The organism is Thalassotalea nanhaiensis (genome assembly GCF_031583575.1).
Classification (GTDB): domain Bacteria; phylum Pseudomonadota; class Gammaproteobacteria; order Enterobacterales; family Alteromonadaceae; genus Thalassotalea_A; species Thalassotalea_A nanhaiensis.
The window spans coordinates 2,249,187-2,306,857 of the sequence record NZ_CP134146.1; the positions used below are offsets into that span (position 1 = coordinate 2,249,187).

Below are 57,671 nucleotides of genomic sequence, written 5' to 3' on the forward strand. Positions count from 1 at the left end.
AACCTTCTTAGCTCAGGGTATTTGTTTAAGATATAGCTTGATTCGCAAAATATGAATCGGTACTTGTCCATTAATTGAAAGCCTAATGTTAACTTCAACCACATAGATTGATTAGTTGAAATAGCTTCCGACTCAGATTTAAAAAATGTAACAAAATCCGTGGTAAAACATCTTAATAATTCTGCAATTATTTCTGATTTACTCTTAAAGTGATAATAAAGGTTGCCTGGACTGATATCCATAATATCCGCAATATGGTTTGTAGATATTTGGCCAACACCTTCATCTGCAAAAGCATCCAAACTAGCAATTAAAATTTTATCTTTAGTTTTCAATTTATTATTCCTTGGCAGTAAGGTTACAAATACACGTATTTGCAACCTTACTTGCGAGCTCGATAACGAGATTAACTGGCTTTTTCAAACTCAATTACACTGGTTACTTCTTCGATATATTTACTATTTGTATGATCATGCTCGCGATTTTTTACTACCTTTTTATTAATCAGGCAGGTTAACGCAGGGATCATTACCAAGGCACCAAACATGTTCCAAATAAACATAAAGGTAAGCAATATGCCCATGTCAGCTTGAAACTTAATTGGTGAAAAGAACCAAGTACCAACACCAATACCTAACGTAATACCTGTAAATGCAACAGCTTTACCAGTAGTTTTAAGCGTATTGAAATAAGCATCTCTTAACGTCTTTCCTTCATCTAAATAAGTTAAAAGTTTGGTATAGATATAAATACCATAATCAACCCCTATTCCTACACCTAATGCGATTACAGGTAACGTTGCTACTTTAACCCCAATGCCAATTTGTGCCATCAATGCCTGACACAACAACGAGGTAATTGCTAAAGGTATAATGATACATAGAACTGTTCGAATTGAGCGGAACGTAACTAAACATAGAAAGCCAACTACACCATAAACCCAGAACAGCATTTTATATTGTGACTCTTCTATTACGATATTTGTTGCTGCTTCAATACCGGAATTACCGGCAGCAAGTTTAAATATCAATTCATCACGATTAAATTCAGCTGCAAATTCTTCTACGGCTTCAACCACAGTAGTTAACGTTTGAGCTTTATGATCATTTAGATAAACAAACAGCGGCACCAAAGAACAATCAGAATTAAAGCTTTCAGGTGTACGAATTGATGCTTGGTCCAATAACACCTGATTTCGATTTAGCGCATACCATTTGATATTGCCTTCGTTGTTACCAGACATAATTCGTTTAGTTTTATCAACCAAAGATGTGGTTGACTGAACCCCTGGTAATTTATTTAAACGCGATTGCAATTGATCAATTGCATCAAGGGCAAGGTAATTTGCACATTGATCTTGTGGGGTTTTAACCATTACAACGAAGATATCTGTACTTGTTCTGTAGTTTTCAGTAATAAAAGCATTATCTAAGTTATACCTTGAATCAGGGCGCAGCTCAGGTGCTCCCGAGTCTAGATCGCCCGTTTGTAAATCTTGGCTTAAAAATACACCAAAGCATGAAACTACTACGGTTAAATATATAATGACCTTGGCTCGTTTAGGTGCGGTAAAACTGGCAAGGAAATTCCAAACTCGATGTTTGCCATGTTCTTCTGCATGTATTTGTTTTTGCACAGACTTAGCACTTACGCCAGCGTAAGACATTAATATTGGCAGTAACACCAAATTTGATAATATGATCACTGCTACACCTAAACTTGCGGCAATAGCTAGATCTTGAATCACTTCAATTTCAATCACCATTAGAGTAGCAAAACCAACGCCATCACTTATCAAGGCGATAAGCCCTGGTAAGTACAAGGCCTTGAATGCAAGACGTGCAGCTTTATTCTTATCTGCACCATTTGAACTTTCATGGGCAATGGCATTAATAATTTGAACGCCATGACTAACAGCAATAGCAAATACTAAAAAAGGCACTAACATTGAGTAAGGGTCTAAATCAAAACCAAGAGTTTTAAGTAAACCTAATTGCCAAATAACCGCGATTACCGAACAAACTAAAGGTATTAATGCACTGCGTAAACAAGATGAATACAAGTACAACAGTACGAAAGTGATCAACAAAGCTGCAGCAAAGAACACTGCAATTTGAGCTAAACCATCAATTAAATCGCCAACAACTTTGGCAAACCCCGTGATATGAATTTTTATTGTGTCGGTTTGATATTTATCGCGAATTAAAGTTTCCAAGCGTTGTGAAAATACCTGATAATCAATCGCTAATCCTGTTTCAGGATCTTTTTCCAATAGTGGCGCATAAATTACCGCCGATTTTAGATTGTTCGCTACCAATGCACCTATTTGGCCCGATTTTTCTACATTTTTACGAAGTTGTAACAGCGACTGTTCCGAGCCATTATAATCAGAGCCGACTACCGGACCACCAGAAAACCCGTCTTCAGTTACTTCCATCCAACGAACACCTGATGCCCAAATAGATTTAAGCGCTGATCGATCAACCCCAGGAATATAGAATACTTCATCATGTATTTTGCTTAATACTTGCTGATATTCCTTGTTAAAGATATCACCTTGCGTGTTTTCTACAGAAATTCTAATGGCATTTCCAAGGCCGTTTAAGTCAGCCTTATGCTCTAGAAAATTTCCTATATACTCATGATCTTTAGGGATCATTTTTTCAAAACTTGCACTTGGCTTAATTTCACTCGCCTGAATAATAAAAAATACAGTCAGGGCGGCAAATATAATTAAATGTAACGGCCTAAAATTAAAAAAGAATGCTTCAAGAGTATTCTCTAAGCGGTTTTGTTTATTGGTTAATTTATCTTTATTCATGAAATTATCCCCTTAGCCTTTACTTACTTGATTTATAGTTTGAATACCGCCAATACCGCTGATAATTAGACGAGAAGGCTTCCCGTTGATTGCAGTTTCAGTAATCACTGAGCTAATTGGTAATTTATACTGACTTGTGTGGCTTTTAATCACCTGGCCTTTGTTATCGATATGCAAGATGGCACCACCAGCACCGACTAAAACAAACTGGTTCTCATTTATGGTATGTCCGCCATAAAGACTTGATTCAACGGAAGTGTTTATTTTTTCCCAGTCAATGCCTTTATCATAAGAAATATAAGCATTACCGCGTAAGCCAAAGGCAATTAAGGTTTTATCAGAATGACCGACAATGCCAAAGAATGAACCTTCGTACGGGCTTTCTAGTGACTGCCATGTTTGGCCTTTATCAATAGAACGAAATAAGGTTCCGGCTTCAGCAGCAATATATAAGTCATCACCAATTTGCTCTATTGCATTTAAATGAAAACCGTCAAAGTTATTTAGCTTCTCAGTCCATGGAGTCCAACTTTTACCAGCATCAACGGTACGTAAAATTAAGCCGAATGCCCCTACAACAAAGCCTTCGTTTTTATTTTGAAACCAAACATCTAGAAATGGACGACTCGCGCCTTCATCGCTAAACGCATAAGCATCATCAACAAAAAACTGCCAATTTTCTAACGCTTCATTTAGCTCATCTAATTCGTCATCCCCTGCAACTTCAATGGCTTTGAGAGTACTTTCAAGTAACTTTTCGCCGTGATTAATCATCATTTTATTAACCGCTATACCGTCAAGTAACTTTTGCCATTGTTCTCCGCCATCAGTAGTTGATAAGACAACGCCGTCATGTCCGACAGCCCAGCCATGTAAATCATCAATAAAAAACGTTGAAGTCAAGGTAACTCGTACAGGAACTTGTGCCTGTAACCATTCGTTACTACCTGCATTCTGGTAAACAATATGACCTCTTTCACCCACCGCTATTAACTTTGATTCAGTTTTACTGATGTCCATCAATAAGCTATGTTCGGCGTTGTCAGACATTTGTGAGCTATCTTCCAATGCATCACTTTGTGCATACACAATAGTGGTAAAAAAAATCCCTGCACAAGCAAATATAAAGTGTACGAATGGGTCTCGTACACGTTTACTAAGCATAATATTTTGTAGATACTTCATAAGTTTTTTCTCAATTTCTTTATACTGATTTGTTAATAAATAATTTAGCCACTTATTAAAGCGGCTAAATTTCAGACTGAATTGATAACTATCAGTTATACGGCCTTCATACGGTGTTTCTGGTTATGTTTAACCGTCAACGAATACAACAAGCGGTTTTGTCTTGACCGCTTACTTTGTATTTTGTTTATTTTTCTATTAATGCGTTTCATTAAGTAACGCTTGACCGAATTGTTCGTCAATTAAGTTGGCATAACGAGCATCGGCAGCTTCTAATAATTTTTCGTAACTATTTTTGATGCATTCAATGTAAAATTTGATGTCAGGTATCATTGAAGGGCACGAAACAACATTTACCACCATGCTGCCGTTGTAACTCATTACACCATGCAGTAAACCTACGCCATCACTAACAGGACCAATTCCAGCCATATTAATCAAACGTGCACCTAGCATATTTAATTCTTCTTTAGGACCCGGTACATTGGTAACTACCGTATTGCCTAATTTTGAAACCATTTTATTAGCCGAAGAGCTACTTACAATTTTGTTCATATAGCTTAAGTACGCTGCAGGCAGGTTTTTGGCAAGTTCTGACACATTACGAGAACCTAATTTAAGCTGTTGATCTTTTGCATTACAGGTAAATTTAATTACTTCAACTAGACGCTCCATCGGATCGGCAATTTCTACTGGCAGTGACAACGACATCATTGATATTTCATTACCAGCAGCACCAACTTCGCCTTCAGAGCGAACATTTATTGGAGCCATAGCTCTCATTGCAAATTCTGGTAATTCATTTTTGCTTTCTAGGTATTCCCTTAAACCACCGGCGATAACAGTTAACAGCGCATCATTCAGCGAACACGAAGGCAATAGCTTACGTACACGATTAAGTGGCTCAATAGCCAATGGTGTATAACCCCACACACGTTTTGGCGTAACATTACCGGCAAAACGAGTTTGTGCTACGGGCTCACTGGATTGATTCAAATTGTCGAAAAAGTAGTTAATGGCATTAACGCTTAATCTTGGAGCAACCTTTAGTAAAGGATTTACCAGTTGAATTGATTGTTTAAGGTTATTAGCAAATACTCGAGATGCCATACCTAGTAATCCACCTGATAGTAAACTGCTGTTTGAAGCGAGTTTTACTGGTGCTCCGATTTTAATTTGGCCATGAAGTTTTGCGGTTAAATTCATTAAGGTCATGCCATCAGCAACAGCATGGTGAATTTTAAGTGCGATTAAAAAACAGTCTTTAGGTAGGGTTTTAATATTTATACCACTGATCACCATCGCATCCCAAAGTGGTTTGGAAGTATCTAATGTTCTTTCTTGATATTGCGTAATGGCATTAGATAAATCTTTAATGCTTGAGCTGTCTTTTAATACATAATGGGTAACGTGATTATTTACGTCATAGTTTTTATCTTCAACCAAATAAGGGTTGTCTAGATCTAAGGGGGTACGATGTAATTTACCGCAAAGAACGGGGATGCTTCGTACACATTGATCAATATGTTCTAATAATGCTTCTATGTTAAACGTGCCATTAGCTAACCCACTCGGGTCATAAAAATATAAAGGAGTGATCCCCATTGAGTTGTCCGGTGTTTCCATATCTAAAAAAATACGGTCGATACTGTGTAATTGGCGAGGCATGTTCATTTTCTCTTGTTCTTAAAGGAGGATTAATGCAAGCCGTAAAGTAGAATCCGGCTTGCATGTTTAACGGGGAGTTAGATTAACGCTTGCTAAGTTTACGAACCTGACCTGGTGTGAAAAACTTATCTTTTTCACCTTGGTAAAATTTTACAGGAACATAATCAAGTTCATTAAACGCGTAATTGCCATTTTGAAAGTCTGTGTGCCAAGTTGCACGAACGGCAGTTAATGGAACGTCATAAGCATTCAAGAAGTTTGCAAAACCTGCGCGCCATAAGTTTCCACGACCATCATATATATCAGTAGACGCAATCATCCAAGTATCTTCATCAATGTAGAAGGTACGTTTTGCATATACATGGCGTTTGTCTTCTTTCAATGTTGCTTCAACTACCCATACTCGGTGTAATTCCCAACGAGCAAACTCAGGGTTTGGATGATATGGAGTAGCAATTTGTTTTACTGCATCATCGCCTTTCTCAGCTTCAACAAAAAGAGCATTATTGTTGTACGAGATGTACATTTCCTGTTTGCCTTTTAATTCCCAGTTGTAACGTTCTGTTGAACCATTAAACATGAATGAATCATCAAACGTAGCTTGTCCGGCAAACTGTGTATTAGGCGTATCAAAGGCAATAGTTGGTGCGCGACGAACTCGACGTTGACCAGGAATATACTGCCATGCTTGACGAGGGTCTTCTGCAGCATTTACAGGATCTCGAACCAAAATAACTTCACCTTTACGGCGTACAGGTAAGCTGTATTGAACTAAAATTTGTTGGATGTTGCCGTTATAATCTTCAACACTGCTTTCTGGATTGTAATATGGAAAGCTTTCCCAAATTTCACCTTGACCAAGCGTGCTGCTACCGTTGCCATATACAGTTAAGTTTTTGTATTTCTTATTACTGCCCTGTCCGGTCCAACGTAAAGAATGGTTCCAAATTGCTTCGTGACCATTTTTAGGTACAGGAAAAGGATAACCACCAAAGGCATTTGCTACGCCATCACCACCGGCGGTAGTTTCAGCGTTTAGAGCATTAGACTTTGTTTTATCATAAACCCACTGTGGTGCGGCTGCCGTACGATGTGTAGCATAAATTGGCATTTTAAACGTGTCTGGGTGCTTAGCAAATAACTGCTTTTGTCCAGCACTTAGTTTCGCTTCATATTGCTTGTAATTACTGGCATCAATAGTAAATAATGGTTTTTCATCAGCAAATGGGTCGATACGAGTTGTACCTTCCCCTTTGTAAGCTTCAGGTGCAGTTGTCATGCCCCCAGTCCACTCTGGAATGCTGCCATCAGCATTGGCTGCACGCTCGGCGCCAACAGGCGTTAGCTCACTACCTAATTTAGCCGCATCTGCTGCGCTTATTTTAGACACTGCACTCGTTGTATATAGTGCGCAAGTTGTCGCAATTAACGCGACTACTGTTTTATTAAATTTCATAATCTTTCCTTTTTAAATTGATACTGTTGACTTGTATTGCGAGTCAACAGAATCAATTAAGTTAATTTTTAGAATTAAATCAGGCTTAAAAACTGTACTTTACGTACATTGAAATGTTGTCACGGTCAGCAAATTGATGAGCTAACTCTAATGATTTACCGTCATCTACAATTTCTTCAGGGTCGGTTAGAAACGCTGCGTATTTAATACCAAACTGGTAAACACCTTGGTAGGTAAAATCAGCGCCAACACCTACGTTCATCACGCCTTCAGTGAATGTAAACGGAACAGAAGACGTTCCATCAAAATCATGCTTAATCGACACACTTAACTTGGCATCAACAGCAGGTAGTACTGAAAAGTAATCAGCCGTAACTTTCATGAAGTAACCAGCGCCACTTACATCGTTATCTAATGCTGATTTTTTATCATTAACATCAACGCCTAAAGCCATAGCTGGGATTTTTCCTAGCGTTTCTGTTTCAAATGTTGAGTCAATATCTACAACTTCGTTGTAACCAACTTCACCTAGGAAAGTGATGCTGTCAGCAAAAGCGTTCGAAGCAAAAATATGAGCCCATGAAATTTGTGCTTGAACCGTTTGCGCTGGAGCAAACACATAAGCACCAGGTACATTCAACTGTACAGGTTGTCCATCACGATAAGTGATTTCACCACTCACGTTGGTGTCACCAATTACGGTACCAAAGCTTGCCCCGTACAAATCAATATCTTCAAAAGATTTAAGCAGTAACGGACCTGTTGGAGCTAATAGTTCGAAGGTTGGTAATGTGTCGTCATAATTCAATACATAGACACCATATTCTGTACCTTCATCCGTTAAATAACGTAAAGCTACACCGTAAGAACCACCGTCCGGCTCTTCTGATCTATCTACATCAATAGCAGGAACTAATCCAACGCCAGGAACTGGAACAACCAACTTACCGTCGTCTGCACCTTCACCTACAATATCAACACCAAAGAATGTACCGGGAGCATCTATACGGGTACGTTCCCAGTCATATTGGTAGTAAGCACCAAAAGCAATGTTCTCAGTCAAACCAGTCTCAAGATACACTTGACCAACAGGCATAAATATTTCTTTTAGTTCTACACCGGGAATATTTGTTTTAGATGCATCAATTGGTCCTTGAGCTAATGAAACGCCACCGTTTAGCGCTAAACTTTCGCCCCAACTAACAACTTGATGGCCGATGCGTAAACTGGCATCTTGTTCACCAATGCTGAAGTTGCTGTATACAAATGCATCAAGAATTTCAACTCGACTTTTGTGATAATCTTCAATGCCATCATTGTTATCGAACGTTGAACAATCATCTCGGTTACAGCTTGGATTAACTGTTGAAGCGGTATCACCAGAATAAGCATCGTCATACCAACCACGGGCACGAACAAAAACACCGCCAGAAAATGAATCATTATCAAAGGCAATATCTAAATCGCTAGAAAATGAAAGACGATTTTGCGTCATATCATTTTTATCGAAAGCCAAGTTACCATCTTCACCATTGAATGCTAATAAACCATTAGCAGCTGGATCTAATAAGGTTTTATCCTGTTTTTCCATGCGCCATTGTGCGGCATAGCTTATTTGTGTATCAAGATCGATACTTACGCCATTATCAAGATCAAAATTAGCCGCTTGAACTTGGCCAGAACTAGCAACTAAAGCGCCAATTAGCACAGTTTTTATTGCCGTAGTTAACGACTTAGGTTTAAAAACTTTTTGATTGTGCAAATGTACTTCATTAATCATTTACGTCTCCCTAGGTTTGAATAAACTCTGTTTATTTTTTCTTTTATTGTTGTTGATTTAGATCCTACCTAGGCTGTTAATGGTTTGTTATGACCATTTAGAACCTTAAAATAATCAAATGGGGTACTTAAATACGGCATAGAACAAAACCGCACCAATTAATGATCAAATAATGCCTGCAGGCACTGTGTTTGTTACATTTATGTAAATAATAATAATGAGTTTGTTAACAACAAAATTGCAGAAAAACAGGACGTTAGATGTAAAAAATGGAACTAGAATTTTATAGAGGGAGAAGCTCTTAATTTATAATTTAAACGTTATTAATAAATTTAAGTGACAGGAAAGTTCAGACAGGAAAATTCAAACAGTTAAGTTCAGACAGTAAACCCGATGCTGTCAAAAAAACGTTCCATATCATCCAAGTATAATTGTTGGCCAAGATGCAACACATGATTACCATGAAACCAATGTATATCTGGTCTTTGCCAATGATCCCATAATATTCTAGCCTGATTAGGAGGCGCACAACGATCTCCGGCTCCGGCTATTATCATTAAACGATTTTTAGGGATTACCGGCTTATAGGTTAGCGGACTATGAACCGCAATGGTATGGCGCATTTGCTGTAGCGTTGTACCGCTTAACCTCAATGACTTTTTTAACATTTTATTTGCAGGATTCCATAGCATAAACAAGTCAGCGATACATGAAACGGGCACATTAGGAATAGCAAATGCAAGCCTGTCTTCAACACAAGCTAAAAGCGCAGTAGTATAACCACCAAGGCTTATGCCCGTTACTCCATATTGATCAGCGCCCTGCTGCTCTAGGTAGTTAATAAATGTTCTAAAGTCGAAAATTGCATGTAACACCGTTTCATTCAACCAAGCTAAACCACCAGAAAAGTATGCACTACCACTATGCGGTGATTTATCGGATTGACGTGGGCCATGATGAGGTAATGTATAGAATAAAATATCGTAGCCTTTATTAAAAAAGTCTTTCATTTTTAGCATACTGCTGTTGATATTATATGAGTCAACCATAAAGCCATGGATGAAACAAATCGTTGGCCGTGCCTCGTTCTTATCATGACGCCAGTATTGGGCTTGAGCGATAAAGTTTTCTTGATTATCTAGATAGCGCTGACAAATTTCAGGATTTATGGGTTCGTAAACGCTTTTAAACGACAATTTAGTGCAAATTGCTGTTAAGGGAGCGTTATGACCTGCACTCACTTGCTTTTCACTCACATTAACAACAGGAGGTGTTACAAAGACTTGTTTTGCATCATGTAAGTCTGCCAGTTCTCGGTATATATCGCCTTCACTAATATCTTTATACATTTGTGTTTTATTAAACGTTGTTGGCAATGTTCGAGTTGCCAGCAATGTGGCCGCCAATGATCTGGCACCAATATCTAAAAATGCTGTGGCGTCGACGATATTTTTGGTTTTCTTATCCAGTATTAAATGATCTGAAAAGTAATTGAAATTAACACTAAGGTTATTCCACCAAGGCTGTTCGGGCATAATTGAAGGTTGCGTTGCATGAACACTTCGAGAGATACGTGGGTTTTTTAATATTTTTGTGCTCATACAATTAACGTCCGTTTATCAACTAATTAAATAAAGGCTATAACTCAATTTAGAGAAAATTTTCTACGGGCATTAAGGCGTTATTCATCATTTTTGCTATGCCACGATATTCAAACGGTTGCCACTGCCCTTCGGCTTGAGATAATCGGTCGGCTAAAATATTAAAAATCATCGGGTTATGAGTCATACCTGCATGGCTACCGAATACTTGAATATTCTCAGTTTGCTCATGTTCAAGTGGATCAATTGCAATTTTCCAATGCACCGCACCATCTGCTTTTGAATATATCGCTGTAGTAGGCACTGGAGGTGTACGATTCCAGTAATCTAAACTTTCATCATCGACTATATCGATGAAATTAGACGACACAACAGCTTTACCGAGTAGTTCAATAATAGGAGAAGTCCCCTGAAATACTCGATTTACGCCAATTGGGCTACCTAAACTAACAACAGTTCGAATATGATCACTTACTTGATGCGCGACATAACGTGCAAACAATCCACCTAAACTCCAGCCAACTAAAGACACTTTTTCACCATAGGTTTCAGATAAGCTTTTAACTCTTTGCGCGAGTCTTTTTTCTATCCCTGCCATAGGACCAACATTACGGCCCATATTTAAACCGTGGACTTTATAGTTTCTTGACGTTAAAAATTGTCTTAACAAGTAGGTTTCTGAATCACTTACCGTAAATCCGGGAATTACGATCACCGGATGTCCATCGCCTTTTGGTAAATTAAGCAAGTAAGGGCTTGATAAGCCAAGGTTAATCGTTTCAGTCAATGCTCTAGGGACTTCTGTCAGGGTTTGGAAATAACTAGGGGTCGAATCTGCGGCAAAGACATTAAATAGTTTTTTATACATAATTATAAACCTGAGTTAAAAATATCAAAAAGTTCGTTAAAGCTTGCGTCAATGCATTCGCTGTAAAATGATGGGTCGGGTAACATCTCACGACATGAAGTAAACGCTAAGTTAACTTTATCATCGGTATAACTCATCATATGGATTAAGCCTAGACCATTGGTAATTTGTGGAAGTCCCGAAAAATACACCATAGGTGCTTTAAAAAAACTCATAGACTCGTGATTAGAACCCATGTCGATTAAAGCGGTATTAGCTAATGGATTACTTGCGGCTTTTGTTGTTTGTATATTGTGTAAGACATCATTAGCCTTTGACATTTTCTGAAAACCTGACAAATGCTCAGACAATGGTGTTGATTCAATATTTTCTTCAGCAGTAGTATCAAACATTGCCACGCTTTCTAATCGAGCTTTGGTATTTTCTGTAGAAGTAAATAAGTCATGAACGTAATAGCTTAGATGTAAGTCAGTTGATTGCTGCTCTTTTTCAATACGAGGCATCAATATTTTCAAACTGTGATTAGTCAGTTCTTTTTTGTCTTGTAAATAAAGTTTTAACGCACCACCGATGATAGTAACGAGCAAATCTTTAGTTGAAAATTGCGGATATTTATCTTTTAAACGTTGAAATTTATCCTGACTAAATGAGCAACTATCCCAGACCCTGAAACTTGAAATGTCTGTATTAAAACGTGTATACGGGACGTTGTTTTTGCAAAACACTGCATTGGAGAAAAATTTAACATTAGGTAGGATCGCTGAAACTAGACCTCTGGTTAACTCGACCGATGTATTTATAGGCTCAGCTAATGGACGGATCATTCGATCAATATTCATTTTTAGCAGAGAATTTAACGGCGCCAGTACACTCACCGGTTCGACCGTTCTGTTGATTTCTGCTCTTACGTCATCTTCGTTTAACGCATCATGTATTGCCCATATCAGACCTTGCTTTTCACTTGCACTCATAAGCTCATGATGAATTTTACATACTAAGGCGAAGTGACCAGAGCCAGGAAAAGGAACATCATTTAATCCCTCTATAACATTTATTTCCCACAAAGGTCGTGTTTCATCAATAGGACGAGCATGCATTCTGGCTACTAAAATACAAAACTGTCTCCAATCACCTGGCTGAGGTAACGCAACATGTCGTATATGAAATTCAGGATCAAATGTGTCATCGACTAGCCAATCTTTTGAGCCAAATGGGATCAGCGAATTACTTTGAACTTGATGGTACTTTGGATAAAGTCTTAATCTAGCGCTAATGCGGTTTAAGATTTGCTTAAATCGAACAGGACCAGCTTTTAAGTCCTGTTGATCATAAATAGTTACGAAGGTATCTACTCGATTGTTTTCGGAATCTAAATTAAGTAGAGGTAAATCAGATAAATTAACAAGTGCCATATTTATTCCTTAAAGATGAAAATTGCAAGAGCGACACCATCGTTAAAGTCATAAATGAATTACGGATAATTAGTTGAAAATTTTCCAAACTATGAAAATTACTACGACGAAGCATTTTTATTATTTTAATAACGATATTTTAAAAATACCGTTATTAAAATAATAAAGCTGCCGTAAATAACGGCAGCTTAACTATTCAATAAATTACTTAGAACTTGCAGCAGTTTTAATTAATTTATTAGGTACTTCAATTAGTTGCTCTGAAGTGCTCTTTAAAAGTTCAACAGTTGGGTTAGCAATAGATTCAACTGAATTTAAAACTGAATCTTCAACAGCGCCACCTAGAACTTCTGCAGGGTTACCTACACGGTCAAATGCTTCGCTAACGCGTGCAGATGTTTTTTCAGATGAAGTATCAAGTACTTCTAGAGCACGCTCTTCAACTTTACCTGTTTGCTCGATAACTTGTTCAACGAAACGGTTAGCTTCTTCACGTGAACTTGTTAATGCACCAGCACCGGTTTGAATTACAGAGCGGTTGTAATCAATACCTTTTTTAACGATATCTTGGCTAGTTGAAAGTACAGTGTTAACAATCTCTTTGTTAGCGTTTAATACTTGACGGCCAATTGCAGTTAATTCGTTTGTTTTAAAAAAATCTAAAATCATAATTTATTTCCTATTTATTTTGTTTGTATTTGAATTCATAACAATGTTAGTTGGGGAACAACAGTTGATATGCTTTTCTTAAGCGTTGAGTGAATAGTAGAGGTAATAATTAGAGTAAAGTAACTAAACAGATTATTAATTTTAAAACATTTAAAAAATGAGATTGTTTCAGTTAAATCATGTTTATTTGCCGGAGGTATAATGTAAACACAGAGGTAAAATTATGCTTTATGACTTAACTGAGTATGCTCATGCCAAGTTTATTAGATAGCTGGCAAAGAATTAGTAGATAACCTGGTTTCGGAGTGTGACTTTTGTCGTCCAACATGAGTTGGTTACTTAGGAAATGAGAACAATCCCGACAAGGACATTAGAACTGTTTTCAGAAAAGAAAACTGATTACTTTAAAACAAAGAAACTGCCGCATTGTGCGGCAGTTTGAATTTTCAATAAATTACTTAGAACTTGCAGCAGTTTTCATTAATTTATTTGGTACTTCAATAAGTTGCTCTGAAGTGTTCTTTAAAAGGTCAACCGTTGGTTTAGTGATTGACTCAACTGAATTCAATACTGAATCTTCAACAGCGCCACCTAAAACTTCAGCAGGGTTACCTACACGGTCAAATGCTTCGCTAACGCGTGCAGATGTTTTCTCAGATGAAGTGTCTAGTACTTCTAGAGCGCGCTCTTCAACTTTATCTGTTTGCTCGATAACTTGTTCAACGAAACGGTTAGCTTCTTCACGTGAACTTGTTATTGCACCAGCACCTGCTTGAATTACAGAGCGGTTGTAATCCATACCTTTTTTAACGATATCTTGGCTAGTTGAAAGTACAGTGTTAACAATCTCTTTGTTAGCGTTTAATACTTGACGGCCAATTGCAGTTAATTCGTTTGTTTTGAAAAAGTCTAAAATCATAATGATTTCCTTAATATTCTATTTTAATTTAATTTACGTTAATAACAATGTTGGTTGGGGAACAACATTTGTAATGCGTTCTAAAGCATTGAGTGAATATTAAAGTTAATAGTTAGAGTAAAGTAACTAAACGAATAATTAATTAAAAATAATTAAACTCGGACAAAATCACAATAGATGAATGCATATGGGCAGGAACGAATAACTAGGCCGCAAAGGCTCTGGTTTGTGCCATTAGCAGAAGTAAAGAAATTACGCCGTCATCCTCGAGGACTAGTGCATGGATGCACGTAGTTAGAACAATGCAGGAGCAATTGTCGAGCCAAAGCGACATCGGGGACCTCATTAAGCGTATCGTGGCTATAAAAGTTTCGACTTCCTGAACTTGTTTCAGGATCTTTAATTGGCCTGCTTTGTGCCAGAAACAGAAGTAGAGAAAATACGCCGTCATCCTCGAGGAGCTCAAGCGACATCGGGGACCTCATTAAGCGAATTGTGGGTATAAAAAGTTCAACTTTCGGAACTTGTTTCAAGATCTATTGAACGTCTCAAAAGTGCCATTCAGAGACGGTCAACTATTGTGTTTTGTTGTTCCGCCGTTTAAACCCGTAACAAAGTGATGCAAACAATATAGTGCCACTTGGAAACAGCGGGTTTATTGAAGAGTCGATTATCAGAACGACAGGTGCAGTAACAAAAAACAATATCATTCCCCATCGTCCCCAAAAACCTGTAGCCCACACGGTAATTAGGGAGCTAGCAACCAATACAAGACTAGATACTATGGTTGACGTTAAATCAATCGGAGTTGATGCTGCGGAAGTAAATGCAAAAATTAAAGCGAATAGTGTAATAACTGCGAAAATTCCACCAACGAAGAAAGCCAATAAAAATCGCTTAACATCCTTTTCCATTCACTTAGGTTCCTAATATATTCTTTATTTTTAACGGCTGTTTATCGCTCATAGCCGTCATAGGCTTTTGATTAATTTACGTTATAAATCTTGATGTTGCAAACTTACCCAGAGTAAAATCAGAGCTACTTGGTTGATGACACTTTCTTACCAAATTCATCGGCAGCACCAAAAGCATCGTTCATGATATTGCGGTCAGCTTGAGCCATTTTCTTACCCAAGGGGCTGTTTAGAAAAGTTATTAGTTCTAGTAGCTCTTTTTCAGTGTAATATTTTTGATATATCGGCAATAACTCTTTAGCAATAATATCTTTTGATACCATATCTGTCTTCATTGCTTCGCCCGTTGTCATCTCAACTGCGTGTTCTTTTACCATAGCTTGAAAAACCCCGACGTAATAATCATCGGCGTTTGTTATCTCAAGCAAGGTACTTACAGTTTTTAATGTTGGAGCGTCTGATGTCGCATGAACACTGAAGCTAAAGGCAAATAAGAAAGGTAGAAACAGTTTTATCAATCCATCCATGATGTTGAAACTCTTTAATTAAAAATTTGGTGTTGCTGTACGACTCTTGTTCGCTCTTAGCAGTCGGTCACGACCACTAAAAACGTCTGTAATAACAATAACATCATGTCTTGTAAGTTTACAAATTATTCAAGTTGCTCACAGGTAGCTTTGAGCCAATAAAAGTCACTGTCTGCTTACAGTTATTAACTAATAAATAGAATATCGAGATATAAGAAAGCCCCTCTAAATATCTACGAGGGGCTTTGAATGGTTATCTCAGTACTCAACAGTACCTCATATAATGTTTTTAGATTTACTTAACTAGCTTTACTAGAGGTACTAAACGGTATCCGTCCATTACTTTTTGAGACGGGCTATAGTGACGAAAAGTTAAAGAGAAAACACCTGTATCGTTCTTTACTTTAAGATTGTTGATAGCATCAGCACCACAACCAAAACTTAAAGTAATTGTACCATCACCATTGGGCTTTACTGTGTGAGAACTAATTTTAGCTTTATCTTCAAACATAAAACCTGCTTTATCGTAAACTGTTACTGACCAAAACTGTTTGTTCTGTGGGTCTTCAAATGTTGCTTGGTGACAAGTCATCGCGTAGTTAGGTGATATTTCATAGATGTTGTCGATAAACTGAGCTCCACCCCAGCCTACAGCTGCACCTACAGAGTACTTCTGATCCGTTCTCATCTCTTTTGAACCATCTTGAAGAGAAGTAAACATACCTGTTAGTGCGTCAGCTCCCTCTGCTTTAAGCATTGCTAGGAATTGAGTTTTAAGGTCGACTTCTACTTGGTGAAATATTTCTTTATTCACAACAGGACTAACATACTCAGCATCGCTTTTAGAAGTGATGTACATTTGGTCTTGGATAGCGTTAGCTTCTTTTTTAGGGATGCGTGCATCAAGACGAACAACGACAACAACATGTGTATCTTTAATGTTAGCCCCACTAATTAGGTGCATACCTGAGCCAAAAACCATAGGTTTAATCTGGTGATCTTCTGTGATTACCTGAGCTGATATATACATACCCTCTGCTACTTTTGGCAGTGTAAGCGTAGCACTGTTTTCTACATTAATGGTTGTGAATGAGTAGTAAGTATCTTGGTTAGTACGTACTGCTACTTGCGTTTTAACATTAGCCAAATCACGGATGTGGTAAAGCTTATTTACACCAACTGCATCTTGGTACTTAAGTAACTGGCGAGATGTTTCTAATGTAGGGTAGTTCGCTTCTGTTGTTACAATGCCATCTTTGGCAAAGAAAGCATCAAGTGAAGTTGTTTCTGCTGCTACTGCAGCTTGTGCTGTAAATGCCATTGTTAGTGCGGCTGTAAATATTAATGTTTTCATAATATCTCTTTAAAAATTAAAGGTTAAGGACAACTTATACTTGCTGCAAATCTTGGCATCAACATGCTATTAAGAATGTAGAAAAGTTATTTACGCTTAATAAGTATAAAAGTTTATGTTAAGCACTAAATGCGCCTTTAAGGGTAAACTCAATTAAGTTGCAGTAATGTTAAGGCCAACCTAAAATGAATTCAAATGACAAGTTTTCATTCTCAGTATGATTATTTGGTATACTACTTTAACCGTAAGCTCTAAAGACTATATTTGGAATTTATTAATTAGGATTTTCTCGCTATGAATCTACAAGAACAAAGACTTTCAAGAATTGATTTAAATTTATTAATTTCATTAAGCATCCTCCTAAAAGAGAAAAATGTCACTAAAGCAGCACAAACTTTGTTTGTAACCCAATCAGCTATGAGCAGAATGTTACATAGGCTTAGAGAGCTGTTCGATGACCCATTATTCTCTCGTTCATCAACAGGGTTAGTGCCTACGCCTAGAGCACTACAAATTGAAAAGCACCTACCAATATTTTTAAACTCGTTAGATCCAATATTAGCGAGTAATAGCTTTGACCCCAAATTATGTGAAGATTCATTTGTAATATCTCTTCCCTCAATCTTGGGACAGTCAATGTTGCCAGCATTATTCCTACAACTATCTAAAGAGTCTCCTTATGTTAACTGGACAGAGTACCCAGCTAGCTCCAACCCATGTGCTTTATTAGAGTCGGCCACGCTAGACTTTGCAATTCATGTTGCCAAAGACTACCACCCAACTTTTATCTCAACCCCTATAGGTTATGCCTATCCGGTTATCTATGTACGTAAAAACCACCCATTACTTCGAAAAGACAAGGTTTCTTTGCAAGACTGTATGAAGTTTGATTTATTAAATTTGATCGTGGAAAGCGATGACCGTATTCAGAGTCCAGTCGACAGTTTACTCAATAGAAATAATGTTAAACCTAAGTCAAACTTCAAAAGTAGCCAAATGAAAGTACTGACTGATATTTTAAAGCAAAGTGATGCAATATTTATTGGCATGAGTTACCTGACAAAGGTGGCAGAATTCTCTCAACAATTTGAACCTATATTCATGTTTGAAGACTCGATAGAAAATTCGATAGAATTTGTATTGCTACAACATGAACGAACAAAAAATAGTCCTGCTCATAATTGGTTTAAAGAAAAACTACTCACTCATTTAAGTTTTTTCTAGGATAGGCTAGCTTCGAAACTGGAAGAGGCTCCAGCTAAAAACATTCTGGTCAATCACAGCCTATGAAACCAATACTCGAACAATCATCCAAAATAGCACAGAAAAAGCCGATCTATCATCGCGCCATGATCTGAAAGTAAACAAAGATGGTTCTATTGATTTATATTTTGGCCCTAAAGCACCTAAAGGTATGGAAAGTAACTGGATACAAACTGAAGCTGGCCGTTCATGGTTCCCGTATTTCCGTTTCTATTCTCCTGAACAATCAGTGGTTAAGGGTGAGTGGATATTGCCAGATATTGAAAAGAACTAATCTAAATTTGAGCTGATAACATAAACCGCGTTCCTTTTTGGCTCGCGGTTTTTTACTTAACTTTAAAAATACAAACATATCCATTGCTTCACACCCCTTTGTTTTACAGCATGTCCTAACTAAAGTTATGAATTGTTAATAAAATGGTTCCTTTTTGTTATTGAGATGTAGCCCCCCATCGAACAATCTAACTCCTAAGCTCAAATTTTGAGCTTAGAGTAGTTTTTTAAATCAATAACAATAAAAAACTAATACAGCATTTATAATAATAAATCGGGGAAAAACATTGAGTAGTTCTATTAATAATAAACGCCACTCTTTAGGCATCGCAATTGCAATTGCACTGTCTACAAGCGGTTATAGCAGTTTATCTGTTGCAGAAGAGCAAACTGCAGATTCTAATAAAGATATTGAAGTTATCTTAGTAAAAGGTGGTAAACGCCCAAAAACATTAAATGAAGTCCCTGCATCCGTTTCTGTTATTGGCGGTGAAACATTAGCGCAAATGAAAATTGATAATATGGAAGATATGTCAAAATCTTTGCCAAATGTCAGCATTTCTGCAAATGCAATTCAAGATACCATATCCATTCGAGGCATTAACTCAGACTTACAGTCCGGTGGAGAGCAATCGGTCGGAATATTTGTTGATGGTGTTTATCATGGCCGTGGCGTACAGTCGCGCTATTCTTTTTTGGACGTAGAAACGCTTGAAGTTTTACGCGGTCCGCAAGGGGCTTTATTTGGTAAGAATACTATTGGTGGTGTGTTATCGATTAATCCTGCACAACCTAAAGAAGATTTGGAAGCTAAAATAACCACAGGCTGGGAAACCGAAGCAGAACAAATAGAAACATCTGGTTTTGTCACTGGCGCGCTTAATGATGACGCCAGTTTAAAAGCTCGTTTAGCGTTTAAATACAAAGACAACGATAAAGGCTACATGGAAAACCACGTTAAAGATGAAACCGGTATAACCAGCGAAGATTTATCGTATCGAGGTATATTCGACTGGCAAGCTAGTGACGCTTTAGCTGTGAATTTTCGCCTTGAATCTGGTGAACAAGAAGCCAATGGTATTTATTGGGAAATGACCGAGTTAACCGGGCCACTTGCTCCCGTTATCGCTTCATTTGGCGAAGACGGCGCTGTTAACCATAAAGGCAGTGGTTCAAATATGGATTACCCCGGCTTAGGTTTCAATGGTGAAGATACCACCTATTACATGGACACCAATTTTGATGAATATGCATTAAAAGCAAATTACGCGTTAAGCGCAGGTACTTTTACTGTGATGGCAGCACAATCTGAATATGATTTTGTGCGCAGTGTCGATGCAGACTTTGGTCCTTTGCCAATATTGCAATTTACTGATAGAGAAGAGTTTGAACAAACCAGCTTTGAAGCTCGGTTTGTCTCTAAAGACAGTGATACCTTTGAATACATTGCTGGTGTTTATTATCAAAGTAGTGATTTATTGACCAACGGTGTAACCGAAGCGGCAACTGCTCCTGGTACTGCTGTAGGCGGTGCCTTCAATGGTGCTATTTTAGGGATGACAGGTGGTGCACTTGATATATTCCCAGAATATGGTCTTACGAGTCGCTTTCATCAATTAGATCAAGAGTCTGATATGTGGGCGGTTTTTGCTCAAGTAGGTATTGGCTTAACGGATAATTTAAAGCTCGAATTATCAGGTCGTTATGCAGATGAAGAAAAAGATGCCATACAAGAAGTCGACCTTTATGGTGGTACTGGCTACGGTCAAACCAGTGGTAACCCGTTATCAAACCCACTTGAACAGATGTTTTGGGGACTAGCGGTATTTGAAGCGCAGCCACATCAAAATGATCTTAACCGAAGTGAAAGTCATTTTACTCCTTCAGCGAGCTTATCATGGACGGTTAACGAAGATACCAACCTTTATGTGAGTTATGCAGAAGGTGTTAAGGGTGGCGGCTTTAACGCATTAGCAATGACTGCAGATCCTGCTGCTGCAGAGTATGAAGAAGAAGAAGCAACATCATTTGAGATTGGTGGTAAGTTCTCATTACTCGATGGCAGTGCAAAATTAAACGTTGCAGTGTTCAACACTAAGTTTGACGATATGCAAACCACTCAGTTTACCGGAGGTACCACCTTTGTTGTTGCCAATGCCGCTGAAGCTACATCGCAAGGATTGGAATTAGATCTTGTATGGAATTTAACTGAAGACTGGACCTTATTTTCTAACTTTGGTTACATAGATTTTGAATTTGATTCATATGAAAACGCCGGTTGTACCGCAATGCAAATTGTAAACGGTGGGTATGCTAATGGTGCTGCTTGTTCTGCCGATGGCGGTAACGACTTAAGCGGTAAAACTAATCAGGATGTACCTGAAATTACAGCAATGCTCGGTTTAGAGTACGCCACTAATTTAGGTGAATTTGAATTGATTTCAAGGGTTAATTTAAGTCATTCTGATGAATATTATGCTGCAGCTGATTTAGATGAAAGCTCTAAAGTGGATGCATTCACCTTGGTTGATGCTTCTATTAAGTTAGTATCTCCAGATGGAGATTGGGACGTAGCGTTCATCGGTCGAAACTTGAGTGATGAAGAGTACTTTTATTACCACAATGATACGCCACTTTTATCTGGCTCTCACCAAGCAGGAACGGCAGCCCCTGCTACCTACACGGTTCAGTTTAGTTACCACTATATGAACTAAAGTATGATTAGTCGCCACTAATTTAGCGGCTAAAGCTCCATAAAAAGAAAAGCCACAATCTATAAATATGGATTGTGGTTTTTATTTAGAAAGAAATTAATACTCGCCATTAAACATCTCTGCATTAACACTGCTTGTATAATAACTTTTGTTAATCGTTAACTTACTTTGCTGGCAAATGCTTATTCATAAAGTTAACCATCATATCTATCGCTTGCTTGCTTTCTGGCAACCAGGAAAACAACGGATGCACATGAGGCATGTCTTTCCAAATATGCAATCGTGCGTTAACACCTGCATCCACGGCTTTTTTCATCGCACTTGCAGAATGGTTAAAAATTAACTCATTACTTCCCACATGGCATTGTAGTGGTGGAAACCCGTTATAGTCGGCATAAAGTGGCGAGATCAAAGGATCTTTCTGATTAATATCATTTGGTAAATATAAATTAATCATGGTTGCCAGAGATTGCTTGTTCAACATAGGATCAACCGACTCTAAGTTCGGCTCCAAGGCCATGAGGTCTTCAATAGAGCAATTGGTACCTGGAGATAACAACACAGCCGCTGCAGGTTTCCTTTGCCCGGCATCTCGAACTTTTTGTAGTGTAGTCAAGGTTAAACAACCACCGGCTGAATCACCGGCAATAATAATATTTTCTGCCTTGTAGCCTTGTTGTAATAACCAGCAGTAACTTTGATAACAATCATTCACGCCAGCCGGAAATGGGTGTTCTGGAGCAAGGCGATAATCTGGAACTAAACCATTAGCATTGAGTTTACGACATAATTGGGCAACTAAAGCGTTATAAGTTTTTGGCATATGTATGCAAAAACCACCGCCATGAAAATATAGAATTACCCGCTGTTGTTTTGCAGATGTAGTTAACCACTGAGCGGAAACGCCATTAGCATCAACCTCAGCTATTTGCATATCAGTAACGCTTCTACCACTTACAAAGTCTACTTTTCTAGCAAACTGTCGAAATTGATCGATATTAAATGGTTTATTCATGTGTCGCTTAACAAAACAACGCATTAAATCATTGGTTCGTCGCGCCTGCCAACTTACCTCATCGTTCACATAAACCTGCGATGACAAAGGATAATCCTCAATTACTTTTTCCATTTGTCCATTTCTCTCTAATGTTAAGCCGATAATTGGCTATGTTTAAACGTTATGTAGATATTTCGGGCGATTTGGTAATGAACTGTACCGGTGTTCTTAGATGTTTATTGCTTTTATAAATTGGCCAATGCGTTTAATTGCGGTCCGCCCTTCCGGCAAACCAACAGCGGCAATATGCCAACAACTCGGCACATCTTGCCAAACATCCAATGTAGCCATGCCACCTGCTTCAGTTATCGTCTCACTCAACCTGATCGAGTCATCAAGCAACATTTCACTGTCTGAAACCTGTAGCAAAATTGGTGGTAAAGCCGATAAATCTGCCAACAGAGGAGATACTTCTGGTGAAGATGCTTCGATACTTTCAGGTAAGTAATATCCAATACCGCGTTCAAATACTGCTGGAGTATTGCAACAGTCAATGTCTTTTAAAGTACGCATAGATTTTGATGAAAGGGTTAGATCATATAACCCTGACAAGCCGAAAACTGCCTGAGGTTGGGTTTTGTTTTGATCTCGCAAAGCAATAGCAAGCAGTATTGCCATACCAGCACCAGCTTGGTCGCCGGCAATATAAAGACCATGTTCCGCTTCTTGTGTTGTCACTAGATATTCATATACTGACTGCACGTCATTTTGTGCTGCAGGATATGGGTGTTCAGGAGCAAGGCGAAAGTCAGGTACGACAACAGTCAATGATAGGGTTTTAGCCAACTCACATGTTACCCCGCGGTGGCTTAATGGTGAGCCCAACGAAAAACAACCACCATGGATATATAGAAGGATGCCTTTTGGCTTACTTTGCTCTGGATATATAACTTCACAAGGAACGCCATTGATGACTTGTTGCTCAAGCCCAAGAGAACGACACGGAGATGGCATAAAGGTATTGATTACGCTATCAAGTTCTTTTCTTGCCTGTTCTAACTTTAAATCACCATTAAACCGGGGTTTATACATGACTTTTAAGTACTTTTTTAATAAAAAATTTTGAACACTCAATGAAATAACCTTAAGTTGAAAGCCTTACAACCGACTAACCGCTTTGCCAGACTATATAATAAAGTGTTAATTTTGCAGGGTTAAAGGGCATTCAGCAATGACAATAAGACACTTAAAAATCAACAAATGTACTCTATCAAGATAAGAACGTAACGCTGTCTGAAAGCATCGCCCTACTTGTTCGAGCATTATTTGCAAGTTGGCTTTTATCTTCATAACCAAACGACAGGCCGACCAAAACCCCCATAGATTCTGGGATGTTTAAGGTATCTTTAATGATTTGAGGATAAAAACTTAAAGCTCCTTGAGCACAACTACCAATACCAAAGGATTCCATGATTAACATGAGTGACTGTAGATAGATGCCAATATCCAAAGCGTTGTTAATTTCAAATGACTTTGGCATGCAAATAATCGCTACATGTGGTGCGCCAAAAAACTCATAATTTCTCAGTAATGCTTGTTTACGTTCGGCTTTATTCCCACGTTCAACTCCCATGGCATTATAAAGTGCTTTCGCACACTCTATTTGCCTGACTTGATGCTCGCCTTTAAAGTCAGAATAATACTGGAAATCACTGTCTGGTTTTGTACCAGTCATCACCGTATCAATTAAGTTTTGTTTTAAATTATCTTTAACATTTGCTGAAGCAACGAACGTTTTCCAAGGTTGCGTATTGCAATTAGATACAGCGTGCTGGGCGAGGCTAAAAATTTCTTCTAAGAGCTCTGGCGTAACTTCTTTGTTCAGAAAACCACGCACAGAATGGCGTTGCTTCAACAGTTGTTTAATAACGGTAGATGGCATATTTTCTCTCTTATGTAATTTGGTTAACCTGAGTCTGTAGAAATTGACTTATTAAAACAAAAAAGTATGGCGGGTTACCCCGCCATATTAATAGCAACCAATAAAGGTGCTGATATTATTATTTTAATTTTTATTCGCTAAAAATTGCTCTGGCAATGATCAATTTCATAATTTCAGAGGTTCCAGCAAAAATTCGTGTAATACGAGCATCGGCAAACACTTGAGAAATTGGATATTCTTCCATATAGCCTGCTCCACCGTGTAACTGAACACCTTCATCGGCAACATCGCATAACAGTTCACTGGTTAATAGTTTTGCTTGCGAGGCACCTATACTGTCATGATCACCACGGTTGGTATTGGCTACCAGGGTATCTGTATAAGCAATTGCCATATCAAGACGAGCACGTAATTCAGCCATTTTAAATTGAGTGTTTTGCATTGCAGATAATGGCTTACCAAATACTTTACGATCTTGCACAAATTCTTTGGTCAAATTAAACGCGTACTCAGCAGTACCTACATTCCAGATAGCGCAAATAAGACGTTCTTCAGCTAAACCGCCCATTAAATACTTAAACCCTTGGCCTTCAACACCAATAAGATTTTCTTTTGGCACTTTTACGTTGTCAAAGAACAACTCAGCAGTATCTTGTGACTTCATTCCCATTTTTTTAAGGTGGGCACCACGTTTAAATCCTTCCCAGTTTGCTTCTACAACAAACAAGCTTATAGCATGCGGGACAGTTGGATCGGTTCGGGCTGCAACAACAAACACATCACCACAAATACCATTTGAAATATAGGTTTTATTACCGTTAAGTACGTAATGATCGCCATTATCAACAGCTGTAGCTCGCATACCAGCTAAATCTGAGCCAGCATCAGGCTCAGTCATCGCTACACCTAGGATGTATTCACCAGTGATTGCTTTTGGAATGTATTTTTCTTTTAAGAAATCACTACCGTTATTCATAATATAAGGCGCAACAATCGTACTGTGCAGTTGCGGCATAAAGCCCGTTTCGCCACAAAGCCCTATTTCTTCGGAAATAATTTGTTGAAAACGAAAATCATCAATGGCTAAACCACCAAGTGATTCTGGTGCCTGTGGGATCAAAAAGCCCATTTCGCCAGCTTTTAAGTAAACTTCGCGCGGAACTATACCTGCTTCGCGCCACTCTTCTCTATGAGGAACAACCTCTTGTTGAAGAAAAGCACGAAAAGAATCCCTAAACATATTGTGATCTTCATCAAAATTATAACGTTTCATCATTATTCCTAAACTTAAATCTTAAAAAAAAATGCTGGCGAAACTGAAACAGTCAAGCCAGCATTATCGGCGTTTATAAAGCTACAATCGCTTCGCCGATTAAAGTTTGTGTACCATCTTGCTTACACGCTTGAATTGCTACACGAGCACATTGCTCATCGTTATGAGTGATTAGCTCAACAACTTCACCAGAACAGGTGATCACATCTTTTAATTGAGTGATAGCAGCAAACTTATTACTAAACTTGCGTAATTGCGACTGTGGTTGCCAGTTAGTTAATAAACGACCTAAATACGCCATTGATAACATACCGTGAGCAAAAACATCTGGCATTCCCGCTTTTTTAGCAAAATCACTATCGATATGAATCGGGTTATGATCGCCTGAAGCGCCTGCATATAAAGCAAGAGTAAAACGGCTAATTGGTGGTAAAGCTAGTTCAGGTAACACAGTACCTACTGTAATATTCGTCATGATAATCCCCTGTTTAAACGTTACGGTACACAAGTGTTACACTTGCTTGCGCCATTAACTCACCGTCTTGGTTTGTGTAGCTATTTTCCATAACTACAAACTCAAGAGCGCCACCTTTTTTGTCAAAAATATTTTTCAATTCTGAACTGACAGTAATGGTGTCACCGGCATGAATTTGGCCAAAATAGTTGAACTCTTGGGTACCATGTAATACACGGCCGATATCAAGGTTTAGTAAACCTATAACAGGTAAAAGCTCAGGACCTTCCATATCTAACGAGAACGGGAATGTAGGCGGAGCTGGTAGAGACTTGTAACCAGCGGCAATAGCCGCTTCTTCATCAATATAAATTGGATTAGTTTCACCGATTGATTTGGCGAAAAATTTTAATCGACCTTTTTCAACATCAACCTTAAAGCTTTCAAATTGATGGCCTATTTTTGTTTTATCTAACATCATGTTTCCTTAAACCAGCGCGATTTAAATCGCGCTAAATGTAATTCTGTTATACCTTTTGGATTATGTATTTAATCTAGAGGGTAAATTATATAGCGCGGTACATGGTCACTACTGCAGCGCCGCCAAGACCTAGGTTATGTTGTAATGCAATATTTGCACCTTCAACTTGACGCTTACCGGCAGTGCCACGTAAATGCCAAACCAATTCTGTACATTGAGCTAAACCAGTCGCACCTAATGGGTGACCTTTTGACATTAATCCACCAGATGGATTAACCACTACTTGACCGCCATAGGTATTTTGATTGTCATTAATGAACTTTTCAGCTTGTCCTTCACCACATAAGCCTAAGCCTTCATAGGTAATAACTTCGTTTGGTGTAAAACAGTCATGCAACTCAACAACATCAACGTCTTCAGCACCAAAACCTGCCTGCTCATATACTTGACGAGCGGCTTCTTTGGTCATTTCACTACCAATAAGTTTGATAGGATCAGTCCAACTGCCTTCTATATCAGTCACCATCGACTGACCAATAATCTCAACGTTCGCTTTGATATTGTGCTTTTTGGCAAATTCAGCTGAACAAACAATTACTGCTGCTGCACCACAAGTTGGAGGACAAGCCATAAAACGAGTTAAGTATGGAGGGTAAATTGTTGGCGCATTCATTACTTCATCAAGAGTCATTTCGTTGGCAAATAATGAGTAAGGGTTATGAACCGCATGTGAGCGAGTTTTTACTGATACCTTACCGAAAATGTCTGGATTGGCGCCATATTTTTCAATATAAGCGGTACCTGCTTGACCAAACATTTTAAGAGCCAGTGGGCCTTGATGACAATCAGCCACTTGATCTAATGTGGTTAACATATTATCAAATGGTGACTCTCTATCATCCCAATGAGAGCCAAGAGCGCCAGGTTGCATTTCTTCAAAACCAAACGCTAAAGCACAATCTACAGCACCAGAAGCGACTGCTTGACGAGCTAAATATAAAGCTGACGAACCTGAAGAACAGTTATTGTTCACGTTTACTAATGGGATACCTGTCATGCCAACATCGTATAAAGCATGTTGACCACATGTGCTGTCACCATACACATAACTGGCGTATGCTTGTTGAATTTGTTTAAACTCGATACCAGCATCTTTAACAGCGTCTTTAATTGCTGAACTCGCCATTACTCGATAAGGTTGTTGCTGACCAGGTTTACAAAACTTGGTCATGCCAACACCGGCAACTCTTGCATTATTCATATCTAATTCCTACTTATTTCTTTGCGGCAAGTAAATCAATACCAACCATTTTGCCTACGGCATTAAATGTACTTACAATGCTTTCTGCTGGTGCCGCATTGCTGAAATCACAAATGTCATCCCATTTAGACGCAACATCTTCAGCGCTAACATCTTTATCAACACCAAAAGCGTAACCTTCACTGCGTTCTACACGAACTTTAGCGAACCAGCTGGCACCAACTTCATAAACACCACCAGTATCTTTGTTCTCTTCAGCACATAATTTAACAACTAAAGGCACTACGTAATCTGGAGACGTAGCTTTAAGGATTTCTTCACCCCAAATAGTTTCAGTTAAACGTGAACCGGCAATAGGAGCGATAACGTTAACGTGAACATTTTTACGTGCACCTTCAATAGCCAAGGTTTTACCTAAACCTAATAATGCAGATTTTGCAGAGCTATAGTTAGCTTGACCAAAGTTGCCGTAGATACCAGCAGCAGAGGTAGTGAAGATAACTCGGCCAAAGCCTTGGTTTACCATATATGGCCAAGCAGCTTTAGTAAGTTTATAAGCACCATCTACGTGTACTTTATAGATAAGTTCCCAATCAGTGTCCGACATTTTAGTGAAACTAGAATCTCGTAAGATACCTGCATTGTTTACTAAAATATCTACACGACCAAAATTGTCTATTGCGGTTTGTACAATCTTTTCACCAAATTCAACTGAATCGTAGTTGGCAACAGCATCACCACCAAACGCTTTAATTTCAGCTACTACTTGATCTGCTGCAGAGCTGCTCGCTCCTTCACCAGCACCACTACCACCTAGATCATTTACTACAACTCGTGCACCACGCTTTGCAAATTCAAGGGCGTAGGCTCTGCCTAAACCGCCACCAGCACCAGTAACAATAACTACTTTGTCAAAAAATTTAATATCGCTCATTGAGAATCACCTTGTATAATTTTTGTTTTTTAATTTAAACGTTTCATTGATGCGGTAAATATTGAACAGTTTGCAGTAATTCAACAATGACAGAAAAGTACTTTAAAATTAGCAAAAATGTGACAATTGACGATAATCATTAATTATATAAACAGCTTGTTGCATTATCAGAGGTTGCCATTGTAGTATGCGCCAATAACGAACCTTGCAACGTGGTCGCTATAATTAAGATCATTATTTTAATGATGTTAAAATGGCTGCAGATGTTGGTTGGCTTGTTTCTGTAGGGTTCGATAATTTACTGGTGAGAGCATGGAAAAAACAACAATATTATGTCATTACGTACAGGCTTTAATGAAAAGTATAAAACGTAATGGGCATGATCCTTTACCAATACTGCAATACGCAGGAATTCCTTTAGAAGTTGCCAATGATGCTAATGCCCGAGTACCTTATCGTCACTTTATCAAGCTGTTACGAAAATGCATGGCAATTTTACAAGATGAATATTTAGGATTGGTTGAGCCTGCAGTGCCTACTGGCTCATTTTATTTCGCTGGTCATTTACTTATTGGCGCGCCAAACTTAAAAAAAGCCCTACATTTAGGCATTGGCTATTACCAACACATTAGTAATGCCTATGATCTTAAGTTGGTTGAAGATGGGGATATAGTTCGTTTAGAGGCTAAAATCATTAAACCAGAGCTGGACCCTGATCATTTATTAGCGGAATTTATTCTTACCGGTTGGCATAGAACAGCGTGTTGGTTGATCAGTAAAAATATTATTTTAAAAGAAGTTAACTTTAATTATGCTCCGCCTGAACATGAGAGCGAATACCGTTATTTATTTCCTTGTCCGCGTAATTATGATCAACCCTGTTTAAGCTTAAGCTTTAGTGCTGAGTATTTATCCTTACCTATTACTCAAAATTCTTCGACCTTAGTTGATTACATCAGGAAATCCCCTGAAAATATTCTGCTTAATCCGGTAGAAGATGATAGCTACAGTACAAAAATAAGGTTAGAGATAGAAGCATGTGAAAATAATAGCTTTCCTACTTTCGAAGTTATTGCTGAGAAGTTTTTTATGACGCCAAAAACATTGCGTAAAAAACTCAAAAGCGAAGGCGTAACCTATCAAAAGATAAAAGATATTATCCGTCGTGACATCGCTATTTATCATCTTACCCAGCATAAATGGTCCATTAGCGAAATCGCCATTAAAATAGGATTTAGTGAACCAGGTGCATTTATTCGTGCATTTAAAGGTTGGACAGGAGTTACACCACGAGCCTATAGAGAATCTGATAGCGACAGTTAAACTGTTTAGCAAGCGCTTTCAAACATGAACATTAAAAATAAAGCAACTTAGTCCCCCTTATTTTTAATGTTCTATTTAAATTAATAATTAATACCAAATCACCTCAAAACATTACTCATTCCTCCCGTAACTATACAAAATATTTATAGCCCTACTCATTTTTATTATTTCTCTAGCTCTGTTTTAGTCGTTAAAATCGCGGCAATTAGATTGCGTACTTAGGAGTTTTTTAATGAAAACCGTAGCAAAATTATCTATTGGCTTGATGGCCATTTTAACAGCCCATTCAACAACGGTATTGGCTGAAGAAGAAGTTCAGGACATGTCTGACCCACTTGCAGTTTATTCGCAATTCGGTGCAGGTGTTACCAATAAAGGCTTAAACCTAAAATATGGTCAAAGTTACGATACTGGTAACCCTAATACATTTGGAATGAATGTACTTGAGTTAAAAGGTCTTGGAGGTGAAGACTTAGGTTGGGATAACAACGCAGTTAAAGATAACTCTCTTGACTCATTTCGTTTTCGAAACTTTCAAGTAGACATGACTAATGGTAGAGGTTCTCAACTAGATATCTCTTTAGGCCTAGATGCAAATGCACTAGCCGACGAATCTGGTTCAGTGTCATATTCATTTATTCAAGCATTACCAAAGTTTGGTAAGTTAAGCCTATTCCCATTAGCAGGTGTTGGTGCTGGTATCGCGAATAATGCACTTGAAGATGATGGCACGATTGATAGTGGCTATTCTGTACAAGGTACTTACTATTTAGTTGGTATGTATTCAAAATACGCAATTACTGATAAATTATGGGTAAACTACAATCCATTTTACCTGGAAACACTATCGGGCTCAGATGTTTATCAAAATAATGCCTATGGCCTAGGTGAAAGTTCAATATTAACCCATGAAGCATCTGTAGGTTATCAAGTAACACCTAGATTTAATGTCCGTTACTTTTCAAATTGGACAGAAAATACTTCGTTTGAAGATGGTGAACATCGAATTGAATTTAACTATCAATTCTAGCTCTTCAACGACATAATTATTTTTTAACAACCATAACCGCTGTATAGCAATGTTTAATCAATTATAAGGAGCCGAAATTTCGCAGAATTCTACAAGAACTCTTTGGCTATTAGAACAATTAACACCTGCCAATTAAATTATTTTTTAACACATTCAAGTGCTCTTTTGAGCACTTTTTTTTATTTGCGCTTTAATCAAAGTATAAGTTCAACTTATTACACCAAATAAAACATAAACTCTTAAATATAAATAATCACTAAATATCAGAAACATACAATAAAATAGAGAGTAATTAAATAATCCACACACACCTACTATAAGTTTAATTTATACCAACTGCGTTTGCTTTAATTTCAAAATGTAGAACGACATCTATAAAATTACCACCAAGTTTAAACATCAACAGTTGCTTAATAACCAGCAATTAAGGTAATGAAATTATGACGGTAAAAAGTAAATTTACAAAATGTACTCTAGGCCTTGGTCTATTGCTTACATCAGTAGCGAGTATGGCAACAACAGATACATCTAAGCCTAACATTCTGGCCATTTGGGGTGATGATATCGGCATTTATAACATTAGTGCATATAATCACGGCATGATGGGTTATCAAACACCTAACATTGATAGAATTGCAAATGAAGGTGCTTTGTTTACCGATCAGTACGCACAACAAAGTTGTACTGCTGGGCGTTCATCATTCATATTAGGCCAAGAACCTTTTAGAACAGGCTTGCTAACTATTGGTATGCCAGGTTCTTCACATGGTATTCCTGACTGGGCACCGACTATGGCTGATGTTGCTAAAGACAACGGTTATATGACTGGTCAATTTGGTAAAAACCATTTAGGCGATCAAGACAAACACTTACCAACAAAACACGGTTTTGATGAGTTCTTTGGTAATCTTTACCACTTAAACGCTGAAGAAGAGCCAGAAACATATTACTACCCGAAAGACCCTGAATTTAAGAAGAAATATGGCCCACGCGGCGTATTACATACTTATGCTGATGGTCGTATGGAAGATACTGGTCCATTAACTAAAAAACGTATGGAAACTGCCGATGAGGAATTTTTAGGTGAAACTTTAAAATTCATCGATAAAGCTCACAAAGCCGAAAAACCATTCTTTATTTGGTACAACAGCACTCGTATGCATGTTTGGACTCATTTACAAGAGAAATGGCAAGGCAAATCAGGCATAAGTATTTATGCAGATGGCATGCTTGAACACGATGAACAAGTTGGTATCTTACTGGATAAACTTGACGACTTGGATATTGCAGATAATACCATTGTTATCTACACAACTGATAACGGCGCTGAAACATTCACATGGCCAGACGGTGGTAACACCCCATTCCATGGCGAGAAAGGTACTACTTATGAAGGCGGCATGCGTGTTCCACAACTAGTTAGATGGCCTGGCACAATTGAACCTGGTTCAAAGGTTAACGCGATGATGTCTCATCTTGACTGGATGCCTACTTTGGCCGCAGCAATGGGTAATGACACCTTGGTTGCAGACCTGAAAAAAGGCGATGAGATCAATGATAAACAATGGCGTGTTCATTTAGACGGTTTCAACTTCAAACCATTCTTCGAAGGTAAAGTAGATGAAGCTCCACGTGATACTATTATGTATTTTAGTCAAACAGGTCAATTAAATGCGATTCGTTGGAACGACTGGAAAGCAAGCTTCGCATTAGTAAAAGGCGACATGGCTCGAGGCGTACGTGAAGTACCAGCATGGCCGCAATTGGTAAACTTGCGTGCTGACCCGTTTGAAAAAGGTCCAACAGAGTCTTCAATGTATATTCGTTGGATGATTGATAACATGTGGGCATTCGTACCTGTAAGTGGCAAGGTTCAAGACTTCCTTGGCTCATTAGAAGGTTACCCAATGCAAGCAGGACAAAGCTTTGGCGCTGCAGATATTGACTATACAACATTACAAATGAAAGCGTTTGTTAATAAAGTACAAACTGAACTTGCAGACAAATAATATAATTACTCTATAAATAGATATAAACCAGTAAGTTAACTAACTTACTGGTTTATTTTTTTCACAAGATTTTTTTGTAATTATTTAAAACAAAGAAAAGCGATTAATTTAAATTTTATTATTTGGTTTAGATAATCGATTACTTTAAGTTCCTTTACTATAGTTAATTTTAATAAAAATAATGTATAAAACTGAATTAACCACTTAATTAGTAAGGGTATTTTATGAAAAGAAGTAAGAAGTTGTTCTTAGGTTTGGGAATGTTGATTTTTTCAATACCCGTATTAGCTACCACTGACACCTCTAAACCAAATGTTCTCGCCATATGGGGTGATGATATTGGTCCATTTAATATTAGCGCATACAATCGAGGCATGATGGGATATAAAACACCAAACATCGATAGAATCGCTAATGACGGTATTTTGTTTACCGACTCTTATGGCGACCAAAGCTGTACTGCAGGCCGTGCAGGGTTTATTACCGGCCAGCACCCTATTCGCACTGGTTTAACAAAAGTTGGTTTGCCAGGTGCTAAAGAAGGTTTAAATAAAAAAGACCCAACGATTGCTGAGTTATTAAAACCCCATGGTTATATGACAGGTCAATTTGGCAAAAACCATTTGGGCGATCAAGATGAACATTTACCAAGTAACCATGGTTTTGATGAGTTTTTTGGTAACCTTTACCACCTAAACGCGGAAGATGAACCTGAACACCCAGATTACCCTAAAGACCCAGAGTTTAAAAAACGCTTCGGTCCGCGTGGTGTTATTCACTCATTTGCTGATGGAAAAGTAGAAGATACAGGGCCATTAACTAAAAAAAGAATGGAAACTGTCGATGAAGAAGTGTTGGCTAAAACATTAAAGTTTATCGATAAAGCCCATGCTGCTAAAAAACCATTTTTTGTTTGGTTTAATACCACTCGCATGCATGTTTGGACACGATTAAAAGCTGAATCTCAAGGCGTAACTGGTCAAGGTATTTATGCTGACGGTATGGTTGAGCATGATGGCCATGTAGGCCAATTACTTGACAAACTTGATGACCTTAAAATAGCAGATAATACCATTGTTATGTATACCACAGATAATGGCGCTGAATTAATGTTATGGCCTGATGGTGGTTACACGTTATTTAGAGGTGAGAAAAACTCAAATTGGGAAGGCGGGTATCGGGTGCCAATGATGGTTAAATGGCCAGGAAAAATAAAACCAAATCAAGTGTCTAATGAAATAATATCGACTCAAGATTGGTTGCCAACTATCTTGGCTGCAGTTGGTGATAACAGCATTAAAGAAGATCTTAAAAAAGGTAAAACGGTTGCAGGAACTAAATATAAAGTACATTTAGACGGTTATAATTTCTTACCACACTTTTTAGACACCTCGAAACCTGGACCACGAACAGATTTTATTTACTCTTCTGACACAGGTGAAGTTGTAGCGATTCGCGATGGCGATTATAAAATGGTTTTTCGCGAACAAAAAGCTCATGGTTTAGAAACATGGCAGAATCCATGGAGTGTATTGAGAGCACCCAAAATGTATAACTTAAGGATGGATCCATTAGAACGTATGGATCATGAAGCTGGCGGTTATGAGCAGTGGTATGCTGAGCATATGTTCTTATTCGCTCCTGCAATGTTTAAAGTGGCAAAATTCAAACAAACCTTTAAAGAATTTCCACAACGTCAAAAACCAGGCAGTTTTGTACCATAAACATAGCGAGAGCTTTAAAAATCTGCATGATAGTTGTGCCTAATAACATTCTAATGTTGTTAGGCACTTTATAGATAAATAGGATAGAAAATGAATTGCTGTATAAATTCAACCCCACTTAAGCTCATATCGCTGGCACTTTTTGCTATTACATTTAATAGTAACGCCTTTGGCAATAAACCAATTGAAAAGCCTAAGTTAATTATTCAAATCACCGTAGACCAACTGCGCGGCGATTTAATGTTTCGCTACCAAGACCGGTTTGTGGGTTCAGGATTTAATTATTTATTAAATAATGGCACTGTTTATCGTGATGCCCATCACGGTCATGCTAATACCGAAACAATTGTCGGACATGCAACTCTTGCTACTGGGGCCCATCCCTCAAATCATGGCTTGGTTGGAAATATTTGGTATAACAGACAAAAAGGCCATACCGTTTATAATATCGAAGATTCAAACTATGTATTACTAACCAAAGGCGCAAGTGTTGATAAAAACACTGAAATAGATCCTACACAAAAAGCGGCAAGCGTAGAAGGACGCTCACCTAACACCATAATGGCATCAACATTTAGTGATGAGATGGTCATTAATAGTAATGGTAACGCTAAAGTGTTTGCCGTCTCAGTAAAAGACAGAGGCGCCGTATCTATGGCTGGGCATGGCGGTAAAGCATTTTGGTTTTCGAAAAAAAGTCAAGAATTCGTCAGTAGTAGTTATTATTACAATCAGTACCCTAAATGGCTGAACGAATGGAACGACAAGAAAATATCAGATAATTACAAAAATAAAAAATGGCAACTCCTTGATGAAAAATCAACATATCTTTTTGGCAATTCAGATGATCGAGCATGGGAAATGGATTTAGCTGGTTATGGTCGAACATTCCCTCACCCACTTGGTGAATCAAAATACTTTAGTACTTTACTAACCGTCAGCCCTTTTGGTGATGAAATGACTGCAGGTTTTGCCAAACAACTCATTCATCATGAACAACTAGGTCAAGATAATGTTACCGATTATCTCGCAGTTAGTTTTTCAGCAACGGACTACATAGGACACTTCTTTGGCGCGTCCAGTCTTGAAAGTGAAGACAATATTCTTAGACTTGATAGAACCTTAGAAGGTTTTTTTGCATATATTGATGACAACATCGGCTTAGATAATACAGTTATTGTACTTTCTGCCGATCACGGCGGCCCAGATGCCCCTGGTTACTTAAATGAACATGATGTACAAGGTGCGTACGTTAGCCCTAAACAATGGGATACATTGGATTCCATTATCAAACTTAAAGCTGAATTGGGCTTAAAAGAGCCACTCATATCATCTTATCACCACCCTTATATCTATTTAGATCAAACGCTTATTGCTAAAAACAAACTTGACTTAAATGATGTGCAGGATAAAGTGGCAGCAGCACTTTTAAAAGAAACCGATGTTTATCATACGGTTGCTAGTAATAAAGTAAAAACAAATCAATTAGCGGATACTCAACTAAATAAAGCTATTAAAAACAATTTTTACCCGGCCCGATCTGGTGATATTTATGTCGTATTTAAACCACAAAACTTTATAAACAACCTTGATGGTTTAAAAGTTGCTTCGGTTCATGGCTCGGCTTGGTCATACGACACCTTTGTACCAATTATTTTTGTAGGAAAAACAATACCGGCAAAACATGTATATAGAAGGGTACAAACTGTAGATGTAGCGCCGACCTTGTCAGCGATAATGGCAATTAAACCTCCATCTGCAAGTAATGGTGTAATTCTGACTGAAGTATTTAACCAATGATTGTTTTAACCGATGTTTCTTTTAACCAATAATAATTTTTGAGCTGCATATATGAAACGATTAACAAACTTATATATTAGATTATTCAGGCTATTTTTATTAAACCTACTAACGTTACTGATTTTAGGGTGTGCCCCTAGTGAAGATACGTCTGTAGATACGTCTGCAGATACAGACAAGGTCACGAAGCCATCCGAGAATACTAAGAGCCCTGAAAAAAAACATCAGTTATCAAAGGCTAGTGAAGAACAATTGCTAGCTAATATGGTTTGGGTTGAAGGTGGAAATTTTTTAATGGGCTCTGACGCGCCTACGGCAAGAAACAGAGAAAACACCGTACATACTGTTAGCCTAGATGGCTTTTACATTGGCAAAACTGAAGTTCAAGCGTTACTGTGGGAAGAGATCATGGGATGGAATACAGCTTATTTTACCTGTGATACCTGCCCTATTAATAACATTAGTTGGTTTAATGTACAGGTATTCATTGAACGTTTAAATAATGCCACTGGTTTAAAATTTCGTTTACCAACAGAAGCGGAATGGGAATATGCCGCAAAAGGTGGGCAACAATCAAAGGGTTTTATTTATAGTGGTTCAAACAATATTGCCGATGTTGCCTGGTATCAAGCAAACTCTAAAAATAAAAGCCACCCTGTCGCTTTAAAACAACCAAATGAGTTAGGTTTATACGATATGACGGGAAATTTATGGGAGTTTTGCCAAGACGATATGGATCGAAATACCTACAGTACAAAGGCCAGAACCAACCCACTTTTTTTGCGTTCAACAGATCCCAAACAAAAAACCATGAAGGTTATTCGTGGCTCTGGCTATGAGTTTGGGCCAGATGAATCAGAGGTATATCGTCGTGATGGCGCCACCAACAACGTTCGCATGCCCGACATTGGCTTTCGTTTAGCTTTGAGTAAGAAATAATATGAGATCAACTTATCAGCTTTTAACATTAATTATCTTAAATTTAGTGTTACTACTATTAAGCAGCAAAGTTTTTGCAGCAGAGTACGTCGGCACAGAGCAATGTACAGATTGTCATAATGAACAAGCGAAAGCATGGCAAGGCTCTCACCATGATATGGCTATGCGCCATGCAAAGCCAGATTCAGTACTAGGCGACTTTAATAATGTTAGTCTTGAATTTAGAGGAAAAACTAATCGCTTTTACATGAAGCAAGACCAGTATTGGGTAAATATAGAAGGCCCTGATGGAAAATTTCATGATTACCAAATTAAATACACCTTCGCCTATGAACCCCTGCAGCAATACATGGTGGAATTTAGCGATGGTCGAGTACAACTGATCCCTTTTGCCTGGGATTCCCGAACGAAGGAAGATGGAGGTCAACGCTGGTTTGATTTATATCCACAATTTACTCAAAGTCATCAAGAATATTTTTGGACCAATAATGGCCAAAACTGGAATTACATGTGTGCTGATTGTCACTCTACCGATGTTAAAAAGAATTTCGATGTAAAAACCAATACTTACAAAACCAGTTTTAAAGAAATAAACGTGGGTTGTGAAGCATGTCATGGCCCCGCGAGTGAACATTTAACCTGGACAGACAATGCAGATAAAACGGTGAAATTTTCTGGCTTTGAGCGCAACATAACTAAATCAGTAAGTAACTGGGTATTAGAACAAGATAAAACCACATTAACTCCAGAGAAAATAGAACATAGTGAGCAAACCCTTGTTTGTGCGCAATGTCATTCTCGCCATGTGCAAATAAGCGATAAAGATCATGTAAAAAGTAAAGAGTTTGGTGACAGGTACCTTTTAAGCCTATTAGAGCCAAACTTATATTACCCGGATGGCCAAATCTACGACGAAGATTTTGTCTATGGTTCATTCTTACAAAGTAAAATGAGTAAAAATGGTGTGGTGTGCAGTAATTGCCATGATCCTCATAGCGCAAAATTAACCATAGCTAAAGAATCCGTATGTCTGCAATGTCACTTACCAACAACCTATGCCTCTGAGCAACATCACCACCATAAGGAAGACTCGGCCGGTGCACAATGTGTAAGTTGCCATATGCCTGAGACAACCTACATGCAAGTAGACGATAGAGCTGACCATGCATGGCACATCCCCCGCCCTGACATAGCAGAAGCACTGGGGACACCTGATACCTGTTTAAGCTGTCATCAAGATAAAACTAGCCAGTGGAGTAAAGGAAAAACTGAAAAATGGTACCCCGACTCGACCATAACTAGTGAACGTCATTTTGCTCCAGTATTTGCCGGTGCTGATAGAAATATGGCCAGTATGGCGACTCCGCTTTCTCAAATTGCGCAAAATACTCATTACTCAGACATCGTAAGAGCTTCTGCGTTAGCACGGATGCAACCTTTTGCTGATACAAATACTTTAATTGCCATTGCACGAGGAGCTAAAAGCCCTGATAGTAATATGCGTGTAGGTGCGATTAGAGGTGCAATAGGCATACGAGGCGCAGAACGTTGGAGAATTGTTGCGCCTTTATTGACAGATAAAGTGCTAAGCGTTCGTACCGAAGCGGCTCTAGCATTGATCCCTTTATGGAGTGAACTTTCTGACGCTAATAAAGAACACTTAACTCCTGCGTTAAACGAATATATTGATGTCCAAAACTTTAATAGTGATAGAGGTTATGCCCATACTAATAAGGGCAATGTATATACCCATCAAGCACAATATAATAAAGCTGAGTCGGCTTACAAAGAAAGCATAAGAATAGAGCCTATTTTTGCTAATGCCTATATAAATTTAGCCGATTTATTTCGACGCCAAAATCAGGACAATAAAGCTATTTCAATTTTAGAACAAGGTATGAAAGCAATACCAGATAATGGCAATTTTGCTTATAGTATTGGTCTCGCTCATATTCGTAACAAACAGACACCTCAAGCAATTGAACGCTTTAAACAAGCCATTGAAATAGAACCAGAAAATGAGAACTTTCACTATGTTTATGGTTTAAGTGTTGAATCGACGTCAAAAGTCAAAGCGCAACAAGCATTGCAAAAAGCTTATGAGATAGGCGGCAACCCACAATACCTCTATGGTCTGTGTGACATGCTGATCAGACACAAGGCATTTCAAGCAAAGCAATGTTTAAGTGAATTAGCAACTATAGCGCCAAAAACCGTGGTTGATCAATTGCAACAAAAACTAGATAGCAATAAGTAGCTTCACAGTCAAAACGAGCCATAAATCTACTATAAGCAATATTAATAGTACTAGTTAAACAATTAACTTTAATGACATTATTTATCGTTTACACTGTATATATATGAACAGCATATACGCCACGAAAGTGATATTAGCGTTTAATTTACAATTATAGGATCAGATTATGAGCCAAAGCTTTGAAGCCTTACAACAATTAAAAGCTCAAATTCAAACCTCGGTTATTGGACAATCCAACGTTATCGATTCATTACTGCTTGCCTTGTTAACCAACGGTAATGTGTTATTGGAAGGTTTACCAGGCACAGCAAAGACCCGTTCGATTAAAAGTCTTGCCAGTACATTAAGTGTTGACTTGGGGCGGGTACAATTCACCCCAGACTTATTACCGTCTGATGTTACTGGTACAGAGGTTTACCAGGAAGTTGATGGCAAACCTGTACTAACCTTCCAACAAGGGCCGGTATTTAATAATTTGTTGTTAGCCGATGAGATCAATCGCTCACCGGCTAAAGTTCAAGCGGCATTGTTAGAGGCAATGGAGGAAAGGCAAATCACCGTTGCCGGTAAAACCTATAAACTGCCTGATTTGTTTATGGTCTTAGCAACACAAAACCCAGTGGAGCAAGAAGGTACCTACCCACTGCCAGAAGCTCAGATGGACAGGTTTATTATGAAGATAAACCTTGAATATCCAGATGATGATGCTGAAGCGCAAATCATAAAACTGGTTCGCTCTGAAGAAATAACAAACACCATGCAGCTTGAGAAAATTGATCCTCAACATATTTTTAATGCGCGCGAAGAAATTCACAAAGTGCAAATGAGTGACACAATAGTTAATTATTTGGTGGCTATCATCATGGCGACAAGAAAACCTGAACGCTATCCTGACTCGCCATTGCAACATTGGATCAGTGTAGGCTCTAGCCCTAGAGCAAGTATTGCATTGGATAAGTGCGCAAGAGCTCAAGCCTGGTTAAACGGCAAAGACTTTGTTGATCCCGATGACGTTCGTTCCATTGTTCATGCGGTCCTGCGTCACAGGTTAATGCTCAGTTACGATGCGTTAGCAGATGGTGTTACCGCTGATCAGGTAATTGATGAAATTTTACGACAAGTGGCAACCGCTTAGGTTAGCCATTTAATACGCGACTTTAGACTTTACACACGCTATAAGAGTGAAATTCTTTAATGAAAAAAGATAGGTCAAATGCAATCGATACTCCTAGCGGTAGTACTGACGCAGCTCGTAACAAAAGCAAAAACATTTACGTTGATATTAACGATTTGCGTCGCTTACAGCATAAGGCAAAAGGCTTTTCATTTCTAACAAAACAACCGGTAAACAGTGCTCTAAGTGGTAAAAACGTTTCAAAATTACGTGGTAGAGGCCTAAACTTTGAAGAACTGCGTCATTATCGTCCCGGTGATGATATTCGAAGTATGGACTGGAAAGTTACCCGCCGAACAGGAAAACCACACATTAAAGTATATACCGAGGAACGTGAACGAAATGTGTACTTAGTGGTTAATCAGTCAAGTTCAATGTTTTTTGGTAGCACAAATAAAATGAAATCAGTCATTGCTGCTGAAATCGCTGCATTGATGGCGTGGAAAGTTACTGATAGCGGTGATCGCATTGGAGCTGTCGTTTTTAATGATAAACAAGTAAAAGTTGTGTCCGCTAAACGTGGCAAACTGCATGTTGTAAACGTATTAGCCGAGGTGGTTAAAATGAATCACCAATTGAAGGTAGGTAAAGGCGAGCCAAATAGCAACTCAATTAATGAAGCCTTGATTAAAATAAGCCATATTTGTGGCCATAATGCCTTAATAATAATTGTAGGTGATGGTCACGGTTGGGATACTAAAAGCACCCAGTTAATAAAAAACATTCGTCAGCATAATGACGTAATCGCCTGCCAAATATATGACCCTCTCGAACAACAACTTCCAGAGATGAGTAATATGGTGGTAAGTGATGGTGAAAAACAAATTCAGTTTTCCTCTTTAAATCGTAACACGCAAGAAAAGTACCGAGTCAGTATAGAACAACAAGAAAACCGATTTGAATCTGCCACAAGAAAAAATCGTATTCCATTGCTTTCATTAAACACCTTGGAACCTATAGAAAAACAGCTCCGTAAAGCGTTAGGTAAGGCAGGCTAATGAGACTTTTTCCTGAGCCATGGGGCAATTATTTAGTATTAGATATCGTTGAAACCAATCAGCCGGATGCAATTAGTTGGTGGCCAAATACCATTGGTTGGCAACTGCTGTTCATTGTTGTTTTATTACTGGTGTTCAAACGAATTTATTTTGCCATTAAACGATATCAAGATGATGCTTATCGACGAAATGCATTAAAATGTCTTATTGAAATTAAACACTCAAGCAGCCAACACTGTTATTTAAACTATCAACAACTTCCCGCCCTGCTTCGTACCAGTGCATTACATGCATTTGATAGGAGTGACATTACCCAGCTTAACGGTAAAAACTGGGAGGAATGGCTTGATCAGCAGTGTGAGCAAAGTAATTTTAATAAAAATTGTTCAGGCATTCTGCACCAACTCGCCTACAACCCTGCCTTTGAAATTAGCACAGAACAACTTAATAGTGTGATCAATGAGATAAGCCTGTGGTTAAAATTTCATAGGAGGTTAAATGATTGAGTTTGTTTACCCTTGGCTTTTTGCACTGACTCCCTTACCAGTCCTAATCTTTTGGTTAGCTCCTGTTTATAAAGAACGCAAACAGTCGCTGCAGGTACCTTATTTCGAACGATTAGTCGATGTGACCGGAGAAACCCCACAACATGGCGCCGTAATTTTAAACCGAAAACGGCTACAAGGTGTATTCCTGTTAATTTCATGGCTGTGTATTGTTATTGCGATGGCAAAGCCTGAAATAGTTGGCCAACCTATCATTCAACAAAAATCTGCCAGAGATCTTATGGTCGCGGTTGATTTATCAGGTTCAATGGCAGAGCAGGATTTTACCAACCAGCGAGGTCAAACCATAAACCGTTTAGATGCAGTTAAAGATGTGTTATTTGATTTTGCCAAAGGCAGAGAAAGTGACCGTTTAGGACTAATTTTATTTGGTAATGCACCTTATTTACAGGCCCCTTTTACGGCTGATATACATACTTGGCTTGACCTATTAAAAGAATCTGATATTGGTATGGCCGGCCAAAGTACGGCCTTTGGTGATGCTATAGGCTTAGCAATTAGTGTCTTTGAGAATGAGCAAACAGAGCACCGGGTGCTCATTGTACTCACTGATGGTAATGATACCGGCTCAAAGGTACCGCCAATAGATGCGGCAAAAGTTGCCGCTGCATACAATATTAAAATATATACTATTGCAGTAGGTGATCCGGAAGCAGTGGGTGAAAAGAAAGTAGATTTAGCCGTACTTGATGAAATTGCAAACGTAACAGGCGGCGCGGCTTTTGAAGCACTTAACAGAGAAGAGCTGAAACAAGTCTATCAACAAATCGACGAACTTGAACCACAATTATTTGACAGTAAGTCATTTCGACCAAGAACGAGCGCTCATCATTATCCACTAATGGTTATGTTAGTACTCTACTTGTTGGCATTTACTGTTGTTAACTTAGTTTTTGCTTATAACAATCGTAAAGCAAAACGTCTAAATGAAACAAACATTGAGTCGAGCAAGGACGTATTATGAACGAGTTAATGCAGTTTCAACACTTTCATTTTTTACGCCCCTTTTGGTTATTGGCCCTTATCGTTGGATATTGGTTAATCAATGCTTTTACCAAACGCAGTGATACTTTAGCCACTTGGCGCCCTATTATGTCAAAAGAAATAATTGATCACCTAAATGTAGAAGGCAATACAAATCATTGGTTATCCCCTAGAAGGTTAGGTCAATACTGCTTATTTTTACTGTGTTTAATATTATCTGGCCCAACTTGGCAACAACAACCGTCGCCTCTAACTGAAGACAATTCAGCCTTAGTGATAGCGCTGGACGTGTCAAATACGATGCAGCAAAGTGATGTGCAACCTACTCGTTTAGCACGCGCTAAACATAAAATCATTGAGTTACTAAAATTGCGAGGTGACAGTAATACCGCCCTAATAGCCTACTCAGGTAGTGCTCATACGGTAATGCCAATTACTAAAGACACAGAGATGATCAGCCACTTTTTAGATGCCTTGGATAGCAATTTAATGCCAATGCAAGGCAAATTACCGGAAAAAGTAATACCTATAACCCAATCTATGTTGTCCCCTACTAAAGTGCCAGGGTCGTTATTATTGATTGGCGATGGTGCTACCGCAGAAACAGTAGCCAAATTCTCTGAATTTTTTAATGTTCAACCACATCAATTGGTTGTTTGGGCAATAGGAAATACAGAACAAACACTGGATTCAGATAAAAATATAATCCCAATGCAACTAGCCCAGTTGGAAAATTTAGCCGATGAAAGTGGTGGTCGAATCGTTGAACTTACCTTTGATAATCATGATGTTGAACAGGTAAACCGTTTTATTGAAAATAACCTAGTGATCGTAGAAGACGCAGGTCGTCCCTGGCTTGATGCCGGTTACCCTCTGGTATTTATTCTTGCGTTAATGTTTTTATTTTGGTTTCGTCGAGGCTGGACTTTGCAATGGTAAATTCTCTGCATCAACAAATAATAATGCGATTTAAGTTAAATCACTCTGTGTTTGCCAGGGTGAAAACTAAATATCACAAATACAAAATCTATTTTATTAGTGTCATGCTTATTTTACTTGTAGGCTTTATTTACTTAAAGCCTCAGCAATTTGCCAATATTTGGTTGACCAAAGATCAACAAGGGCAAATATTATTCAAACTTGAAAAGTATGACCTTGCCGCCAAAGTATTTACCAATACACGATGGCAAGCATTTAGCTTATATGGTGCTGAGCAATTTGAACAAGCATCATTACTGTATAGTCAATACGATCATGTCGGAGACAGGTTAGCAAAAGGTAACGCGTTAGCGCACGCCCGACGCTATGTAAAGGCACGTACAGTGTATCAAGCAATCCTGAATGATTACCCAGAAAATACCGCCGCATTGACAAACTTAACGATTGTTCAAGCGATTATCGAAGAAGTCAATCGAATGTCTGAAAGCCAAAAAGCTGAAGAAGGAGATAGTCCAAAAGAGCTCGGTGATGAACCTCAAACCGGTGAAGGTGCAGACAAAAAAGAAATGCAAACTCAAGAAATAGAACAACTTTCCGCAGAGCAATTGTTACTTGATGCCAATCTAAATGATATGTGGCTACGTCAAGTACAAAAAAATCCAGCCCAATTTCTTGGGCAAAAATTTCATATGCAATTGCAAAGACAGGATAGCGAATTAAACGCTAAAGGGGCTGAAAATGATCAATAAAAGCACCTTTGCAATTACGGTTAATTGTTTGTTGATGGTAAAGAATGCAATACGTTCAAATACAACATTAATTGTTTTATTCGCTTTTTTGTTCAGTCATGCAAATTCAGTTTACGCAAATGATTTACAACAATTAGTAAACAGCGAGCAATTAACAATTTCAGCAAATATCAAAAATGCAGACAACATTATTGCAAAACAACCAGTAGTAATAGAAATACACATTGCCACCAACCGATGGTTTGCAGGTGGGATATCAGTTGTACCTTTTGCAGTAGAAGAAGTAGTTATGCTTGCCAACAATGAAGTTGTTATTAATGGCAGCAAACGGATAAACGGTGAAACTTGGGCCACCCAGCTTAGGGAAATAACCTTGTACCCAATGAAAGCTGGTACGTATACATTACCGAATATCGAGGTAAACATCTCAGTAAACCAAGCATCAGCGCCAAATGCCTCAGGAAAATTATATACTGATAAATTAAGCTTTACCGCCCATATGCCACCTGAAATGGAGCCATATGACGATTACGTGGTCACTTCAAATTTAAGCATTAACATTGAAGAAGGAACAGAATCACAGCAAAAAATCGAAATAGGTAATGCAATTACACGAACGATTACATTGTCTGCGGAAAATGTACCTGCAATGATGTTACCACAACTGACTAAACCAGAATTAAACGGCGTAAGCATTTACCAAAAGCCAGCAACTTTAACCGATCGAAGCAATCGAGGGGTTCTTATAGGCAAGCGCACAGAATCATTTACCTACTATTTTGAGCAGGTTGGCGATTATACCATTGCCGAGCAACAGTTTTATTGGTGGAACACTGTCGAGCAGCAGTTAGAAACAGTTGTAGTGCCTGAAGTAACATGGTCTGTTGTTGGCGATAGCTCGTTCAGACTTTCTCAATACTTAGACTTTTCTGGAAAGCTGTTTAGTTTGAAAACCTTAATGATGACGTTTATAACGTTACTCATTTTGACCTTGTTGGTAACAACTGTTGTCGCCACTATCCGCAATAAAGCTGCATTAGTACATTTCTACAAAAAGGTTAGCCGTCAACAGTACCGAAAACAGAAAAAGCAATTTTTAATGGCGCTTAGCAATAAGGATTATCAACAAGCATGTGCCATGCTTTACCAAATTATTGATGCAGAAGTAGATGATATTGAAACCTTAAAGCAGCACTTTGGCTATAGTAAGGAAAAACGAACTTTGATTGCTCAATTATTACAAACAGCCTATAAAACTGGTGTAAATAACAAGACGGACTTTACAGTATTGCAAGGTAACCAATTACTTAAAAACAATCCGAACAACAATAAAACTAAAGATTTGAATTATAAAGATTTCATTAAATTGAATAAATAAAACCTGTCTATATTATTTTTAATCAAGACGTTTTAGTTCTTTGCAGCTTTCAATAATGACACTTCGTAGCCATTTGTGTGACTGAAAATGTTCCATTGCCCAATGCCAACTCATATAGGCATCCATATTTTTGGTATAAAATGGCGGTTTGAACCAAATATAGTCTTGGTAGTTTATCATTGAAGCCAGCATTCCAAGGGGCATGATACAAAGATAATCCGTCACTCCAACAATCTCAATAATATTTCTGATACTACTATTGGTGTAGCGAACTTCCCTAACTAATGGTAAATCTTTAATTGCTTTAAGAAGTGGGTAAATGTTATCTGATCTTGGAGTAATAGCGGCATGGAACTCAGCCATATACTGTTCTATCGTAATTTCTTTAAGGCCCTGCAATCTTGGGTGGTCCTTTCTTGCCATGATGTATAGATCATCGCTAAAGATGGCTTCTTGATGACAACTTGTTTGCTCGCCTTTCATATAATCGATGTGCAAATCATATACTCTGTCGCGCAGCGACTTTTCAATATCTTCAACAATATCAGAAGTTACTGTAACAGAAATATTTGGTGCAATTTGAGCAAGCTTTTTAATGACATTGGTCATGAATAATTTATGCGCAACGCCTAAAATATTAACATGAAAATGTTTATTCGATGTTTTATGATCAAACTTATCTTGTTCAGGTAACGTGTGTAGCACATCGTTTAAGATAACTTCTACCCCAGGGTAAATAGCCTCTGCTTTTAAAGTAGGTTCCATCTTCCCCCCTTTTCGTTCAAAAAGAGGATCATTATAAAGGGAGCGTAGTCTCTTCAACGCTTGTGAAACAGCAGGTTGTGTCATTCCTAGGTTTTCTGCTGTGTGACTTAAATTTTTGTCTCGCATTAACGCTGAAAATACCGGCAACAAATTTAGATCAATATTTCTCATATTTCGTGACAAAATTTTTCCTTAATTTAAAACTTTAAATATTGTTATTATCGAGGAATAGCAAACAAAAACGAAACTTAAAGACTGCCTACTATAAGCAGTAATTATAGCGCTAAAAACACAATTAATTTCTTTTCTGCTCATTTTGTATCTAAAATGCAATCAAATGTATCGAAATACTCTATTCTTGTAATGCCCTACTTTATTATTCGGTTTTATGATGACTACATTTCGGTAATTTATATAAAGGACAAGACCTTGAACATAATTAGCAAAACATTACACTGCAACCCTATTTGGTACATAGTTATCTTAAGTGCTTATACACTGTTAAAATTTGCCAGTACAAACTTAATGTAATAAATAAAGCGTTACAAAAGCCATTATTGTAACCTAAATACACGCAGACTCGTTTTTCAAAGAAAAGTTCAAGTTGTTATATCGCCAGTCTAAAAAACAAACGACAAACAAAAAGCATTAACCCCCCATTTACCACCCTCTAGCCAACACGTTACAAAACATAAACCTTACAGCAACATAAAACACAAAATTTATTCCACGTATCTAAAGTTAAACTGTTGTTATCTATGAACTATTAGTTTGAGTAATAGGCCTATACATTTAATTTGGTTCTAACTATTTTTTAAAAGACTAAAATGCGCACCTAAAGATACACTTTATTGCTTAAGTTACTTGGAAAATTATCATGAAATTTATTAAATCTACGTTAGGCCTTTTAGTACTAACAATCATGCCATCTGCAGCACACGCTGATGATTGGAGCTTTCAACTTGAGCCTTACTTAATGGCTACAACCATAGAAGGTGATGCAAGTTTAGGAAGAGCTCCAAAAACAGATTTAGATGTTAATTTTGACACCATTTTAGAAAATCTTGAAAGTGGTGGAATGTTACATTTTGAAGCTCATCATACGAATGGATGGGGCATGGTGTTTGATTATGGTTATATGGACCTAGGTGCCACCACTAAAAGTGACAATGGAACCAGAGTGAATGCAGAAGTTCGTCAAGGTGTTTTAGAAGGATTAGCCGTTTATCGTACCGAAATTGCAAATGGTCACATTGACTATATTGCCGGTGCAAGATGGTGGGATAACGATTTAGAGCTAAACGTAAACAACTCATCATTAGATGGAAGTTTTGATCGTCAAGTAAAGTCTGATTGGATAGACGCTGTAGTTGGCATACGAGTTCATCAAAAACTTTCTGATAATTGGACGTTTCAAGCACACGCAGATGTTGGCGGGTTTAGTATAGGTTCTAGCTCTGAGTTTACTTCAACTTTAAAAGCAGGTGTTTTATATAACATCAATGAGTTAATGACTCTGGATTTAAATTATAAAGCCACCTGGGTTAATTTTGACGAAGGTAACAAAGGCCAACCCGGTTACTTTCAATATGACACCGTAACTCACGGTCCAGCTGTAGGACTTATATTTAAGTTCTAACTTTTTTGTACTGCAAGTGGGCAAAAAGGTTGTCCAATGCAAATTTAAAAATTATTTATTAATTTTATTGGATATACATATGAAAACATTAAACAGAAATGCTTATTTCAATACAGCCATTCTATTACCTATCATGTTCCTGGTTGGTTGTTCAAAACCTGAAATTGAACAAGTAAAAGATTTGGTTCGTCCAGCAACACTTTATACCGTTAATGATCATACAAGTAGTTTTGAACAGAACTTTCCCGCTCTAATTAAAGCATCGAATGAAACAGAATTAGCGTTTCGTGTAGGTGGTGAATTAATTGAAGTAAATGTTGTAGCAGGTTCATTAGTAAAGAAAGGTGATGTTATTGCTAAAATGGACCCAACTGATTTTAAAGTTAACGTTGCAACAGCGAAAGCACAATATAATTTAGCCGAAAAAACATTCCAGCGTTTTAAACGTATGTTGTCGTTAGAGTTGACCTCTCAAGCTCAATTTGATGAAGCAGAAGCTCAAATGATTTTAGCTAAAGTTAATTTAGAAAATGCTGAAAACAACCTAACATATACAGTTCTAAGAGCCCCTTATGATGGCAAGATTTCAAGTAAAGACGTGCAAAATCATGAAGCAGTAAAAGCAAATAATACTGCCTTTGTATTACATGATGAAGACGGTATCGATGTTAGTTTCCAACTACCTGAAGCGATTCTTAGCCGAGTATCCCAAGGCTCTAAATCATATAAGCCTGCAGTAATATTCACCTCATCAGAAATACTTAAAGATAAAGAGTTTAGAGCTACTTTTAAAGAAATTGATAATCAACCAGACCCACGTTCACGCTCTTACACAGTTGTTTTACACATGGATAAACCTGAAGGCGTTTACTTAGCTCCAGGTATGACTGCAAATGTAAAAATTGAATTAGACCATGTTATTTCTAACATTGACACATATTCTCTAGTGCCTATTGAGGCTGTATTTTCGCCTGCAGAAACTAATCCTGAAGATAAACAGTTCGCTGTTTGGAAAGTGAATCAAGAAACAATGCGAGTTAGCAAGCAATTAATAACCGTTAATGGTTTAAGCAGTAAAGGAATGCAAGTTACAACAGGTTTAAAACCGGGTGATGTGATTGTTGCTGCCGGTGTAAATTCTATAGTCGATGACACTAAAGTTAGAGAGTGGATTAAAGAGCGAGGTATTTAAGCCATGACTGCCACTAATTTACAACAAACCCGAACAGGTGGTGGAATAGCCGCTTTCTCAATGAAGAATTCACTAGTGAGCTGGATGATTACCATCATTCTGTTATTTGGAGGAATACTACATTTCTTTGAATTAGGTCAGTTAGAAGATCCTAACTTTACTATTAAAAATTCAGTAATTGTTACCTTATACCCTGGTGCTTCTGCCCAGCAAGTAGAAGAGGAAGTAACGCATGTTTTAGAAAGTGCATTACAAAACATGAAACAGGTAGATTATATTGCCTCATGGTCAAGTAATGGCTTTTCTCAAATTGATTTTAGAATTCCTAAAACTGTCACACCTGAAAACGTACAACAAGTGTGGGATGACATGCGCAGAAAGATTTCTGACGTTCAACATCTCTTACCTAAAGGTGCTTCAACCCCAATGATCAATGATGATTTTGGTGATGTTTACGGTATGATGCTGCAAATTAAAGGTGATGGTCATAACTTAGGTAAAATTAAAGAGTATGCAGATTATTTAAAACGTGAAATTCTTATTGTCGACGGTGTTGGTAAAGTTGCGATAAGTGGTGAAGCTCAAGAGCAAATATTTATCGAAATTGACCGTGCTAAAGTTGCAAATCAAGGCATAACAGTCGATGCAATATCATTAGCGCTTGCTAACCAGAATGTAGTCTCTAATGCCGGTGATATCCATATTGGCGAAGAGATGGTACGTTTTAGCCCAACAGGTGAATATCAAACTATTGAAGACTTAAAAAATACAGTATTAAGCCCGTTAGGGTCTTCAAATTTAGTTTACTTATCAGATGTTGCTAATGTTTATAAAGGCTTTAAAGATAAGCCAACAAAAGTAATATCTTTAAATGGACAAGAAGCGATAAGTTTTGGTATTTCATTTGCTCCTGGAGTAAATGTGGTTACCGTTGGTAAACGTGTTCAAGAAAGGTTAACCGAACTCGAAGAAATGCGCCCTATTGGTATCGACTATGAATTTGTTTACAACCAACCAGCGCAAGTAGATAAATCAGTAAAAGGCTTTTTAGGAAACTTACTGGAAGCCTGTGTCATTATTTTCTTTGTGTTGTTATTCACAATGGGCCGAAAAGCTGGCTTATTAATCAGCTTTATTTTAGTTGTAACAATTTCTGGTACTTTTATTTTAATGGAAATGAAAGGTATTCAGTTACAACGGATTTCATTAGGAGCATTAATTATTGCTCTGGGCATGTTGATTGATAATGCCATCGTTATTGTCGAAGGCCTTATTATAGGAATGGAAAAAGGCAACTCTAAATGGGATTCGATGATTGCTATTGTAAAACAAACTCAATATCCATTATTAATTGCCACTGTTATAGCAGTACTTGCCTTTGCTCCTATTGGTCTATCTCCAGATTCAACCGGTGAGATTGTAGGCTCGTTATTCTGGGTATTGAACTTTTCATTATTCTTAAGCTGGGTAACGGCAGTAACAATAACGCCATTCTTTTGTGATTTGTTGTACAAAGATGGCGAATTTGATGGCCATGATGAGCAAGAGCACGACCCGTACGGAGGCATAGTTTTCAGATCATTTAAATCAATGCTGAATGTTTGTATGCGTTTTCCGTGGATATTTACGATTGTTATGATCCTTGCCTTAGTCGTTTCTGCTAAAAGTTTTAAACTTGTTAAACCAGAATTCTTCCCAGCATCTACGGTAAAACAATTTCAAATCGATGTATGGGACGGGTATGGTACTGACATTCGCACTATGGAAGATAAAGTTAAAGCGATTGAAAACTACCTACTAGAGATGGAAAAAGTTACACAAGCCACTTCTGCTGTAGGCGGAGGGCACGTACGTTTTATGTTAGCTTATGCCCCAGAAAAGCATTTTGATAACTATGCAAACATTCTAGTTATGGTTGAAACGCCAGACGATGTAGTACCAACAATTGCTACAATTAAAAAGGAAGCTGTTGAAAGATTCCCGGAATTAACTCTTAACTTGAAACGTTTCTCAGTTGGACCGCAACCTAAAGGTGCCGTCGAAGTACGTATTACCGGTGCCGACCCACTTGTGTTACGTCAACTTTCTGAAAAAGCTAAAACTATTATGCGTGCTACGCCTGGTACTGAAGCTGTAAGAGACGATTGGATGGCTCGATCTAAAGTTATACGTCCTCTTTACAATGAAATAAATGGTCGACGTTTAGGTATTAGTAAAAAGCAACTTGATGAAGCTATTCGTCAAAACTTCTCTGGTACAACAATAGGACTTTATAAAGAAGGTACTAAGATGATGCCAGTGGTAAGTAGACCACCTGAAAGTGAGCGATTATCACTTGAAAACCTGGGGCAATTGAATATTTTCAGCCCAGCTAAACAAGATTATGTACAAATCTCACAAGTTGTGGATGGCTTTGATATCACATTTGAAGATGCCTATATTTTACGTCGCGACAGAATGCGTACAATTACCGCAATGGCCGATTATGATGTGACTAAAAACATTACTGCCGCAACAGTTAGAAATGAAATGGTTGCTGATTTCGAGCAATTTGAAACAGAGTTACCTGTTGGTTATACAATGGCTTGGGGCGGAAAGCATGAGAAAAGTACTGATGCCAAAAAGAATGTATTATCTACCATTCCTGCAGGCTATCTGGCTATGTTTCTATTAACTGTTTTACTATTTAACTCGCTTAAAAAAGGTTTGGTAATATGGTTTGTTGTACCGTTATCAATCATAGGTGTTGTTGGTGGTTTGCTATTATTTGATATGCCATTTACGTTTATGGCCCTACTTGGTGCGTTAAGTTTGACCGGTATGATGTGTCGTAATGGTATAGTATTGATAGATCAAATTAGTATTTATCAAGGCAAAGGAGCCGAAGATTACAAAGCTATTTTTGATGGCGCGGTATCAAGGGTTCGTCCAGTTTCATTAACTGCTATAGCTGCAATATTAGGAATGATCCCACTATTACAAGATGCCTTCTTTAAAGCAATGGCGGCATCTATGATGGTTGGTTTAGCGGTTGCTACCTTCTTAATATTATTTGCAGTACCAGTATTTTATATGCTGATGTATAGAATAAAATACCGCCCACTAGCCGATATTGAAGCGGAAGGTTCATTAGAATAACGTCTAATAATGAATTCATCAAAAAAGGGATCTATTAGATCCCTTTTTTTATTTAAACTTCTATATTGTCTACTCTACGTTCTTGTTTGACCAATAAAACAACCAGATATTAATTACTTAGATTTATTTCAGGCTGCCAATCCAACCAATCTTGTTCGAATCGTTCATGTAGAGAGAATATAAACTCAGCCGGCAAAGTTTCACTGTCGGACATTTCCGGCGTAGCGAATGCAATACCACCACTTACCAGTGTTTCAATAGACTCAGACTCAATTGAAACGCCTGAAAACACCCCAGCGTCAATATTAAAACCGCTTGTATTCCAAAATTTACTTTGAGTGCTAATCAAAGGGGTATATCTAGGGGCAATATTAATAAAGATATGAACTTTATTAGCCAATGGGGCCAAGTCAACACCAATAACTTTTCCTACTTGGATTTGGCGATATAAAACAGGATTACCAACTCGAACTGAGCCTAATCGATCAGCAGTTAACTTAATGTTTAAACCATAAGAAAGTCTCTCTGTCGCAGGAGCAATATGATTGGCAACAAATTCACTTTGAGATTTATCACTTTCACCAGGCAGTATACCGATAAAGCCACTTGTTAAAAGTGCGTTTATATTTTTGTTACCAACTAAGCCTAATTCACTTCTAGCCAACCAAAACTGGCTATCGCTAACAGCAAAGCTTTTACCTAAGTCATTTAAATAGCCAATGACAGTAACGCCCTCTTTATCATCATCAAATATGAGGTGTTCGACAATACCAACATCTTGGCTTTTATATTTTATTTTTAAATTTTTGTGAACTCCGTCAATATCATCAAAATAAATAGATATGGCTAACCCGGCGGATTTTGCGTGCTCTATATGATTGAATAAGCTAAACACCTGCCCTTCTTTTGCTAATACACCTTCGGTTTTTTGGTCTGAATTGTAAAAACTAATACCGCCTCGCAAGATAGTATCAACGGATTCTGTTTTAATACTAAAGTTACTAATACCGCCACTTGCGGTCACGCCACTAACATTATAAAAACGAGTAAAACTACTGATTAAATTACGATATTCTTCATCAACTGTAATGTTTATTTCTTTATTCAGGTTGTTTTTATTAAGAGTTACGTTATCAACTTGCCCGACACTAATTCCCCGGTAGCTAATCGAACTTCCGGGCACTACTGCTGCATTTTCATTGGTAGTAAGAGTTAACTGTAATCCAGATGAACTATGATGCTTAGCTGGAGATTCAGTAGACAGAACAAATTGATCTTCAGGATCACCATCACCAACAATAAGGCTGATGTACGGACCACCAAATAACGCTTGAATATCAGTAAAGCCAGACAAACTCAATTCGGGTTTAACCAACCAAAACTTTGTATGTTGTTTTAGAATATAATTGTGCTCAGGTAATATTCCAACGGTTAAAGTCGCGCCACTTTTATCTTTCGTGACTTGATGTACTGAACCGATAGTCTCGCCTCTAAAAATAATTTTAGTTTTATTACTCACACCGTTAACGTAAGCCGTAAATAACTTAAATTGAAGTCGTTGCTGTGCCTCATCGATATTTTGATAAAGTTTGAATTTACTGCCATTGTCTGGCAATTGGTATGTCTCACTAGTTCCTGAATCGAAAGCGATTCCACCTGCTAGAATGGATTGTATAGATTGAGCCTGTACTTCAAAGCTCTGTAAACCGCCACTTATTCTAAAACCACTAGAATTCCAAAATCGACTGTCTTTTGACACATGGTCCTGAAATTCAGGTTTAATATGAATATGGACTAAAAACTCACCAGGTCCGGTATTTTCAACTGCTTGTACACTACCTACACTTTGTTCTTTATGAAAAATAGTGGTACCACGTTTAATTGATGTTACATCTTCTGTTTGTAAAACCAAATGCAGCCCTGGTTCATTATATTTATAGGCGGGTTTTTCATCTAACACTTTAAAGGTTGATTGTGGGTTTCCTGATGCCGATGCTCTGATACTTATATATGCCCCACCTATTAGATGGCTCATACTTGTACTTGCACCCAATTCAACTCGAGGAGCGACAACATAAAGCTGGGTTTCATCATTTAAATAAGGGATCACTCTTGGATCCACTTTGGCTGTTGCAATTATGGTTCTCGAATCCCCATCTATCCTGATAAACTTATCGATACCGCCTAGGGTGAAGCCGTGATACATAATTTTTGCCGAACTGTCTATGCCAGAGTCCCAATTCAACAATAGCGTTATTTCATGGCCCATATCGGCCGTTTGATAATCAGGGTATAAAGTATATTTTTGGTCGTTTTGTGCTGGGGCTTTCTCCGATTCATAACTTACGTTGTCGAACGCTATTCCTCCGGCAATGATAGAGGCAAGAGATTCCGTTTTAATTTTAACACCCGAGGTTACAGAGCCAGAAATATTAACGCCACTTGCATTCCAAAAACGAGAATTTTCTTTCACTAAGTGTTTATATTCCGGCTCAATGAAAACATTAATTTTAACGAGTTCTGCCACTTCATCATATTTATATGCGGTTACGTAACCAACGGTGATCTGTTTAAAAGTGATTGGTGAGTTTTTAGCGATAGAGCCCAGAGCCTTAGTTTCCAATGTTAAATGCAAACCTGGTGTGGTTTTATCCAGTGGCGGCTCCTCGCTTAAACCAATAAAATGACTTTGGGTGTTGCCCTTTTGATCAAAATCTGGCTGAAAGTTAATATAACTCCCTGATAACAATGTATCTAAGCCGGTAACACCTTGAAAGGAAACATCGGCAGTGACGTACCAAAACAATGCTTGCTCGGTAAGCATATCTTTTGTGCTTGAAACCATTTCAATTGTTGCAATTACACTATTCAGATCGGGGGAAACTTCAATACTTTTAACGACACCTGCGGTAAGCCCTTTATATCTTACTTCTGTTTTGCCAACGACAATACCACTGGCATTGTCAAATTCGACAGTAACAAAAACCCCACGGTCAGCTACGGCACTAATAATTAACCAGAGTCCAAAAAGTAAGGCAATTACAGGTACCAACCAAACTGCAGAAATTCCCTTTCGTTCCCTTACTTTTGCTTCAAACTCTTCTTCAGCAATGTCTTTTGTCATTTGTTATTATCCACTTTTTTATTATCCCATAATAAACGAGGGTCAAAACTCTCCGCCGCAAACATGGTAAAGATCACCATAAGGCTAAAATAAGTAATGCCGCTATCGGCTTCTATACTGGTAATAAAACCTAAATTTACCACTGCTGCCATGATAGCTACGACAAATACATCCAGCATTGACCATGGTCCTAAAAACTCAACTAAATGATAAAGTTTCCCTTGTTGTTTTAGGTTAACTTTGTCTTTTCTTTTTACGTTATACATCAATACAAACAGGCCGATAATCTTTCCTAAAGGCACAATAAAACTTGCAATAAAAATGATCACAGCAACCGGTAACATGCCCAATTGGATAAAAATAGCGATACCTTGCAAGATCGTTGAGGCATCGGGGTTACCAAAGGAATAAAACACCATCATTGGGTATGTGTTTGCGGGAATGAACATAATTAACGCAGCGATGGTCCAAGCCAAGGTAAACTGCATACTGTTAGGTTTACGAAGATGAAAATGAAAGTGACATCGAGAGCATCTTTGTTTGTCAGACTTCATCACATTAAGTTTATGACATCTGGGACAACTTCCCAAGCTTGCTGTCATTGCTTTATTAGCCAAATTCTTGCTCCAATTTTTCCCAAATACTGTGTTGGTCCATGGTAATAGAAACAAGTGTAGAGCACAGTAAAAGCAACACTAAGCTAACAAGACCTTTATCGACACTGAGTTCAGCTAATGAAGTGAGCTTATACATTGAAACAATGAGCCCCATAAAAAACACATGGATCATTGTCCAAGTATCTAACATATGATGGGAACGAAAAAAGGTGAACAGTGATGGTCTTAACCAATTATATTTTATACATATCGATATATAAAAAGCCGAAGACAATCGAACTAAAGGTACTGCTATAGCGAAGATAAATACTGCAAATGCAATAATATAATAGCCACTGTTAATCATTAACGTTATGCAATCAATTAATGAGGCATCATTGTATATACCTGCTGAGGAAACTCCTACGCCAATGATTGGTAGTACCATAGCGGGAATAAAAAACAAAAGACCGGCAGATGACACAGCAAGAGTACGGTTAATATGATCTTTTTTACGTACAAATAAAGTTGAGCCGCAACAGGTGCATATCACCTCTTGGCCAGCAATAATGTTAGGCATG

General features: G+C 38.0%; 45 protein-coding genes and 1 pseudogene (2 of these 46 cut by a window edge). 20 read left to right on the top strand and 26 right to left on the bottom strand.

What is annotated here, in order from left to right; translation table 11 throughout:
• From RI845_RS09875 to RI845_RS09940, 14 genes are all read right to left on the bottom strand, one after another.
• Positions 1-335, bottom strand: the 5' portion of a protein-coding gene (locus tag RI845_RS09875) for a TetR/AcrR family transcriptional regulator (RefSeq protein ID WP_348386012.1). The gene continues 307 nt to the left of window position 1, outside the view; the window shows 335 of its 642 coding nt (coding positions 1-335); its start codon is at positions 333-335; the stop codon falls past the left edge of the window.
• Positions 336-406: 71 nt separating this feature from the next.
• On the bottom strand, positions 407-2,821 hold the full coding sequence (locus RI845_RS09880) for an efflux RND transporter permease subunit (protein WP_348386013.1): 2,415 nt from the start codon (positions 2,819-2,821) through the stop codon (positions 407-409).
• Between the two features lie 12 nt (positions 2,822-2,833).
• On the bottom strand, positions 2,834-4,006 hold the full coding sequence (locus RI845_RS09885) for a WD40/YVTN/BNR-like repeat-containing protein (RefSeq protein WP_348386014.1): 1,173 nt from the start codon (positions 4,004-4,006) through the stop codon (positions 2,834-2,836).
• A 198-nt stretch (positions 4,007-4,204) separates the two neighbouring features.
• The gene (locus tag RI845_RS09890; protein WP_348386015.1) at positions 4,205-5,674 is read right to left on the bottom strand and encodes a WS/DGAT domain-containing protein; all 1,470 of its coding nucleotides are present in this window, start codon (positions 5,672-5,674) and stop codon (positions 4,205-4,207) included.
• Between the two features lie 82 nt (positions 5,675-5,756).
• Complete coding sequence (locus tag RI845_RS09895; protein ID WP_348386016.1) at positions 5,757-7,130, bottom strand: DUF1329 domain-containing protein; 1,374 nt, start codon at positions 7,128-7,130, stop codon at positions 5,757-5,759.
• Between the two features lie 85 nt (positions 7,131-7,215).
• Positions 7,216-8,910: a DUF1302 domain-containing protein gene (locus RI845_RS09900; protein ID WP_348386017.1), complete on the bottom strand. Its 1,695-nt coding sequence runs from the start codon at positions 8,908-8,910 to the stop codon at positions 7,216-7,218.
• 377 nt (positions 8,911-9,287) lie between these two features.
• Positions 9,288-10,511 (bottom strand): alpha/beta hydrolase family protein, encoded by a 1,224-nt coding sequence (locus RI845_RS09905; protein ID WP_348386018.1) that lies wholly within the window; start codon positions 10,509-10,511, stop codon positions 9,288-9,290.
• Between the two features lie 49 nt (positions 10,512-10,560).
• On the bottom strand, positions 10,561-11,379 hold the full coding sequence (locus RI845_RS09910) for an alpha/beta fold hydrolase (RefSeq protein ID WP_348386019.1): 819 nt from the start codon (positions 11,377-11,379) through the stop codon (positions 10,561-10,563).
• A 2-nt stretch (positions 11,380-11,381) separates the two neighbouring features.
• Positions 11,382-12,791, bottom strand: a complete 1,410-nt coding sequence (locus RI845_RS09915; RefSeq protein WP_348386020.1) for a wax ester/triacylglycerol synthase domain-containing protein — start codon at positions 12,789-12,791, stop codon at positions 11,382-11,384.
• A 204-nt stretch (positions 12,792-12,995) separates the two neighbouring features.
• A complete protein-coding gene (locus RI845_RS09920) occupies positions 12,996-13,460 on the bottom strand; it encodes a hypothetical protein (protein WP_348386021.1) in 465 nt (154 codons plus the stop codon).
• A gap of 454 nt (positions 13,461-13,914) precedes the next feature.
• Entirely contained in the window at positions 13,915-14,379 is a 465-nt protein-coding gene (locus RI845_RS09925; protein ID WP_348386022.1) for a phasin family protein, read from the bottom strand.
• 575 nt (positions 14,380-14,954) lie between these two features.
• Positions 14,955-15,293 carry a hypothetical protein gene (locus RI845_RS09930; RefSeq protein WP_348386023.1) on the bottom strand — a complete coding sequence of 113 codons (339 nt, stop codon included), beginning with the start codon at positions 15,291-15,293 and terminating at the stop codon, positions 14,955-14,957.
• A gap of 125 nt (positions 15,294-15,418) precedes the next feature.
• Positions 15,419-15,820 carry a DUF2059 domain-containing protein gene (locus tag RI845_RS09935; protein ID WP_348386024.1) on the bottom strand — a complete coding sequence of 134 codons (402 nt, stop codon included), beginning with the start codon at positions 15,818-15,820 and terminating at the stop codon, positions 15,419-15,421.
• 295 nt (positions 15,821-16,115) lie between these two features.
• Positions 16,116-17,174, bottom strand: a complete 1,059-nt coding sequence (locus tag RI845_RS09940) for a DUF1214 domain-containing protein (protein WP_348386025.1) — start codon at positions 17,172-17,174, stop codon at positions 16,116-16,118.
• Between the two features lie 294 nt (positions 17,175-17,468).
• Here RI845_RS09940 and RI845_RS09945 point away from each other — a divergent pair, with 294 nt between their 5' ends.
• From RI845_RS09945 to RI845_RS09955, 3 genes and pseudogenes are all read left to right on the top strand, one after another.
• Positions 17,469-18,398 (top strand): LysR family transcriptional regulator, encoded by a 930-nt coding sequence (locus RI845_RS09945; protein ID WP_348386026.1) that lies wholly within the window; start codon positions 17,469-17,471, stop codon positions 18,396-18,398.
• Positions 18,399-18,447: 49 nt separating this feature from the next.
• A pseudogene (locus RI845_RS09950) lies at positions 18,448-18,711 on the top strand (DUF1214 domain-containing protein); the annotation flags it as partial.
• A 286-nt stretch (positions 18,712-18,997) separates the two neighbouring features.
• Positions 18,998-21,424 carry a TonB-dependent receptor gene (locus RI845_RS09955; RefSeq protein WP_348386027.1) on the top strand — a complete coding sequence of 809 codons (2,427 nt, stop codon included), beginning with the start codon at positions 18,998-19,000 and terminating at the stop codon, positions 21,422-21,424.
• Positions 21,425-21,587: 163 nt separating this feature from the next.
• Here RI845_RS09955 and RI845_RS09960 read toward each other — a convergent pair whose 3' ends face one another.
• The 8 genes from RI845_RS09960 to RI845_RS09995 form a co-directional block, all read right to left on the bottom strand.
• Complete coding sequence (locus RI845_RS09960; protein ID WP_348386028.1) at positions 21,588-22,553, bottom strand: alpha/beta hydrolase; 966 nt, start codon at positions 22,551-22,553, stop codon at positions 21,588-21,590.
• A gap of 96 nt (positions 22,554-22,649) precedes the next feature.
• Positions 22,650-23,555, bottom strand: coding sequence for an alpha/beta hydrolase (locus RI845_RS09965; protein ID WP_348386029.1), 906 nt, complete (start codon positions 23,553-23,555; stop codon positions 22,650-22,652).
• A 136-nt stretch (positions 23,556-23,691) separates the two neighbouring features.
• Positions 23,692-24,363, bottom strand: coding sequence for a nitroreductase (locus RI845_RS09970; protein WP_348386030.1), 672 nt, complete (start codon positions 24,361-24,363; stop codon positions 23,692-23,694).
• 130 nt (positions 24,364-24,493) lie between these two features.
• Positions 24,494-25,636 (bottom strand): acyl-CoA dehydrogenase family protein, encoded by a 1,143-nt coding sequence (locus RI845_RS09975; RefSeq protein WP_348386031.1) that lies wholly within the window; start codon positions 25,634-25,636, stop codon positions 24,494-24,496.
• 73 nt (positions 25,637-25,709) lie between these two features.
• Positions 25,710-26,111 carry a MaoC family dehydratase gene (locus RI845_RS09980; RefSeq protein ID WP_348386032.1) on the bottom strand — a complete coding sequence of 134 codons (402 nt, stop codon included), beginning with the start codon at positions 26,109-26,111 and terminating at the stop codon, positions 25,710-25,712.
• A gap of 13 nt (positions 26,112-26,124) precedes the next feature.
• A complete protein-coding gene (locus RI845_RS09985; RefSeq protein ID WP_348386033.1) occupies positions 26,125-26,568 on the bottom strand; it encodes a MaoC family dehydratase N-terminal domain-containing protein in 444 nt (147 codons plus the stop codon).
• A gap of 88 nt (positions 26,569-26,656) precedes the next feature.
• Entirely contained in the window at positions 26,657-27,832 is a 1,176-nt protein-coding gene (locus RI845_RS09990) for a lipid-transfer protein (RefSeq protein WP_348386034.1), read from the bottom strand.
• Positions 27,833-27,845: 13 nt separating this feature from the next.
• The gene (locus tag RI845_RS09995) at positions 27,846-28,766 is read right to left on the bottom strand and encodes an SDR family oxidoreductase (protein ID WP_348386035.1); all 921 of its coding nucleotides are present in this window, start codon (positions 28,764-28,766) and stop codon (positions 27,846-27,848) included.
• Positions 28,767-29,078: 312 nt separating this feature from the next.
• Here RI845_RS09995 and RI845_RS10000 point away from each other — a divergent pair, with 312 nt between their 5' ends.
• The 14 genes from RI845_RS10000 (at position 29,079) to RI845_RS10065 (ending at position 46,636) form a co-directional block, all read left to right on the top strand.
• On the top strand, positions 29,079-30,089 hold the full coding sequence (locus RI845_RS10000) for an AraC family transcriptional regulator (protein ID WP_348386036.1): 1,011 nt from the start codon (positions 29,079-29,081) through the stop codon (positions 30,087-30,089).
• A gap of 232 nt (positions 30,090-30,321) precedes the next feature.
• Complete coding sequence (locus tag RI845_RS10005; protein WP_348386037.1) at positions 30,322-31,119, top strand: hypothetical protein; 798 nt, start codon at positions 30,322-30,324, stop codon at positions 31,117-31,119.
• Between the two features lie 440 nt (positions 31,120-31,559).
• A complete protein-coding gene (locus RI845_RS10010; protein ID WP_348386038.1) occupies positions 31,560-33,128 on the top strand; it encodes an arylsulfatase in 1,569 nt (522 codons plus the stop codon).
• Positions 33,129-33,352: 224 nt separating this feature from the next.
• On the top strand, positions 33,353-34,852 hold the full coding sequence (locus tag RI845_RS10015; protein ID WP_405054004.1) for an arylsulfatase: 1,500 nt from the start codon (positions 33,353-33,355) through the stop codon (positions 34,850-34,852).
• Positions 34,853-34,942: 90 nt separating this feature from the next.
• Entirely contained in the window at positions 34,943-36,652 is a 1,710-nt protein-coding gene (locus RI845_RS10020) for an alkaline phosphatase family protein (protein WP_348386039.1), read from the top strand.
• A gap of 51 nt (positions 36,653-36,703) precedes the next feature.
• Positions 36,704-37,591 (top strand): formylglycine-generating enzyme family protein, encoded by an 888-nt coding sequence (locus RI845_RS10025; protein WP_348386040.1) that lies wholly within the window; start codon positions 36,704-36,706, stop codon positions 37,589-37,591.
• Between the two features lies 1 nt (position 37,592).
• The gene (locus tag RI845_RS10030; protein WP_348386041.1) at positions 37,593-39,848 is read left to right on the top strand and encodes a multiheme c-type cytochrome; all 2,256 of its coding nucleotides are present in this window, start codon (positions 37,593-37,595) and stop codon (positions 39,846-39,848) included.
• 166 nt (positions 39,849-40,014) lie between these two features.
• On the top strand, positions 40,015-40,983 hold the full coding sequence (locus RI845_RS10035) for an AAA family ATPase (protein WP_348386042.1): 969 nt from the start codon (positions 40,015-40,017) through the stop codon (positions 40,981-40,983).
• A 59-nt stretch (positions 40,984-41,042) separates the two neighbouring features.
• Positions 41,043-42,020 carry a DUF58 domain-containing protein gene (locus RI845_RS10040; protein ID WP_348386043.1) on the top strand — a complete coding sequence of 326 codons (978 nt, stop codon included), beginning with the start codon at positions 41,043-41,045 and terminating at the stop codon, positions 42,018-42,020.
• Positions 42,020-42,526, top strand: a complete 507-nt coding sequence (locus RI845_RS10045) for a DUF4381 domain-containing protein (protein ID WP_348386044.1) — start codon at positions 42,020-42,022, stop codon at positions 42,524-42,526. The genes RI845_RS10040 and RI845_RS10045 overlap by 1 nt, the downstream gene beginning before the upstream one ends.
• On the top strand, positions 42,519-43,550 hold the full coding sequence (locus RI845_RS10050; protein ID WP_348386045.1) for a vWA domain-containing protein: 1,032 nt from the start codon (positions 42,519-42,521) through the stop codon (positions 43,548-43,550). The genes RI845_RS10045 and RI845_RS10050 overlap by 8 nt, the downstream gene beginning before the upstream one ends.
• Positions 43,547-44,509 carry a VWA domain-containing protein gene (locus RI845_RS10055; protein ID WP_348386046.1) on the top strand — a complete coding sequence of 321 codons (963 nt, stop codon included), beginning with the start codon at positions 43,547-43,549 and terminating at the stop codon, positions 44,507-44,509. Before RI845_RS10050 ends, RI845_RS10055 begins: the two co-directional genes overlap by 4 nt.
• On the top strand, positions 44,503-45,258 hold the full coding sequence (locus tag RI845_RS10060; protein WP_348386047.1) for a hypothetical protein: 756 nt from the start codon (positions 44,503-44,505) through the stop codon (positions 45,256-45,258). The genes RI845_RS10055 and RI845_RS10060 overlap by 7 nt, the downstream gene beginning before the upstream one ends.
• The gene (locus RI845_RS10065; RefSeq protein ID WP_348386048.1) at positions 45,248-46,636 is read left to right on the top strand and encodes a hypothetical protein; all 1,389 of its coding nucleotides are present in this window, start codon (positions 45,248-45,250) and stop codon (positions 46,634-46,636) included. The genes RI845_RS10060 and RI845_RS10065 overlap by 11 nt, the downstream gene beginning before the upstream one ends.
• 18 nt (positions 46,637-46,654) lie before the next feature.
• Here the strand turns inward: RI845_RS10065 and RI845_RS10070 are convergent, their stop codons facing one another.
• Positions 46,655-47,584 carry a LysR family transcriptional regulator gene (locus RI845_RS10070; RefSeq protein WP_348386049.1) on the bottom strand — a complete coding sequence of 310 codons (930 nt, stop codon included), beginning with the start codon at positions 47,582-47,584 and terminating at the stop codon, positions 46,655-46,657.
• 694 nt (positions 47,585-48,278) lie between these two features.
• On the opposite strand from RI845_RS10070, the gene RI845_RS10075 reads away from it, so the two are divergent.
• The 3 genes from RI845_RS10075 (at position 48,279) to RI845_RS10085 (ending at position 53,370) form a co-directional block, all read left to right on the top strand.
• Positions 48,279-49,040, top strand: a complete 762-nt coding sequence (locus RI845_RS10075) for a hypothetical protein (protein ID WP_348386050.1) — start codon at positions 48,279-48,281, stop codon at positions 49,038-49,040.
• A gap of 79 nt (positions 49,041-49,119) precedes the next feature.
• The gene (locus tag RI845_RS10080) at positions 49,120-50,232 is read left to right on the top strand and encodes an efflux RND transporter periplasmic adaptor subunit (protein ID WP_348386051.1); all 1,113 of its coding nucleotides are present in this window, start codon (positions 49,120-49,122) and stop codon (positions 50,230-50,232) included.
• A gap of 3 nt (positions 50,233-50,235) precedes the next feature.
• Positions 50,236-53,370 (top strand): efflux RND transporter permease subunit, encoded by a 3,135-nt coding sequence (locus RI845_RS10085; RefSeq protein ID WP_348386052.1) that lies wholly within the window; start codon positions 50,236-50,238, stop codon positions 53,368-53,370.
• 109 nt (positions 53,371-53,479) lie between these two features.
• On the opposite strand, the gene RI845_RS10090 is transcribed toward RI845_RS10085, so the two are convergent.
• The 3 genes in view from RI845_RS10090 to RI845_RS10100 are tightly spaced (each overlapping or abutting the next) and all read right to left on the bottom strand, a layout consistent with a single transcriptional unit that may run on beyond the window.
• Entirely contained in the window at positions 53,480-56,494 is a 3,015-nt protein-coding gene (locus tag RI845_RS10090; protein ID WP_348386053.1) for an MlaD family protein, read from the bottom strand.
• Positions 56,491-57,111: a paraquat-inducible protein A gene (locus RI845_RS10095; RefSeq protein WP_348386054.1), complete on the bottom strand. Its 621-nt coding sequence runs from the start codon at positions 57,109-57,111 to the stop codon at positions 56,491-56,493. The genes RI845_RS10090 and RI845_RS10095 overlap by 4 nt, the downstream gene beginning before the upstream one ends.
• Positions 57,104-57,671, bottom strand: partial view of a paraquat-inducible protein A gene (locus RI845_RS10100; protein ID WP_348386055.1) — the 3' portion only. 62 nt of this gene lie beyond the right edge of the window; the window shows 568 of its 630 coding nt (coding positions 63-630); the start codon falls outside the window, past its right edge — the gene reads right to left on this strand; its stop codon occupies positions 57,104-57,106. The genes RI845_RS10095 and RI845_RS10100 overlap by 8 nt, the downstream gene beginning before the upstream one ends.

Bases quoted from the DNA above. Each gene is read 5' to 3' on its own strand.
- RI845_RS09880 (WP_348386013.1), bottom strand. From the start codon at position 2,821: ATGAATAAAGATAAATTAACCAATAAACAAAACCGCTTAGAGAATACT.
- RI845_RS09885 (WP_348386014.1), bottom strand. From the start codon at position 4,006: ATGAAGTATCTACAAAATATTATGCTTAGTAAACGTGTACGAGACCCA.
- RI845_RS09890 (WP_348386015.1), bottom strand. From the start codon at position 5,674: ATGCCTCGCCAATTACACAGTATCGACCGTATTTTTTTAGATATGGAA.
- RI845_RS09895 (WP_348386016.1), bottom strand. From the start codon at position 7,130: ATGAAATTTAATAAAACAGTAGTCGCGTTAATTGCGACAACTTGCGCA.
- RI845_RS09900 (WP_348386017.1), bottom strand. From the start codon at position 8,910: ATGATTAATGAAGTACATTTGCACAATCAAAAAGTTTTTAAACCTAAG.
- RI845_RS09905 (WP_348386018.1), bottom strand. From the start codon at position 10,511: ATGAGCACAAAAATATTAAAAAACCCACGTATCTCTCGAAGTGTTCAT.
- RI845_RS09910 (WP_348386019.1), bottom strand. From the start codon at position 11,379: ATGTATAAAAAACTATTTAATGTCTTTGCCGCAGATTCGACCCCTAGT.
- RI845_RS09915 (WP_348386020.1), bottom strand. From the start codon at position 12,791: ATGGCACTTGTTAATTTATCTGATTTACCTCTACTTAATTTAGATTCC.
- RI845_RS09920 (WP_348386021.1), bottom strand. From the start codon at position 13,460: ATGATTTTAGATTTTTTTAAAACAAACGAATTAACTGCAATTGGCCGT.
- RI845_RS09925 (WP_348386022.1), bottom strand. From the start codon at position 14,379: ATGATTTTAGACTTTTTCAAAACAAACGAATTAACTGCAATTGGCCGT.
- RI845_RS09930 (WP_348386023.1), bottom strand. From the start codon at position 15,293: ATGGAAAAGGATGTTAAGCGATTTTTATTGGCTTTCTTCGTTGGTGGA.
- RI845_RS09935 (WP_348386024.1), bottom strand. From the start codon at position 15,820: ATGGATGGATTGATAAAACTGTTTCTACCTTTCTTATTTGCCTTTAGC.
- RI845_RS09940 (WP_348386025.1), bottom strand. From the start codon at position 17,174: ATGAAAACATTAATATTTACAGCCGCACTAACAATGGCATTTACAGCA.
- RI845_RS09945 (WP_348386026.1), top strand. From the start codon at position 17,469: ATGAATCTACAAGAACAAAGACTTTCAAGAATTGATTTAAATTTATTA.
- RI845_RS09960 (WP_348386028.1), bottom strand. From the start codon at position 22,553: ATGGAAAAAGTAATTGAGGATTATCCTTTGTCATCGCAGGTTTATGTG.
- RI845_RS09970 (WP_348386030.1), bottom strand. From the start codon at position 24,363: ATGCCATCTACCGTTATTAAACAACTGTTGAAGCAACGCCATTCTGTG.
- RI845_RS09975 (WP_348386031.1), bottom strand. From the start codon at position 25,636: ATGAAACGTTATAATTTTGATGAAGATCACAATATGTTTAGGGATTCT.
- RI845_RS09980 (WP_348386032.1), bottom strand. From the start codon at position 26,111: ATGACGAATATTACAGTAGGTACTGTGTTACCTGAACTAGCTTTACCA.
- RI845_RS09985 (WP_348386033.1), bottom strand. From the start codon at position 26,568: ATGTTAGATAAAACAAAAATAGGCCATCAATTTGAAAGCTTTAAGGTT.
- RI845_RS09990 (WP_348386034.1), bottom strand. From the start codon at position 27,832: ATGAATAATGCAAGAGTTGCCGGTGTTGGCATGACCAAGTTTTGTAAA.
- RI845_RS09995 (WP_348386035.1), bottom strand. From the start codon at position 28,766: ATGAGCGATATTAAATTTTTTGACAAAGTAGTTATTGTTACTGGTGCT.
- RI845_RS10000 (WP_348386036.1), top strand. From the start codon at position 29,079: ATGGAAAAAACAACAATATTATGTCATTACGTACAGGCTTTAATGAAA.
- RI845_RS10005 (WP_348386037.1), top strand. From the start codon at position 30,322: ATGAAAACCGTAGCAAAATTATCTATTGGCTTGATGGCCATTTTAACA.
- RI845_RS10010 (WP_348386038.1), top strand. From the start codon at position 31,560: ATGACGGTAAAAAGTAAATTTACAAAATGTACTCTAGGCCTTGGTCTA.
- RI845_RS10015 (WP_405054004.1), top strand. From the start codon at position 33,353: ATGAAAAGAAGTAAGAAGTTGTTCTTAGGTTTGGGAATGTTGATTTTT.
- RI845_RS10020 (WP_348386039.1), top strand. From the start codon at position 34,943: ATGAATTGCTGTATAAATTCAACCCCACTTAAGCTCATATCGCTGGCA.
- RI845_RS10025 (WP_348386040.1), top strand. From the start codon at position 36,704: ATGAAACGATTAACAAACTTATATATTAGATTATTCAGGCTATTTTTA.
- RI845_RS10030 (WP_348386041.1), top strand. From the start codon at position 37,593: ATGAGATCAACTTATCAGCTTTTAACATTAATTATCTTAAATTTAGTG.
- RI845_RS10035 (WP_348386042.1), top strand. From the start codon at position 40,015: ATGAGCCAAAGCTTTGAAGCCTTACAACAATTAAAAGCTCAAATTCAA.
- RI845_RS10040 (WP_348386043.1), top strand. From the start codon at position 41,043: ATGAAAAAAGATAGGTCAAATGCAATCGATACTCCTAGCGGTAGTACT.
- RI845_RS10045 (WP_348386044.1), top strand. From the start codon at position 42,020: ATGAGACTTTTTCCTGAGCCATGGGGCAATTATTTAGTATTAGATATC.
- RI845_RS10050 (WP_348386045.1), top strand. From the start codon at position 42,519: ATGATTGAGTTTGTTTACCCTTGGCTTTTTGCACTGACTCCCTTACCA.
- RI845_RS10055 (WP_348386046.1), top strand. From the start codon at position 43,547: ATGAACGAGTTAATGCAGTTTCAACACTTTCATTTTTTACGCCCCTTT.
- RI845_RS10060 (WP_348386047.1), top strand. From the start codon at position 44,503: ATGGTAAATTCTCTGCATCAACAAATAATAATGCGATTTAAGTTAAAT.
- RI845_RS10065 (WP_348386048.1), top strand. From the start codon at position 45,248: ATGATCAATAAAAGCACCTTTGCAATTACGGTTAATTGTTTGTTGATG.
- RI845_RS10075 (WP_348386050.1), top strand. From the start codon at position 48,279: ATGAAATTTATTAAATCTACGTTAGGCCTTTTAGTACTAACAATCATG.
- RI845_RS10080 (WP_348386051.1), top strand. From the start codon at position 49,120: ATGAAAACATTAAACAGAAATGCTTATTTCAATACAGCCATTCTATTA.
- RI845_RS10085 (WP_348386052.1), top strand. From the start codon at position 50,236: ATGACTGCCACTAATTTACAACAAACCCGAACAGGTGGTGGAATAGCC.
- RI845_RS10090 (WP_348386053.1), bottom strand. From the start codon at position 56,494: ATGACAAAAGACATTGCTGAAGAAGAGTTTGAAGCAAAAGTAAGGGAA.